Origin of the sequence: Undibacterium sp. YM2, assembly GCF_009937975.1 — a bacterium.
Taxonomy (GTDB): domain Bacteria; phylum Pseudomonadota; class Gammaproteobacteria; order Burkholderiales; family Burkholderiaceae_D; genus Undibacterium.
Map to the genome: position 1 here is coordinate 2,188,435 of NZ_AP018441.1, position 57,671 is coordinate 2,246,105.

At 51.0% G+C, this 57,671-nt stretch carries 52 protein-coding genes, 5 tRNA genes and 2 pseudogenes (1 of these 59 running past the window's edge); 50 read left to right on the forward strand and 9 right to left on the reverse strand.

Annotation, left to right across the window (positions count from 1 at the left end; translation table 11 throughout):
• The first annotated feature begins 141 nt into the window (after positions 1-141).
• The 24 genes and pseudogenes from leuC to UNDYM_RS09955 all read left to right on the forward strand — a co-directional run bounded on the left by leuC (position 142) and on the right by UNDYM_RS09955 (position 20,510).
• Positions 142-1,545 carry a 3-isopropylmalate dehydratase large subunit gene (leuC, locus tag UNDYM_RS09840; RefSeq protein WP_162040887.1) on the forward strand — a complete coding sequence of 468 codons (1,404 nt, stop codon included), beginning with the start codon at positions 142-144 and terminating at the stop codon, positions 1,543-1,545.
• An 18-nt stretch (positions 1,546-1,563) separates the two neighbouring features.
• Positions 1,564-1,686, forward strand: coding sequence for an entericidin A/B family lipoprotein (locus tag UNDYM_RS09845; RefSeq protein ID WP_162040888.1), 123 nt, complete (start codon positions 1,564-1,566; stop codon positions 1,684-1,686).
• Positions 1,687-1,694: 8 nt separating this feature from the next.
• A complete protein-coding gene (gene leuD, locus UNDYM_RS09850) occupies positions 1,695-2,342 on the forward strand; it encodes a 3-isopropylmalate dehydratase small subunit (protein ID WP_162040889.1) in 648 nt (215 codons plus the stop codon).
• A gap of 65 nt (positions 2,343-2,407) precedes the next feature.
• Positions 2,408-3,478, forward strand: coding sequence for a 3-isopropylmalate dehydrogenase (leuB, locus tag UNDYM_RS09855; RefSeq protein ID WP_162040890.1), 1,071 nt, complete (start codon positions 2,408-2,410; stop codon positions 3,476-3,478).
• Between the two features lie 150 nt (positions 3,479-3,628).
• Positions 3,629-4,756 carry an aspartate-semialdehyde dehydrogenase gene (gene asd / locus UNDYM_RS09860; protein WP_162040891.1) on the forward strand — a complete coding sequence of 376 codons (1,128 nt, stop codon included), beginning with the start codon at positions 3,629-3,631 and terminating at the stop codon, positions 4,754-4,756.
• 412 nt (positions 4,757-5,168) lie between these two features.
• The gene (locus tag UNDYM_RS09865; protein WP_232063911.1) at positions 5,169-7,991 is read left to right on the forward strand and encodes a FimV/HubP family polar landmark protein; all 2,823 of its coding nucleotides are present in this window, start codon (positions 5,169-5,171) and stop codon (positions 7,989-7,991) included.
• 72 nt (positions 7,992-8,063) lie between these two features.
• Positions 8,064-8,879, forward strand: a complete 816-nt coding sequence (truA, locus tag UNDYM_RS09870; protein ID WP_162044545.1) for a tRNA pseudouridine(38-40) synthase TruA — start codon at positions 8,064-8,066, stop codon at positions 8,877-8,879.
• A 170-nt stretch (positions 8,880-9,049) separates the two neighbouring features.
• Positions 9,050-10,843 (forward strand): translation elongation factor 4, encoded by a 1,794-nt coding sequence (gene lepA, locus UNDYM_RS09875; RefSeq protein WP_162040892.1) that lies wholly within the window; start codon positions 9,050-9,052, stop codon positions 10,841-10,843.
• A complete protein-coding gene (gene lepB, locus UNDYM_RS09880) occupies positions 10,840-11,748 on the forward strand; it encodes a signal peptidase I (RefSeq protein WP_162040893.1) in 909 nt (302 codons plus the stop codon). Before lepA ends, lepB begins: the two co-directional genes overlap by 4 nt.
• 26 nt (positions 11,749-11,774) lie before the next feature.
• Positions 11,775-12,179: a DUF4845 domain-containing protein gene (locus UNDYM_RS09885; RefSeq protein WP_162040894.1), complete on the forward strand. Its 405-nt coding sequence runs from the start codon at positions 11,775-11,777 to the stop codon at positions 12,177-12,179.
• Between the two features lie 9 nt (positions 12,180-12,188).
• Positions 12,189-13,120: pseudogene (gene rnc, locus UNDYM_RS09890) on the forward strand (ribonuclease III).
• Between the two features lie 7 nt (positions 13,121-13,127).
• A complete protein-coding gene (era, locus tag UNDYM_RS09895) occupies positions 13,128-14,030 on the forward strand; it encodes a GTPase Era (RefSeq protein WP_162040895.1) in 903 nt (300 codons plus the stop codon).
• An 8-nt stretch (positions 14,031-14,038) separates the two neighbouring features.
• Complete coding sequence (gene recO / locus UNDYM_RS09900) at positions 14,039-14,917, forward strand: DNA repair protein RecO (RefSeq protein WP_162040896.1); 879 nt, start codon at positions 14,039-14,041, stop codon at positions 14,915-14,917.
• Positions 14,914-15,684, forward strand: a complete 771-nt coding sequence (gene pdxJ, locus UNDYM_RS09905) for a pyridoxine 5'-phosphate synthase (protein WP_162040897.1) — start codon at positions 14,914-14,916, stop codon at positions 15,682-15,684. Before recO ends, pdxJ begins: the two co-directional genes overlap by 4 nt.
• Position 15,685: 1 nt before the next feature.
• Positions 15,686-16,087 carry a holo-ACP synthase gene (acpS, locus tag UNDYM_RS09910; RefSeq protein ID WP_162040898.1) on the forward strand — a complete coding sequence of 134 codons (402 nt, stop codon included), beginning with the start codon at positions 15,686-15,688 and terminating at the stop codon, positions 16,085-16,087.
• A 45-nt stretch (positions 16,088-16,132) separates the two neighbouring features.
• Positions 16,133-18,012: pseudogene (uvrC, locus tag UNDYM_RS09915) on the forward strand (excinuclease ABC subunit UvrC).
• 76 nt (positions 18,013-18,088) lie between these two features.
• On the forward strand, positions 18,089-18,673 hold the full coding sequence (pgsA, locus tag UNDYM_RS09920; RefSeq protein WP_162040899.1) for a CDP-diacylglycerol--glycerol-3-phosphate 3-phosphatidyltransferase: 585 nt from the start codon (positions 18,089-18,091) through the stop codon (positions 18,671-18,673).
• 81 nt (positions 18,674-18,754) lie between these two features.
• A tRNA-Gly gene (locus UNDYM_RS09925) sits at positions 18,755-18,830 on the forward strand.
• Positions 18,831-18,882: 52 nt separating this feature from the next.
• Positions 18,883-18,958: transfer RNA gene (locus tag UNDYM_RS09930), tRNA-Gly, on the forward strand.
• A gap of 36 nt (positions 18,959-18,994) precedes the next feature.
• A tRNA-Gly gene (locus tag UNDYM_RS09935) sits at positions 18,995-19,070 on the forward strand.
• Positions 19,071-19,179: 109 nt separating this feature from the next.
• Positions 19,180-19,252, forward strand: a tRNA-Cys gene (locus UNDYM_RS09940).
• 76 nt (positions 19,253-19,328) lie between these two features.
• Positions 19,329-19,421 (forward strand) — tRNA-Leu (locus UNDYM_RS09945).
• 286 nt (positions 19,422-19,707) lie between these two features.
• The gene (locus UNDYM_RS09950; protein ID WP_162040900.1) at positions 19,708-19,941 is read left to right on the forward strand and encodes a hypothetical protein; all 234 of its coding nucleotides are present in this window, start codon (positions 19,708-19,710) and stop codon (positions 19,939-19,941) included.
• 203 nt (positions 19,942-20,144) lie between these two features.
• A complete protein-coding gene (locus tag UNDYM_RS09955; RefSeq protein ID WP_162040901.1) occupies positions 20,145-20,510 on the forward strand; it encodes an agenet domain-containing protein in 366 nt (121 codons plus the stop codon).
• Positions 20,511-20,534: 24 nt separating this feature from the next.
• Here the strand turns inward: UNDYM_RS09955 and UNDYM_RS09960 are convergent, their stop codons facing one another.
• Complete coding sequence (locus UNDYM_RS09960; protein ID WP_162040902.1) at positions 20,535-21,635, reverse strand: acyltransferase; 1,101 nt, start codon at positions 21,633-21,635, stop codon at positions 20,535-20,537.
• A gap of 533 nt (positions 21,636-22,168) precedes the next feature.
• Here UNDYM_RS09960 and UNDYM_RS09965 point away from each other — a divergent pair.
• The 4 genes from UNDYM_RS09965 to UNDYM_RS09980 are packed head-to-tail and all read left to right on the forward strand — an operon-like array spanning position 22,169 to position 25,448.
• Positions 22,169-24,055, forward strand: a complete 1,887-nt coding sequence (locus UNDYM_RS09965) for an adenylate/guanylate cyclase domain-containing protein (RefSeq protein ID WP_162040903.1) — start codon at positions 22,169-22,171, stop codon at positions 24,053-24,055.
• Positions 24,052-24,573 carry an SH3 domain-containing protein gene (locus UNDYM_RS09970; protein ID WP_162040904.1) on the forward strand — a complete coding sequence of 174 codons (522 nt, stop codon included), beginning with the start codon at positions 24,052-24,054 and terminating at the stop codon, positions 24,571-24,573. The genes UNDYM_RS09965 and UNDYM_RS09970 overlap by 4 nt, the downstream gene beginning before the upstream one ends.
• On the forward strand, positions 24,574-25,224 hold the full coding sequence (locus tag UNDYM_RS09975; protein ID WP_162040905.1) for a M48 family metalloprotease: 651 nt from the start codon (positions 24,574-24,576) through the stop codon (positions 25,222-25,224).
• The gene (locus tag UNDYM_RS09980; protein ID WP_162040906.1) at positions 25,218-25,448 is read left to right on the forward strand and encodes a hypothetical protein; all 231 of its coding nucleotides are present in this window, start codon (positions 25,218-25,220) and stop codon (positions 25,446-25,448) included. Before UNDYM_RS09975 ends, UNDYM_RS09980 begins: the two co-directional genes overlap by 7 nt.
• A gap of 360 nt (positions 25,449-25,808) precedes the next feature.
• Here UNDYM_RS09980 and UNDYM_RS09985 read toward each other — a convergent pair whose 3' ends face one another.
• Entirely contained in the window at positions 25,809-26,615 is an 807-nt protein-coding gene (locus UNDYM_RS09985; protein ID WP_162040907.1) for an ABC transporter substrate-binding protein, read from the reverse strand.
• Positions 26,616-26,961: 346 nt separating this feature from the next.
• Between UNDYM_RS09985 and UNDYM_RS09990 the strand changes: the two genes are divergently transcribed.
• Entirely contained in the window at positions 26,962-27,570 is a 609-nt protein-coding gene (locus UNDYM_RS09990) for a TetR/AcrR family transcriptional regulator (protein ID WP_232063917.1), read from the forward strand.
• A 31-nt stretch (positions 27,571-27,601) separates the two neighbouring features.
• Here the strand turns inward: UNDYM_RS09990 and UNDYM_RS09995 are convergent, their stop codons facing one another.
• Positions 27,602-28,162 carry a TetR/AcrR family transcriptional regulator gene (locus UNDYM_RS09995; protein WP_162040908.1) on the reverse strand — a complete coding sequence of 187 codons (561 nt, stop codon included), beginning with the start codon at positions 28,160-28,162 and terminating at the stop codon, positions 27,602-27,604.
• 309 nt (positions 28,163-28,471) lie between these two features.
• Here UNDYM_RS09995 and UNDYM_RS10000 point away from each other — a divergent pair, with 309 nt between their 5' ends.
• The 9 genes from UNDYM_RS10000 to motD all read left to right on the forward strand — a co-directional run bounded on the left by UNDYM_RS10000 (position 28,472) and on the right by motD (position 39,135).
• The gene (locus UNDYM_RS10000) at positions 28,472-29,674 is read left to right on the forward strand and encodes an NAD(P)/FAD-dependent oxidoreductase (protein WP_162040909.1); all 1,203 of its coding nucleotides are present in this window, start codon (positions 28,472-28,474) and stop codon (positions 29,672-29,674) included.
• Between the two features lie 238 nt (positions 29,675-29,912).
• Positions 29,913-31,163: an MFS transporter gene (locus UNDYM_RS10005; protein WP_162040910.1), complete on the forward strand. Its 1,251-nt coding sequence runs from the start codon at positions 29,913-29,915 to the stop codon at positions 31,161-31,163.
• Between the two features lie 193 nt (positions 31,164-31,356).
• Positions 31,357-32,544, forward strand: a complete 1,188-nt coding sequence (gene flhB, locus UNDYM_RS10010) for a flagellar biosynthesis protein FlhB (RefSeq protein ID WP_162040911.1) — start codon at positions 31,357-31,359, stop codon at positions 32,542-32,544.
• Positions 32,541-34,628: a flagellar biosynthesis protein FlhA gene (gene flhA, locus UNDYM_RS10015; protein WP_162040912.1), complete on the forward strand. Its 2,088-nt coding sequence runs from the start codon at positions 32,541-32,543 to the stop codon at positions 34,626-34,628. Before flhB ends, flhA begins: the two co-directional genes overlap by 4 nt.
• Positions 34,625-35,968, forward strand: a complete 1,344-nt coding sequence (gene flhF / locus UNDYM_RS10020; protein ID WP_162040913.1) for a flagellar biosynthesis protein FlhF — start codon at positions 34,625-34,627, stop codon at positions 35,966-35,968. The genes flhA and flhF overlap by 4 nt, the downstream gene beginning before the upstream one ends.
• On the forward strand, positions 35,961-36,791 hold the full coding sequence (locus tag UNDYM_RS10025) for a MinD/ParA family protein (RefSeq protein WP_162040914.1): 831 nt from the start codon (positions 35,961-35,963) through the stop codon (positions 36,789-36,791). Before flhF ends, UNDYM_RS10025 begins: the two co-directional genes overlap by 8 nt.
• An 8-nt stretch (positions 36,792-36,799) precedes the next feature.
• Positions 36,800-37,531, forward strand: a complete 732-nt coding sequence (locus UNDYM_RS10030; RefSeq protein WP_162040915.1) for an RNA polymerase sigma factor FliA — start codon at positions 36,800-36,802, stop codon at positions 37,529-37,531.
• On the forward strand, positions 37,513-38,253 hold the full coding sequence (locus UNDYM_RS10035) for a flagellar motor protein (protein WP_162040916.1): 741 nt from the start codon (positions 37,513-37,515) through the stop codon (positions 38,251-38,253). The genes UNDYM_RS10030 and UNDYM_RS10035 overlap by 19 nt, the downstream gene beginning before the upstream one ends.
• Positions 38,254-38,283: 30 nt before the next feature.
• Positions 38,284-39,135: a flagellar motor protein MotD gene (gene motD / locus UNDYM_RS10040; RefSeq protein WP_162040917.1), complete on the forward strand. Its 852-nt coding sequence runs from the start codon at positions 38,284-38,286 to the stop codon at positions 39,133-39,135.
• A gap of 167 nt (positions 39,136-39,302) precedes the next feature.
• Here motD and UNDYM_RS10045 read toward each other — a convergent pair whose 3' ends face one another.
• From UNDYM_RS10045 to flgA, 3 genes are all read right to left on the reverse strand, one after another.
• Positions 39,303-39,794 (reverse strand): flagella synthesis protein FlgN, encoded by a 492-nt coding sequence (locus UNDYM_RS10045; protein ID WP_162040918.1) that lies wholly within the window; start codon positions 39,792-39,794, stop codon positions 39,303-39,305.
• Between the two features lie 3 nt (positions 39,795-39,797).
• Positions 39,798-40,103, reverse strand: a complete 306-nt coding sequence (gene flgM / locus UNDYM_RS10050) for a flagellar biosynthesis anti-sigma factor FlgM (protein WP_174244936.1) — start codon at positions 40,101-40,103, stop codon at positions 39,798-39,800.
• 127 nt (positions 40,104-40,230) lie between these two features.
• Positions 40,231-40,956 carry a flagellar basal body P-ring formation chaperone FlgA gene (gene flgA, locus UNDYM_RS10055; RefSeq protein ID WP_162040920.1) on the reverse strand — a complete coding sequence of 242 codons (726 nt, stop codon included), beginning with the start codon at positions 40,954-40,956 and terminating at the stop codon, positions 40,231-40,233.
• Between the two features lie 185 nt (positions 40,957-41,141).
• On the opposite strand from flgA, the gene flgB reads away from it, so the two are divergent.
• The 11 genes from flgB to flgL all read left to right on the forward strand — a co-directional run bounded on the left by flgB (position 41,142) and on the right by flgL (position 52,143).
• A complete protein-coding gene (gene flgB, locus UNDYM_RS10060) occupies positions 41,142-41,546 on the forward strand; it encodes a flagellar basal body rod protein FlgB (RefSeq protein WP_162040921.1) in 405 nt (134 codons plus the stop codon).
• Between the two features lie 15 nt (positions 41,547-41,561).
• Complete coding sequence (gene flgC / locus UNDYM_RS10065; protein ID WP_162040922.1) at positions 41,562-41,966, forward strand: flagellar basal body rod protein FlgC; 405 nt, start codon at positions 41,562-41,564, stop codon at positions 41,964-41,966.
• A 21-nt stretch (positions 41,967-41,987) separates the two neighbouring features.
• Positions 41,988-42,665: a flagellar hook assembly protein FlgD gene (locus UNDYM_RS10070; protein WP_162040923.1), complete on the forward strand. Its 678-nt coding sequence runs from the start codon at positions 41,988-41,990 to the stop codon at positions 42,663-42,665.
• 72 nt (positions 42,666-42,737) lie between these two features.
• The gene (flgE, locus tag UNDYM_RS10075; RefSeq protein ID WP_162040924.1) at positions 42,738-44,072 is read left to right on the forward strand and encodes a flagellar hook protein FlgE; all 1,335 of its coding nucleotides are present in this window, start codon (positions 42,738-42,740) and stop codon (positions 44,070-44,072) included.
• A gap of 60 nt (positions 44,073-44,132) precedes the next feature.
• On the forward strand, positions 44,133-44,873 hold the full coding sequence (gene flgF, locus UNDYM_RS10080; protein ID WP_162040925.1) for a flagellar basal-body rod protein FlgF: 741 nt from the start codon (positions 44,133-44,135) through the stop codon (positions 44,871-44,873).
• Between the two features lie 86 nt (positions 44,874-44,959).
• The gene (flgG, locus tag UNDYM_RS10085; RefSeq protein WP_162040926.1) at positions 44,960-45,742 is read left to right on the forward strand and encodes a flagellar basal-body rod protein FlgG; all 783 of its coding nucleotides are present in this window, start codon (positions 44,960-44,962) and stop codon (positions 45,740-45,742) included.
• A gap of 48 nt (positions 45,743-45,790) precedes the next feature.
• Entirely contained in the window at positions 45,791-46,456 is a 666-nt protein-coding gene (locus UNDYM_RS10090; protein WP_162040927.1) for a flagellar basal body L-ring protein FlgH, read from the forward strand.
• A gap of 71 nt (positions 46,457-46,527) precedes the next feature.
• Complete coding sequence (locus tag UNDYM_RS10095) at positions 46,528-47,616, forward strand: flagellar basal body P-ring protein FlgI (RefSeq protein ID WP_304941431.1); 1,089 nt, start codon at positions 46,528-46,530, stop codon at positions 47,614-47,616.
• A 9-nt stretch (positions 47,617-47,625) separates the two neighbouring features.
• The gene (flgJ, locus tag UNDYM_RS10100; protein WP_162040928.1) at positions 47,626-48,534 is read left to right on the forward strand and encodes a flagellar assembly peptidoglycan hydrolase FlgJ; all 909 of its coding nucleotides are present in this window, start codon (positions 47,626-47,628) and stop codon (positions 48,532-48,534) included.
• A gap of 115 nt (positions 48,535-48,649) precedes the next feature.
• Positions 48,650-50,908 (forward strand): flagellar hook-associated protein FlgK, encoded by a 2,259-nt coding sequence (gene flgK / locus UNDYM_RS30305; protein ID WP_197740993.1) that lies wholly within the window; start codon positions 48,650-48,652, stop codon positions 50,906-50,908.
• Positions 50,909-50,916: 8 nt separating this feature from the next.
• On the forward strand, positions 50,917-52,143 hold the full coding sequence (gene flgL / locus UNDYM_RS10110) for a flagellar hook-associated protein FlgL (RefSeq protein ID WP_162040929.1): 1,227 nt from the start codon (positions 50,917-50,919) through the stop codon (positions 52,141-52,143).
• 231 nt (positions 52,144-52,374) lie between these two features.
• Here the strand turns inward: flgL and UNDYM_RS10115 are convergent, their stop codons facing one another.
• From UNDYM_RS10115 to UNDYM_RS10125, 3 genes are all read right to left on the reverse strand, one after another.
• Positions 52,375-52,644, reverse strand: a complete 270-nt coding sequence (locus UNDYM_RS10115) for a hypothetical protein (RefSeq protein WP_162040930.1) — start codon at positions 52,642-52,644, stop codon at positions 52,375-52,377.
• A gap of 119 nt (positions 52,645-52,763) precedes the next feature.
• Positions 52,764-55,016 carry an OPT family oligopeptide transporter gene (locus UNDYM_RS10120; protein WP_162040931.1) on the reverse strand — a complete coding sequence of 751 codons (2,253 nt, stop codon included), beginning with the start codon at positions 55,014-55,016 and terminating at the stop codon, positions 52,764-52,766.
• A 169-nt stretch (positions 55,017-55,185) separates the two neighbouring features.
• Entirely contained in the window at positions 55,186-56,475 is a 1,290-nt protein-coding gene (locus UNDYM_RS10125; protein WP_162040932.1) for an MFS transporter, read from the reverse strand.
• Positions 56,476-56,938: 463 nt separating this feature from the next.
• On the opposite strand from UNDYM_RS10125, the gene UNDYM_RS10130 reads away from it, so the two are divergent.
• Positions 56,939-57,671, forward strand: the 5' portion of a protein-coding gene (locus tag UNDYM_RS10130; RefSeq protein WP_162040933.1) for a DUF1653 domain-containing protein. 128 nt of this gene lie beyond the right edge of the window; the window shows 733 of its 861 coding nt (coding positions 1-733); the start codon lies at positions 56,939-56,941; its stop codon lies off the right edge, out of view.

The following is a 57,671-nucleotide window of genomic DNA, read 5'->3' on the forward strand; positions in this document are numbered from 1 at the left end:
GCATTTATATTGAAATTTTCATGCACCATTTTGGCGTGAGGGTTGGTTTTGCGTTGCACAATTGTGGCATAATCAAATGCGAAAAAAAGATGCAGTACAGGATGTAGCAAGAACCAATGACTTATTTCCAGGCTTCAGATTATGCTTAAAACGCTTTACGATAAATTATGGGAATCCCATGTAGTCCATTCAGAAGACGATGGCACGGCAATTCTCTATATAGACCGCCATTTGTTGCATGAGGTGACCAGTCCGCAGGCTTTCGAAGGTCTGAAGCTGGCTGGACGTCAGCCATGGCGACTATCCGCTAATCTGGTCGTGGCAGATCACAATGTGCCAACCACAAACCGCATCAATGGTATCGATGATCCGATTTCCCGCCTGCAGGTGGAAACACTGGATGCCAATGCCAAAGAATATGGTTTAACCTATTTTGGCATGGCAGACAAACGCCAGGGCATCGTTCACGTGATAGGCCCTGAGCAAGGCGCAACTTTGCCGGGCATGACCGTCGTTTGTGGTGATTCGCATACATCGACTCATGGCGCTTTTGCCTGCCTGGCGCATGGCATAGGTACATCTGAAGTTGAGCACGTGCTGGCGACACAGACCCTGATCGCCAAAAAATCCAAATCCATGCTGGTGCAAGTTGATGGTGCCATGCCTGTCGGCGTGACAGCAAAAGATATCGTGCTGGCGGTGATAGGCAAGATTGGTACCGCAGGCGGCACCGGTTACGCGATTGAGTTTGCCGGTTCAACCATCCGCAATCTGTCTATGGAAGGGCGCATGACCGTCTGCAATATGGCGATTGAAGCTGGTGCGCGTGCTGGCATGGTGGCAGTGGACCAGACTACCATCGACTATGTCAAAGGCCGCCCCTTGTCACCCGTCGGCCCGCACTGGGACAGGGCTGTTGAATACTGGAGCACACTGCATACCGACGTTGGTGCCAAATTCGATATGGTCGTGACACTCAATGCCGCAGAAATCAAGCCACAGGTTACCTGGGGTACCTCGCCCGAAATGGTGGTGGCGATAGATAGCCGCGTACCTGACCCTGAGCAGGAAAAAGATGCTGTTAAACGTGATGCCATAGAAAAAGCATTGATCTATATGGCGCTGGAGCCGAATACGGCCATTTCTGATATTCGTATTGATAAAGTCTTCATCGGCTCCTGCACTAATTCGCGCATAGAAGATTTGCGTGCTGCGGCGGCTGTGGTGCGTGGCAAATACCGTGCATCAAACGTCAAGCTGGCGATGGTCGTGCCAGGTTCTGGCCTGGTCAAGGAACAGGCAGAACGTGAAGGTCTGGATCAGATATTTAAAGCCGCAGGTTTTGAATGGCGTGAGCCAGGTTGCTCGATGTGCCTGGCCATGAATGCCGACAGGCTGGAACCGGGTGAGCGTTGTGCTTCCACTTCCAACCGTAACTTTGAAGGGCGTCAGGGCCAGGGTGGCCGCACCCACCTGGTGTCACCTGCCATGGCTGCAGCAGCTGGTGTGGCAGGACATTTTGTCGATGTACGTGGATTATCTTAATTTACCAGGAGAGATGACATGAAAAAGATATTTGTATTGGCGATGTGCGCACTGGTACTGACAGCATGCAATACCGTACAGGGCATAGGTAAAGACGTTAAAAAGGCTGGTGAAGCAGTCGAGAATGTAGGTAAAAAATAAGCACGGGTATGGAAAAATTTACTTTATTGGATGGCTTGGTCGCGCCCATGGACCGGGCTAATGTGGATACCGATGCCATCATCCCCAAGCAGTTCCTGAAATCCATCAAACGTAGTGGTTTTGGCCCCAATCTGTTTGATGAGTGGCGTTATCTCGATCATGGCGAACCTGGCATGGACAATAGCAAGCGTCCTGTGAATCCGGATTTCGTATTGAATCAGCCGCGCTATCAGGGTGCTTCGATTTTGCTCGCACGTAAAAATTTTGGTTGCGGTTCTTCGCGCGAACATGCGCCCTGGGCGCTGGAGCAGTTTGGCTTCCGCGCGATTATTGCCCCAAGCTTTGCAGATATCTTCTTTAATAATTGCTATAAAAACGGCGTGCTGCCTATCGTCCTGGGCGAGGCTCAGGTCGATGCATTGTTCAATGAAGTCAAGGCTTTTCCTGGCTACCGCCTGATCGTTGATCTGGAGCAGCAAGTCGTGCGCACCACGAATGGCAGTGCCAGCTATGGTTTTGATATTGACGCCTTCCGCAAATACTGCATGCTCAATGGTCTCGACGATATTGGCCTGACGCTGCGCCAGTCTGACAAGATACGCGCCTTTGAAGAGCGCCACTTGGCGGCACAGCCCTGGCTTGCCAATACCATCTAAGTCACTTGAATACCTTATTTGAATCAGCTGCCTGTACCAGCCATCTAAATTAATTTGTTGAGAATATGAAAATTGCTATTTTGCCGGGTGACGGCATCGGTCCGGAAATTGTTGAGCAGGCAGTCAAGGTGTTGAATGCGCTGGGCGAGTCTTTTGAAATGGAAACCGCACCAGTAGGTGGTGCAGGCTATGAAGCGTCTGGTCATCCTTTGCCAGAAGCAACCTTGAAACTGGCGCTGGAAGCGGATGCGGTGTTGTTTGGCGCAGTCGGTGACTGGAAGTATGACACCCTGGATCGTCCACTGCGTCCTGAACAGGCCATCCTTGGTTTGCGTAAAAACCTGAAGTTGTTTGCCAACCTGCGCCCGGCCATCATGTATCCGGAACTGGCAGGTGCATCGACCCTGAAGCCAGAAGTGGTTTCAGGTCTGGATATCCTGATCATCCGTGAGCTGACAGGTGATATTTATTTTGGTCAGCCACGCGGTATTCGCGTTTGTCCTGACGGCCCTTTCAAAGGCGAGCGCGAAGGTTTTGATACCATGCGTTATGCAGAATCTGAAATTCGTCGCATAGCCCACGTCGCTTTCCAGGCTGCGCAAAAACGCGACAAGCGCCTGACCAGCGTTGATAAGGCCAATGTGCTGGAAACTTTCCAGTTCTGGAAAGAAATCGTTACGGATGTACATAAAGAATACCCGGATGTAGCGCTGGACCACATGTATGTCGATAATGCCGCCATGCAACTGGTGCGTGCACCCAAGAAATTTGATGTCATTGTCACTGGCAATATGTTTGGCGACATCTTGTCTGACCAGGCATCCATGCTGACCGGCTCCATAGGCATGCTGCCATCGGCTTCGCTGGATGCAAATAACAAGGGCCTGTATGAACCTTCACATGGCTCTGCGCCAGATATCGCTGGCAAAGGCGTAGCGAATCCGCTGGCAACCATCCTGTCTGCTGCCATGATGTTGCGTTACTCGCTGAACAAGGCCGAGCAGGCAGACCGCATAGAGAATGCGGTCAAGAAAGTTCTGGCGCAGGGTTTGCGTACTCCTGATATCTATGAAGCTGGTACCACCAAGGTTGGTACTGGCGAGATGGGGCAAGCCGTATTGCAGGCATTGAGTTAATTTAGTCCTTACGCAAAACCGCCCCAGCTGCGTTGCAGCGACTAGTCGTACTAAAGTACTGTCTTCGTCGCTACGCCTTGCTGGGACAATTTTGCATAAGTCCTATTTGTTCGTGAAGGGCAGGGACGTCCTGCAAAATTTTAGGGAAAAATGATGAAACTGGTAGGTCTGGTAGGTTGGCGCGGTATGGTGGGTTCTGTCCTGATGCAACGCATGCAGGAAGAAGGTGATTTCGATCATATTGAACCCGTGTTCTTTTCAACGTCCAATACAGGTGGCGCGGCCCCTGCAATGGCGAAGAATGAAAAGACCTTGCAAGACGCAAATAATATTGATGCGCTCAAGAAGTGCGAAATTATTATTACCTGCCAGGGCGGTGATTACACCAATGAAATTTACCCTAAATTGCGCGCTAGTGGCTGGAATGGTCACTGGATAGATGCCGCATCCAGTCTGCGCATGAATGAAAACGCAGTCATCGTGCTGGACCCGGTCAACCTGCCTGTGATCAAGCAAGCTCTGGTCAATGGTCAAAAAGACTGGATAGGTGGTAATTGCACAGTTAGCTGCATGCTCATGGGTGTTGGCGCTCTGTACAAGGCAGGCCTGGTCGAATGGATGAGTACGCAAACTTACCAGGCCGCGTCTGGTGGCGGTGCCCAGCACATGCGTGAATTGTTGACGCAATACGGCACCTTGAACGCTGAAGTAAAGTCTTTGCTGGATGACCCGAAAAGCGCGATTCTGGAAATCGATCGTAAAATCATTGCCAAGCAACGTTCTTTGACTGCTGATGAAACGGCTAACTTTGGCGTACCACTGGGTGGTTCGCTGATCCCATGGATAGACAAGGATCTCGGCGACGGCATGTCCAAGGAAGAATGGAAAGGCATGGCCGAGACCAACAAGATACTGGGGCAGGGTGCAGGTTTTGGTACAGCAGCTGTGCCAGTCGATGGTTTCTGCGTACGTATCGGCGCCATGCGCTGCCACAGCCAGGCTTTGACATTCAAGTTGAAAAAAGACGTGCCACTGGCAGATATCGAAGCCATGATCGCTGCTGACAATGAATGGGTAAAAGTGGTGCCAAATACCCGCGAAGCCAGTATCCGTGACCTGACACCGGTTGCCGTCACTGGCACCATGACTATTCCGGTTGGCCGTATCCGTAAGCTGGCAATGGGCCCGGAATATGTCGGCGCCTTCACTGTGGGTGATCAATTATTGTGGGGTGCAGCGGAGCCACTGCGCCGTATGCTGCGTATCCTGATTGATTAAAAACTCAGCAAAACCTGATGTTTTAAAGTAATTGTTAAAACTTGTTGTAGAATATAGGGGGGCGTTTAACGCCCCCTTGTTGTTTTTGAAACTCTTTGAGTGCCGGATTGATGTGCTGCCGGACTTCTGGAATTAATTTTAATAAATAAACAATTGGGTTTTTGGCGATAATCTTTTCACTTGTCATTTGGCAACAACATTTATGCGATATCCTTGCACTTCAAGGTTCTTAATGTATTTACCACTGTGATAAATCGCGTTAAGCTTGCGGGGCAATGTTTGTAATGTTAATGTGAAACATTAGGACGCGTCGCTAAGCAATATGTAAAGCGTCACCCAGCGGACTTTGTTCGCCAAAAATTCCCAATATGTCTGACAAAATGCATAATCAAAAAAATCGTCTGTGATTACCGTGGGACGCAAGGCGTTAAGTGTTGCTGTAGCCTCGTCCTTGTTCATGTTGTCCAGTGCGCATGCTACCGGTCTCGGTAAGCTGACCGTGCTCTCCGCTCTTGGGCAGCCCTTGCGCGCAGAGGTAGAACTGACCTCTCCTGCCAAGGAAGAGATCGATTCCCTGGTGCCCAAACTGGCATCCCAGGAAGCTTTCAAACAGGCGAACATAGACTTTAATGTCGCATTATTGTCACTGCGTTTTGCAGTTGAACAGCGCGGCGCAAATTATGTCATCCGCATCAGCTCATCCCAGGCAATGAACGAGCCTTTCGTTGATATGCTGCTGGAGTTAAACTCTGCCAATGGTAAGCTGCTGAGAGAATACACCTTCTTGCTGGACCCCGCTGAATTGCGAAACAGTCAATCTGTGCAAGTCAGTAATCCCGTCGTTGTTGCTAACCAGCCACAAAATACATCTGCATCTAATGCAGCCAAAAACACCCGTGCAAATACGGTTGCAAATAATCCCGGCTTGAGAAATGACAGGTCACCAGCACCAAAAAACGGTGAAGCCGGCAAGGAAATCAAATCTGCCGGCGAATATCAGGTCAAGGCTGGTGATACTTTAAGCAAGATAGCCGGTAGTTACCGCGCTGAGGGCGTTTCCCTTGATCAGATGCTGGTCAGTATTTATCGTGCCAATCCACAGGCTTTTGCCGGTAATAACATGAATCGCCTGAAGTCCGGCCAGATTCTGAACGTGCCGGATGCTGAGTCTGCCAATGCAAGCGCTGGAAGCAGCACTGAAGCTCATTCTGTTGTGGTCGCGCACGCCGCTGATTTCAATGCATACCGCAACAAGCTGGCAGGTCAGGTAGCAGAGGCTCCAGCAGAAAAAACACCTGCCACCAAGCAAAGTGGTGCCGGCAAGATCACTGCCAAGGTAAAAGAAGTACCAAACGCAACGACTGATTCGCCAGATAAACTGAAATTGTCCAAGGCAGGATCAGCGTCGGCACGCGCCTCAGGCAAGGGCGGTGAAGAAGACAAGCTTGCCAAGGAAAGGGCAACGCAAGAAGCTAATGCACGCGTCAAGGAACTTGAGAAAAACGTCAGCGACCTCAAGGGCTTGCTCGAAGCACAGAAGATAGAAATCAAGAACAAGGAACTGGCAGCCAAGCAGGCAGAGCTGGCCAAGGCTAAACCTGAAGCCAAGGCAAGTGCTCCTGCATCAGCGCCAGCGCCAGCGGTTGCAAGTGTAGCGTCTGCTCCTGTGACTGCCCCCGCGCCTGCACCAGCTTCAGCGCCAGCGTCTGCTCCGGCATCTGCCTCTGTTCAGGCCAGTGTACCTGCGCCGGCAAGCGCTCCAGAGGCAGCAGCATCTTCCGCTTCTGTTGCTACGCCAAAACCGCCGGTCAAGCGCAAGATAACTGCGCAACCTCCGCCGCCACCTCCTGAGCCAAGCTTCTTCGACAGCATTTCTGACTATCTGCTGCCAGGTGGTATAGCATTGCTGGCCATTCTGGGTGGCGTTGGCATCTGGACCAGCCAGCGCAAGAAAAAATTGCAGCAGTTTGAAGACAGCATCCTGACCGGTTCCAGCATGAAGGCCAACTCCATGTTTGGCTCTACAGGTGGTCAGAGTGTTGATACGAATAACAGCGTATTCAATTCCAATTTTGCACCATCTGCGAGCCAGCTGGATGCCAATGAAGTTGATCCGGTCGCGGAAGCCGACGTATATATCGCTTACGGCCGTGACTCTCAGGCAGAAGAGATCCTGAAAGAAGCATTGCGTACTCAGCCAGACCGTCATGCGGTCAGGGTCAAATTGCTGGAAATTTATTTTGGTCGTAAGGATGCCAAAACCTTTGAGCGTCTGGCCAGTGAATTGTATGGCATGACCAGTGGCGAGGGCGATGATTGGGCGCAAGCTGCTTCCATGGGTATTGTGCTTGAGCCCGGCAATCCTTTGTATGCCGGTGGCAAAGCAAAGGCTGACATGGCCGCAGCATCTGGTCTGGGTTCTGGTACCCAACCATTGGAAGATCTTGATCCGGAGGCGCTGCTGGCTAATTCCCTGTCCCAGGACATGCTGGAAGCCATCAGTATCATCGATACAGCCCAGCGTGATGGTGGTGCTGCAAAAGCCAGTGCCGCTCCAGAAGAGGCCGCGATGGATGAGCATGCCCTGGATTTTGATCTCGATATCTCGGCCATTCCTGAGCCAGAAGTACCAAAAATCCCTGAGCCTGTTGCCCATGCTGCGCCTGCCGTAGAACCTGCTGCAGCACCAGAAGTTGATTTTGGTACAATAGACTTTGATTTTGGCAGCAAGGATGATGTGCCGGCACCTGCTCCCGTATTTGCAGAGGCAGCCCCTGTCGTTGCAGCAGAGCCAGAAGCTGAGAAGTTTGAACTGGACCTGGGTCATATAGATTTCGCATCAGACAAACCTGCAGCAGATCATTTGTCTCTGGATATCTTGCCGCCGGATGAAAAACTGGATGAAAATCTGCTGGCAGCATCCCTGGCTGAAGAGTCAGCAGAGGCTCCATTGCCTGAATTGACAGCGCAAAAAGCGGAAGCTGATGCCATGTCAGCCTTTGAATTTGATCTGTCCGGCATTGATCTTGATCTGGACCCGGGCGCGCCTGCAGCACCGGCAGTAGAGGAGGCACCAGCGCACAATGCTGAAATGGCAACCAAGCTGGATCTGGCAGTTGCCTATCATGAAATAGGTGATAAAGAAGGTGCCCGCGAATTGCTGGATGAAGTACTCAAAGGCGGCACTTCTGATCAGGTAGAAAGAGCCAAGTCCATGATAGCTCAAATGGCTTAATGGTCTTGTCGTAGTCATAACGGGCGCAGCGCATGCTGGCGCCCGTTTTGTTTTTTTGGAAATCGCATTGTGTTGAAACGATTAGTGTTAGGTGTGCAGTACGACGGCAATTCCTGGCAGGGCTGGCAAACTCAGCCTTCTGGTAATACCGTGCAAGACGTGTTGGAACGGGCCTTGCAACGATTTACCAAAAGTGACATCAAAACCACTTGCGCCGGGCGCACTGACGCTGGCGTACATGGTATAGAGCAGGTCGTCCATTTTGATACCGAACTGGTGCGCGAGCCTTATTCGTGGGTAAATGGTGTGAATGCTTTTTTGCCCCCCAGTGTGGCTGTGCAATGGGCCAAGGAATTGCCTCTGGACCCTGAGTCTGAAGACAATTTCCATGCGCGTTTCAGTGCCCGCGCCCGTACTTATCATTATATTTTGCATAATGCGGCCATCCGTTCGCCCATGTGGCATGGCCGGGCAGGCTGGACTTTTCGGCCACTTGATGTCGAGCGTATGTGTGCTGCTGCTTCGCACCTGCTGGGCGAGCATGATTTTTCTGCTTTCCGTGCCTCTGGCTGCCAGGCTAAAACCCCGGTCAAGCACATGTATGAGATACGGATACAGCGCCAGGGTGAAATGATTATCTTTACTTTGCGCGCCAGCGCCTTCCTGCATCACATGGTCAGGAATATTGTTGGTTCCCTGATCTTTGTCGGCACTGGCAAAAGAGAGCCGGAATGGATGGGCGAGGTGTTGCTCAGCAAGAACCGTGAAATTGCTGCGCCTACCTTCATGCCTGATGGTTTGTACCTGGCCAAGATAGACTATGAAGATAAATGGGGCTTGCCACAAAGGGATTTAGTGGAATCCCTGGCTTTCTTGTCTTTTTTGTAGTGATCAACTGACATCATGCCGACGATTTCTCGGCTTTCCGGGGTGAAATCCGGTAAAATGGCGTTTTGCAAAACCCAAACTGAAGGCGCTCGCCTGGGGAAACTTGCCCAGCTCAGAGCGCTTTTTTTATAGCTGGTATTCGCTTCACCTTTGTTTTTTTCGTAATTTCAATGAATAACATCCGCAATTTTTCAATTATTGCCCATATTGACCACGGCAAATCCACGCTGGCAGATCGTATTATCCAGCTTTGTGGCGGCCTTTCCGACCGCGAGATGGAAGCGCAAGTGCTTGATTCCATGGATATTGAGCGTGAACGTGGTATCACGATCAAGGCTCAGACAGCGGCATTGCATTACAAGGCACGCGACGGTCAGATATACAACCTGAACCTGATCGATACTCCCGGTCACGTCGATTTCAGTTATGAAGTCAGCCGTTCCCTGTCTGCATGTGAAGGCGCACTGTTGGTCGTGGATGCATCACAAGGTGTAGAGGCACAGACAGTAGCCAACTGCTATACCGCCATAGAACTGGGTGTAGAAGTTGTACCTGTCCTCAACAAGATTGATTTGCCTTCAGCCGACCCTGACAATGCCTGCAAGGAAATCGAAGAAGTCATCGGCATAGACGCTTCAGACGCGGTGCATTGCTCCGCTAAAACCGGCCTGGGTGTTGAAGATGTCTTGGAGTCCCTGATTGTTAAGGTGCCACCTCCGCAAGGCGATCCAACTGCGCCTTTGCAAGCACTGATTGTCGATTCCTGGTTTGATAATTACGTCGGCGTTGTCATGCTGGTGCGTATCAAGAACGGTACTTTGCGCCCGAAAGACAAGATTTTGTTCATGGCGACAGAAGCACAGCATCTGGTCGAAAGTGTCGGCGTATTCACACCCAAGTCCTTGAGCCGTACTGAGCTGACGGCAGGCCAGGTAGGCTTCGTGATCGCTGGCATCAAAGAATTGAAATCGGCCAAAGTCGGCGACACGATTACGGTTGCCAACAAACCTGCAGCAGCACCTTTGCCGGGCTTTAAAGAAGTGCAGCCGCAAGTGTTTGCCGGTCTGTTCCCGGTTGAGGCCAATCAATACGATGCCTTGCGTGATTCTCTGGAGAAACTCAAGCTCAACGATGCCGCCCTGATGTACGAACCTGAAGTGTCACAGGCGCTGGGCTTTGGCTTCCGCTGTGGTTTCCTTGGTTTGCTGCATATGGAAATCGTCCAGGAACGCCTGGAACGTGAATTCGACATGGACCTCATCACCACTGCCCCAACCGTGGTGTATGAAGTGGTCATGGCTGATGGCACCATCCTGATGGTGGATAATCCTTCCAAGATGCCTGAACCATCCAAAATAGAAGAGATACGCGAACCTATCGTCACCGTTAATCTCTACATGCCGCAAGAATATGTGGGCTCGGTGATTACCCTCTGTACCCAGAAACGCGGTGTGCAGATGGACATGAATTACCACGGTCGCCAGGTCAAGCTGACCTATGAAATGCCGATGGCAGAAATCGTGCTGGATTTCTTTGATCGCCTGAAATCCACCTCGCGTGGCTATGCTTCCATGGACTATGAATTCAAGGAAAACCGCGCATCTGACGTCGTCAAGGTCGATATGCTGATCAATAGCGAGAAAGTAGATGCGCTGGCGATTATTGTCCATAGGGCAAACAGCCATTTCCGTGGTCGCGCTGTCGCTGCCAAAATGCGCGAACTTATCCCGCGCCAGATGTTTGATGTGGCTATCCAGGCGGCAATTGGTTCCAATATCATCTCACGTGAAAACGTCAAGGCCTTGCGTAAAAACGTTTTGGCCAAATGTTATGGTGGTGATATCAGTCGTAAGCGCAAATTGCTGGAAAAACAAAAAGCAGGTAAGAAACGCATGAAGCAGGTCGGCTCGGTAGAGATCCCGCAAGAAGCGTTTTTGGCGATTTTACAAGTGGATGAAAAATGAGTTTCCAATCAATCCTGGGCAATTTCGCCCTGATCCTGTTTGTCCTGACCATAGTAACTGGTGTTATCTGGTTTCTGGATGTTTTTGTCTTTGCCAAGCAGCGCCGCCAGAATGCTGACAAAGCGCTGGCCGAATATGATGCGCGCCGTGCCAAGCTGTCCGCCGAGGGCATACGCCTGGAAGAAAATACCCGTCATGACATAGAAGCCAGTCTGCTCAGGCAACCAGTCTGGATAGAATATTCTGGCAGTTTCTTCCCGGTGATTGCCCTGGTATTTTTCTTGCGCTCTTTCTTGTTTGAGCCTTTTAAAATCCCTTCCAGCTCAATGTTGCCGACATTGTATGTTGGTGATTTGATACTGGTGAATAAATTTACTTACGGCATACGTTTGCCAGTGATTAATAAAAAAATCATCTCTATCAATGATCCACAAAGAGGAGATGTCATGGTATTTAAATACCCTGAAGACCCCAGCGTGGACTATATTAAACGTGTGGTCGGTGTGCCTGGTGATAAAATTGTGTATAAAAACAAACGTTTATCAGTGAATGGTAAAGAAGTTTCATATACGGATATGCCAGACTTCCGTGATAATCTTAATTATCTGAAACAATACAAAGAGCAGTTGACAGGCGTTACCCATAATATTCTTGTCAATGAGCAAAAACCGGTTTACGACAGAGGCCAGGTGCTCGATTTTAAGGATAAAGAGTCTTGCTCTTATGAAATTGACGGCTTTAGCTGTACTGTTCCACAGAATCGCTATTTCATGATGGGTGACAACCGTGACAATAGTGCTGACAGCCGCTACTGGGGTTTTGTGCCAGATGAAAATATTGTTGGAAAAGCATTTTTCATCTGGATGAATTTTGGTGATATCGAACGCATTGGTAGTTTTCATTAAATTTCAGTTTTAATCAGGAAAAATCTATGTCAAATATTCAATATTCCGCATTCAAAAAACAAAAAGGTATCACCCTGATCGGCTTGATCATGGCGATTGCCGTCATCATTGTCGTTGCCATGGTTGCAATGAAAGTGGTGCCTACCGCGATTGAATATAACTCCATCAATAAAGCGATGAATAACGTCAAGAATGGCACCAATCCAAGGGAAATACAGATCGCCTTTGATAAGCAAAGGGAAGTTGGTTATTTTGATGCAGTGACAGGCAAGGACCTCCTTATCATTAAAAATAACGAGGGCGGATATGACCTGCATTTTTCTTACTCCAAAAAAATTCCCCTGGTTGGTCCAGCCAGCATATTGATGGAGTACTCGAACACTACTGCAAAGAATGGTGTCGTCATTACAAAACCTGCCAAGGCAGAATAAGCTACTCGTATGAATCAACAACTATTGCAGAAAAGGCTGGGGCACCAGTTTAGCAACCCCGCTTTGTTGCAGCAGGCTTTGACACATCGTAGTCATAGTGTTTTGCATAATGAACGCCTGGAATTTCTTGGTGACTCAGTATTGAATTGCGTGGTCGCCTCCCTGTTGTTTGACAGTTTTGCCAATATTGATGAAGGTGATTTGTCGCGTGTACGTGCCAATCTGGTCAAGCAACAGTCGCTGTACGAAATCGCCCAGAGAATAGAATTGTCGCAATTCTTGCGCCTGGGTGAGGGGAATTGAAATCTGGTGGATTCCGTCGCCCATCCATTCTCGCTGATACGCTGGAAGCCTTGTTTGGCGCGATTTTCCTCGATGCAGGTTTTGATGCCGCACGTGAAGTGATACGCGCACTGTATGCGCCTGTGCTGGCCAGTGTTGATCCTACTACTTTGGGCAAGGATGCCAAGACCCTGCTGCAAGAATTCTTGCAAAGTAAAAAAATCGCTTTGCCACAATATAATGTAGTGGCAACCCATGGTGCTGCACATAATCAGGAATTTGAAATTGAATGCCTGGTTCCCAAACTGGAAATTCAAGTATTTGGCACGGGCGGTAGCCGCCGTGCAGGCGAGCAGGCAGCCGCCAAGCTGGCACTGGAAACAGCCCTGGCCATGCTGGTGCGTTCACCTGCAGCGAAAAAAGCCAAGCCACGCGCATCCCAGCTCAAACTGGCAGGCATAGCGACTGTGCAAGGTGATGCTGCTGCGGCCGTGGCTGAGACAAAACCGCAATCAGCCAGACAAAAAAGCCTGCTGGATGCAGAAACACCCAAGGCCGAGAAGACAAAAGCCAGCAATAGTGCCGCTAACAGCGAGGCTGAAGCAGATGAAGTGCTGGCCCATGATGTTCACCCCGAGACTCACCCTAAGACTGCCTGACGACCGCATGACTGAATTAATAGACAATCCTGATTTCCGCTGTGGTTATATCGCCATCGTCGGGCGGCCTAATGTCGGTAAATCGACCCTGATGAACGCCCTGATAGGCGCCAAGGTCAGTATTACCTCGCGCAAGGCACAAACCACGCGCCACCGTATTACCGGCATACAGACCAAAGACAATACCCAGTTTGTGTATATCGATACACCGGGTTTTCAGACCCGCCACTCAAATGCGTTGAACCGCACGCTGAACCGTACTGTTACCACGACGCTGACAGCTGCAGACGTGATTTTGTACATCATAGAAGCAGGTACATTTGGCCCCGCAGACCAGCAAGTGATCGATTTGCTGCCCAAAAATGTGCCATGTATCCTCGTCATCAATAAATCCGACCGCGTCAAAGACAAGGCCGTGATGATGCCGTTTGCCCAAAAGGTGGCAGCATTGCATAATTTCGCTGCGATCGTGCCAGTGTCTGCGACCTTGCGCTTCCAGCTGGAAAACCTTGAAGGCGAAATCCGCAAATACCTGCCGCTGAACCCGCCTATGTTTGGCGAGGATGACATCACCGACCGCAGCGAGAAGTTCCTTGCCGCAGAAATCGTCCGTGAAAAACTGTTCCGCTTCGTTGGTGATGAACTGCCTTACACCAGCACCGTGTTGATAGAGAAGTTTGAGCAAGAGGGTAATCTGCGCCGTGTCTTTGTTGCCATCCTGGTCGATAGGGATGGTCATAAATCCATGGTCATAGGCAACAAGGGCGCACGCCTGAAAGATATCTCCACCCAGTCGCGCCAGGATATGGAAAAACTGTTTGGTGGCCCCGTGTATCTGGAAATCTGGGTCAAGGTCAAATCCGGCTGGGCAGACAATGAAGCCGGTTTGCGTGCCTACGGTTACGAGTAAAACCATCCATGGATGAGCAGGCAGTCGCCGTGCAGGAAGACAGCGCCGTAACAGATGCGGCGGCTGTGCCGCCAGCGCCACCTGTTGTCAAAAAAACTGCAGCCCGACCACGGACACCTAAAGCAAGCACGGCAAGTTCAGCGACCTCACGTGTTGCCAGCAAATCCCTGGCCAAAGATTTGCGCATACTGGAGCAGCCAGGTTTTGTCCTCCATTCCTGGCCGTACAAAGAAACCAGCCTCATCATCGATGTATTGACGCGCGACCATGGCCGCATCGCCCTGGTTGCCAAGGGTGCAAAACGCCCTCATTCACAATTACGCAGTGTCTTGCAAACTTTCCAGCCCTTGCAACTGGGCTGGACAGGCAAGGGCGAGATTCGCACGCTGACGACAGCAGACTGGGTGGGCGGCATGCTGCCGCTGGAAAAATCAGCCTTGCTCTGTGGTTTTTATCTCAATGAATTACTGGTCAAGTTTCTCATGCGAGATGAAGCGCACCCCGACTTGTTTGACCTGTATGTTTCCACCTTAAATCAACTCGCGCATGATGAGCCTGCCACTATCGTCCTGCGCCGCTTTGAACTCGCACTATTGCGCGAATCCGGTTTGCTGGGTGACCTGACACGCTGCACTCAAGAGCGAGAACGCGTGCAGGCAGAGCAGTTCTATGTGCTTGACCCGGAACGCGGCCCCAGGCCAGCCATGTCCTCAGACAATGTACCCAGGGTCAGTGGCAAAACTTTGCTGGCCATGCAGCGCGGCGACTATACTGAGCAAAGCACACAACTGCAAAGCAAGTTGCTGATGCGTTTTTTGCTTGCCCATCATTTGCATGGTGCTGCGCTGAATACCCGGCAAATACTGATTGATTTGCAAAATCTATGAATATCCATCAACAAAGCCAGTTGATAGAACTGGGCATCAATATCGACCACGTTGCCACCCTGCGTAATGCGCGAGGTACGACTTATCCAGATCCCTTGCAAGCCGCCTTGCTGGCAGAAGAGGCAGGTGCAGATTGCATTACCCTGCATTTGCGTGAAGACCGCCGGCACATCCGCGATGCAGACGTAGAACAGTTGCGTCCACGCATCTTGACGCGCATGAACCTGGAAACAGCCATCAATAATGAAATGCTGGATCTAGCCTGCCGCATTCTGCCCCAGGACGTTTGCCTGGTGCCGGAACGCCGTGAAGAAGTCACAACTGAAGGTGGCCTTGATGTTGCCCGTGACTTTGTCAGAGTGCAAGCTGCGGTTCGGCAATTGCAAGAGGCAGGCATACGTGTGTCACTCTTCATTGATGCAGATGAGCAGCAGATACAGGCCAGTTCAGAAGCAGGCGCAAACGTCATAGAAATTCATACTGGCCGCTATGCTGATGCGGCTGATCCAGAGTTGCAGGTGAAAGAGCTGGCGCGCATATCTCAAGCCGCTATCGCTGGCATACGCCATGGTTTGAAAGTGAATGCCGGACATGGATTGCACATGACTAATACTGCCGCAATCGCTGCCATCCCTGAAATTTCAGAATTGAATATAGGCCATGCCATCGTCGCTCAAGCCCTGTTCGTAGGCTGGCAAAAATCCATCAGCGACATGAAGGCCCTGATGGTCAAAGCTCGCCTGGCAAGCTTGCATAAAGTGGCCTGAGATGATTTACGGCATAGGCACCGACATCGTACAAATCTCGCGCATGCAGGAAGCCATTGCGCGTAACGGTGAACGCTTTGCTGAAAAAATCCTGGGGCCAGAAGAGCTGGCGATTTATCGCGAACGCAAAGCTCTGGTTGAAGCACGCGGCCTGCGTTATCTGGCCACCCGCTTTGCAGCAAAAGAAGCGTTTTCAAAAGCAGTGGGCATGGGCATGCGCGACCCCATGAACTGGCATGCCATGCAAACCCTGAATAACGACCAGGGACAGCCCGTCGTGCAGACCAACGGTAATATGCAGCAATGGATGCAGGAGCGTCACCTGCAGGCGCGTATCTCTGTCAGCGATGAAACTGATTATGCCATCGCCTTCGTCATCATCGAACTGAACAATTCCTGCTAAAGTAGCGGCTTCTACCTTCTACCAGCGCCGCAGATTGATTGCATCATGACCGAACCAAATATCTCAGAAGCACGCCAGCAGGTGCTCGATCTGGTTGCCAAATTACCCAACCTGCCGGGTGTATATCGCTATTTCGATAGCAATGACCAGGTGCTGTACGTGGGTAAGGCGCGTGACTTGAAAAAACGCGTCTCCAGCTATTTTCTCAAAAACCTCTCCAGCCCGCGTATTGCGATGATGGTAGAGAAAATCGCCAGGCTCGAAACCACGGTCACCCGCAGCGAAGCTGAAGCGTTGATCCTTGAGAACAACCTCATCAAGGCCCTGAAGCCGCGCTATAACATCCTTTTCCGTGATGACAAGTCTTACCCTTACCTGAAAATCACTGCGGAAAAAACGCCGCGCATGATGTATTACCGTGGTGCGATAGATAAAAAACATCAGTACTTTGGACCATTTCCTTCCGGCTGGGCCGTCAAGGAGTCGATGCAGATATTGCAAAAAGTTTTTCTGCTGCGCAGTTGCGAAGACAGCGTATTTGCCAACCGCACCCGCCCATGTCTGCTGCACCAGATCAACCGTTGCAGTGCACCCTGCGTCAATATCATTGCGCCTGAAGATTATCAGCAAGACGTTAATAATGCGGCTGACTTTTTGCGTGGCCGCCAGCTCGAAGTCATGCAGACCCTGGAAAAAAAGATGCTCGATTTTTCCATGGAGCTCAAATTCGAGCAGGCAGCAGCCGTACGCAACCAGATGCAGGCCCTGTCCAAAGTCTTGCATCAGCAAAGTATGGAAACCGCAGGCGATGTCGATATCGATATTTTGGCTGTGGTAGTGGAGGGTGGGCGTGCCTGTGTTAACCTGGCCATGGTCAGGGAGGGCGACATCTGGGCGACCGCGCTTATTTCCCCACTCATGTAGATGATGCAGTCAGCGTCGCAGAAAATGAAATCGAGGTTGAGGTCATCTCTGCCTTTCTGGCACAGCACTATGTCGATCAGTTCATTCCTTCGACCTTGGTCATGAACGTGGAACTGGATGCACCCGACCTCATGCTGGCACTGGCCGAGCAATGTGGTCATCGCATTCATCTGTCCTTCCAGCCTCAGGAGCAACGCCGCGCCTGGCTGGATATGGCCGTCAAGGGTGCCAGGCTGGCACTGGCGCGTATGCTGTCTGAGCAAGGCTCGCAACAGGCCCGTACCCGCGCACTGGCAACAGTGCTTGAGCTGGATGTCGAAAATCTTGAGGAATTGCGTGTAGAGTGTTTTGATATCAGTCACACTCAGGGCGAAGCCACACAGGCATCCTGCGTCGTATTCCACCACCATGCCATGCAAAACAGTGAATACCGCCGCTTCAATATCAAGGATATTACTGGGGGCGACGATTACGCTGCCATGCGCCAGGTGCTGTTCCGCCGCTACGAAAAAGTCGCTAGTGGTGACACCAGTGGTGACGGGGCCAATGAGCGCCGCATGCCAGACATCGTCCTGATTGACGGTGGCAAAGGTCAGGTCGAGATAGCCAGGCAAGTCTTTGTCGAACTTGGCCTCGATATCAGCCTCATCGTCGGCGTCGCCAAAGGCGAGGGCCGCAAGGTCGGCCTTGAGACCCTGGTGTTCGTTGATGGCCGTGCAGAAAAGGAACTGGGTAAAGAATCTGCTGCCCTTATGCTGATCGCCCAGATCCGCGACGAGGCCCACCGCTTTGCCATTACCGGCATGCGTGCCAAGCGCGACAAGGCCAGGCAGACCTCGCAGTTGGAAGAGATAGAAGGCATAGGCCCCAAGCGCCGCCAGCGTCTGCTAGTGCGTTTTGGTGGTTTAAAGGGTGTCAGCGATGCCAGTGTCGCCGATTTGGCCAGCGTAGAAGGTATTTCCCGCCAATTGGCAGAAGAAATTTACAAGCGGCTGCGATAGGGAAATATAATTGCGTCAGACGCTGGCATTGTAGTCAGCCTGCCTGATGCATAAACCGAATAAAACCAAAAAAGACATGCCTTTCAATTTTCCTATCCTGCTGACCTGGCTACGTGTCGCGTTGATACCGCTGGTGGTTGGTGTTTTTTACCTGCCCGAAGTCTGGTTGACGCGGTTTGAACAAGGTGTCGTTGCTACCGTCATTTTTATTGTTGCGGCGGTGACCGACTGGTTTGACGGTTTCCTGGCAAGGCGCTGGAACCAGACTTCCTCATTTGGTGCTTTCCTCGACCCGGTGGCAGACAAACTGATGGTCGCAGGTGCATTGCTGGCACTGGTTCAGTTGGACCGCGTCAATACTGTTTTTGCTTTCATTATCATAGGCCGTGAAATCACGATCTCTGCGCTGCGTGAATGGATGGCGCTGATTGGCGCCTCCAAGTCAGTCGCAGTCAGCTCTCTGGGCAAAATCAAGACAGCGGCACAAATGACTGCGATACCTATGCTGTTATTTAACGATGTCTTGTTCGGCGTAATCGATACCAGCTTCTTTGGCTCATGGTTATTGATTATTGCCGCCATCCTCACAGTCTGGTCCATGTTCTATTACCTGCGCAAGGCATGGCCTTTAATCAAGGAAACTACCGATAAAATGGAATAGATGTGGAATAAGCGTGGAATGATCTTGGAATGGGTAGTTGACAGAATGGCTGGATGATATATAATTCTGGTCTTTCGCAACGCGGGAGTAGCTCAGTTGGTAGAGCGCAACCTTGCCAAGGTTGAGGTCGAGAGTTCGAGACTCTTCTCCCGCTCCAAAAATTTTTTGGGCGGCAGCGAAAAGCAGTAAGGCAGGTTAGTAGTAAAAATGCGGGAGTAGCTCAGTTGGTAGAGCGCAACCTTGCCAAGGTTGAGGTCGAGAGTTCGAGACTCTTCTCCCGCTCCAAAATGGCGTAGTACCTGAAGTATCAGCAGCATATCTGCGGGAGTAGCTCAGTTGGTAGAGCGCAACCTTGCCAAGGTTGAGGTCGAGAGTTCGAGACTCTTCTCCCGCTCCAGATTCTGAAGGGAAGCAAGGCTTCCCTTTTTTGTTCAAGTTGCACCGCATTCCAGCGATGATCAAGCGTGATAAAATCACACAAGACAAGACGCAGGGATAGCACCCCTGGCGGGGTAGCAAAGTGGTTATGCAGCGGCCTGCAAAGCCGTAGACGCCGGTTCGATCCCGACCCCGCCTCCAAATACAAAAAGCGCTTTTAGAGCGCTTTTTTTCCAGAACCCGACTTAGCGTTTCGCCAAGCAGGTTGTAGTAGTGGGCCCGAGTGGTGAAACTGGTAGACACATCGGACTTAAAATCCGCCGCTTTCCGTAAAAGGGGCGTGCCGGTTCGATTCCGGCCTCGGGCACCACGTACTTACTTTTCAAATATCTACACAAATCCTAAGTCAATAAGGTCAATGACTTAGCGCGATCTTGGTTCACCTGGATTCGCTCGGTTTTTTGCAAATTCTCTTCAGTTTGTGTTGCATCCTTTGAAATGATTTTATTTATAAATGGATAATTTTTGGAGTGGCATCTTCGTTCATTACAAATAATTCCCCCAAAATTGACTTTTGCAATTGCATTTTTTTTAATGGAATTAACATTACACTATGTGACCGGTGAATCCGAGCCGCAGTGAAAAAGGAGACTGAGATGGAATCTATGTATGAAGTTCTGGCATTAAATTTTAAATCCTCGACCGAGGACAAAAAAAATGCGGTGACAATCCACATGAAAAGCGGTGTATCCCATTTTGGCTATGTGCGGGAATTAGGTGATGCTTCGAAAATTGTAAAAATTCGCTTAGTTACTCCGAGTGGGAAATCATTTCAAGATGCCTATCTCGACATCGGCAGCATTGAATCGATCTTAGCTACCTCGGTCTGACTGTTATCCCGGCGTGGGAGTGCAAGCAAGTTTCCTGATTTTTCCCAGCCGGCCATGTTTGCGGATGGCGAAACTGGCCTTGCTGCTCTGATTTGCGTGATTCCCGGTTTGCATATCCTTTTCCCTGATCCTAAAATGGTTTGCGCGATATAGACTAAACAAGTCTGTCGTTGTGCTGATCTGCCCACTTTCAGGAGAGCGTGATGAATGTCAAGAAATCTGCATTACTGTTTTCGCTGGCAATACTGACACTGTGTTTTTCATCTTCGGCTTTTGCAGAACTTTGTACGGTGGGGCGAGCGACGCAGGTGCTGTGGAAAGGTGATTGGTACAAGGCAACGATTACCGAGGCTTCGCCTGACAAGTGCAAGATTACTTATATTGGTTATACCGCCGATGATGATGAGTGGGTGGGGCCAGAAAGACTCAAAATCAAGGTGTTGTGGAAGGGTGACTGGTATCCGGGCCGTGTGATAAAGAAAGAAGGGGCCAACTATCTCATAGGCTATGACGGCTACTCCAGCGATGACAATGAGATTGTTCCCCTGTCACGCATACAGGTACGCTAGTTTTAACCTCACCACAAACATGATTCAATTTGTCTGGGCCCGTTGACTTGGGCCCGGATACCACTTTGCCCGTATTTGCATGAATGGTCTCTCCACCAGGCAATACAGCAACCATCCGCCAAAGATGCCCGCAGCAGTGACCAGAATAATAGTCAGTGGAGCTTCCGCGTCTATATGCCGTTTCCCCAATTCCACAGCTATCAGCATGAACACAGGTTTGTGTACCAGATATACCGCATACGACCACAACGCCAGTTGCGCGGCGCCGGGCAGGCGCAGGCGGTGTAGATAGCTGTTGGGGCTGAGAGCAGCGAGGGTGAGGATGGCGAAGCTGATTGCTATTGCTGAAAAACCCAGTGAGTTGACGATCATCAGTTTGTTGTAGTCGCTGTTGATGCAGTACAGCACGCCACCAGCGGCGAGCAGGCCTGTGATGAACAGGGCCTGGCCGTGACGCATGAGCCTGTCGTATAAACCTGTGTGAAAATTCTTGAGCATGGCGATGGCGACGCCGGGGAGCAGTTCATCAAAGCGGCCAAAGCTGGAGTAGTAAACTTGCGCATCAAATGCGGGATGCCCATCCATAAATGCCATGCCGCGAAACAGCATGCCGCCGCCTATTGCTGCAATGAGCAGCCCCCAGGCCAGCCATAGTGGGCTCTTGAGTCTGATCAGGATGAGGCTGATTATGGGGAGTATCAGGTAAAACTGTTCTTCTATGCACAGCGACCAGGAATGAGTGAAGGTTTGTCCATATTCCAGCCCTATGTTTTGGGTGAAGCTCAGGAACTGCCATATTGATGAGGTGCTGCGCCCAGCCAGTGCGGCGGGGAAAATAAAATACGCAGCCAGCACGACATAGTAGTTGGGCAGGGTGCGTAGCAGACGCCGGGCAAAAAAATTCTTCAGCGACAGCGGCTCCCCTTTTGCGATACCAGACATGATCTGGTTGCCTATGAGGTAGCCGCTCAATACAAAAAATAAATCCACACCTGCCCAGCCTATGTCGCCAGCAAAACCAAAGGTTTGGTGTTTGCTGACAAAGCCGCAGTAGTGTGACATGAGTACCAATAATATGGCGAGGGCGCGCAGGGTGTCGAGGCCATTGATTCTTTTGTGGAGCATTATTGTGTCGTTGATGCAGGAATAGTGTAAGGCCGGGTTTTGATGATGCGCTATGACTTGTCTGACTCGCGGGTATCAATTGACAGGAATGGTTTTAATCATGGAGCGGTATGCAATCTTGAACTTGGCCAGGTGTGAAGCTTGATGTCAGGCCGGGTAGTGTCGCTGAATGTGTCGCCACCTGCAAGGGGTTTTGGTGTCAACATTCCGGGTTTTTGTACCTACATTTTGTAGCAGGTCGATCTCAGATCATGAGCCAGCTAGCCCAGTTCGAGACAGGCAGATATTTTTCTGCATTGTTCAATATGGGTTTCGGTTTTGCTACTGCTCTTGATCGGAGTGAAATGTGCCTGTCAACGGCAGCGCGACGAAGTCATTGCTCGATTTTATGTCTGTAAATCCACAGATTTCAAGGAACTTAAATGCTGTTGTCAGCAAATATGGTTTTTGTGCAATAAACAAGTGTAAACTTCTGACGATGAGAAATTGTCTGTTGAATTCACATCTGACTTTACCCGTATAAGCCTTTAGGCATGCTGAAAATCCTGTTCCCTTTCATCCAAAGCGCAACCATACGCTGGTATGCCGCGCTGACGCTATTGCTATTGGTGGCAATGGCAGGGGAATTGTTTGGCCTGCATTTGCTGGCGACGACAGAGTCGCGCCTGGGGGATGTGTATCTGCGGCACCATGCCCCGACATATCAGCCTGATCCTGATATTGTGGTGGTGGATATTGATGATCCCAGCATGCTGGCCATGCAAAAAATTGCTGGCCTGTGGGTATGGAAGCGTGAGATACATGGTTTTTTGCTGGAGGCACTCGCTGGTTTTGCTCCTAAAGCGATAGCGTTCGATATCAGCTTTCAGGAGCGTGATTTGGGGTCACCAAAAAGTGATGCGTTTTTATCGGATCAGATTCGGGAATTTCCGCATGCTTATCAGCAAAGCTTGCTGTTGGACGATGCGAATAGCGCCGACGCCATCGCCTTGGCTGATTTAAAAGATGCTTTTGCCATCAAAAATCAGGGTAAGGCAAACGCCAGGGTCAGTATGCAACTGCCATTGGCGACAGAGCGTAGTGCCTGGCGTCTGGGTCTGGTGAATAGTTTGGTCGATGCTGATGGTGTGGTGCGGCGTTATCGCCTGTATGCCGATGTGGCTGGCTGGCATCTGCCGTCACTGCCTGCACGGGTTGTACAGGACCTGGGCTTTACTTTGCCGCAAGGCGCTGATTTTCAGATGTTCTGGCCCGCGCAGGGACACAAGCGTTATGCCTATGCTGATTTGTTTAAAACACTGACAGAAGAAAGACCGAATTTGCCGCCAGGAGGAGAGGCCGCTCTCGACCAGCTCTTTCGCAACAAGATTATTATCATAGGTTCTTCGGCTCCCGGGCTATTTGACCATCATTTAACACCACTAGCGCCTGGTTATCCGGGGGCCGATATTCTGGCTGTTGCGATGGATAATTTAAAAAATGGGCGCAGCATACGCCAGGTTGCACCTCAATGGCCTTTTGCTGCCGGGTTCGGGCTGATTGCCCTGCTGGTGCTGGCATTCCGGCAGCGTCTGCATCCTGGCATCACAGGTGGTGCTTTGCTGATATTGTCACTGGCAGCCGTTTATCTGGCAGACCAGATTGTAGCCCATCATTGGATGTTGCCGGTAGTGACTCCCCTGATCTTTGCCTGGGCCTGGTTTGTGTCAGCCGCACTTGCCGGTTACCTGCGAGAGCGCCGCACCCGTGACCGTACAGTGTCACTGTTTGGCCGCTTCCTTAATCCCCAGGTGGTACGCAAGATCGTGGATCATGGCGAGACGGTAGAAAGTCTCTCGGGCCAGATGCGCCTTATTACCGTGCTGTTTTCTGATATACGTGGTTTTACTACGCTGGCAGAAAGCAAGGCCCCACAAGATGTTGTGAATATTCTCAACCGGTATTTTGAACGCCAGGTAGAAGTCGTCTGGAAGCATGGTGGTACGCTGGATAAATACATAGGTGATTGCATCATGGCTTTTTGGGGCGCGCCTATGGATGACCCCGAGCATGCCTCCCATGCTGTAGCTGCGGCACTGGAAATGCAGGATAACTTGCTTGCCTTCAGACAAGAGCTGCTTGCGGAAGATTCAGACCTGGTTGACTTTGACGTGGGCATCGGTGTACACACAGGAACTGCTGTGGTAGGCTTTATTGGTGCCAAACGCAAGCTCGATTACACCGCTATTGGCGACAACGTCAATCTCGCCAGCCGGGTAGAGGGCCTGACCAAGGGCATTGCCAGAGCCCTGGTAACCAAGGAAACCATGCTGGCCTGCGGCGACAATGCCGATATCACTTTTAGTTTGCGTGGCTCATTTGCCGTCAAGGGCAGGGCTGCAGAAGTTGAATTGTACGAACCTCTGAGGAAAATCCCATGAAGATACCGATTTTAATTGCGGCAGTCATGCTGACTGGCAATGCGTTAGCCGAGTCTGCAACCACCTCCAAATCTACCGAGTTAATGGACAAGGCCAGCGCCGATGCTGCTGTTATTGCTACCCTGGCAAACCAGACCAGAGTGGATGTCATGCAACGCAGTGGTGCCTGGACTCAAGTAAAAACTTCTGCCGGGCAAGCTGGCTGGGTGAGGATGACAGCCTTGCGTCTGGATGCAAGCGCCAACAGCAATGCTGCGCCTGCTTCGGGCGGTAATGTACTGGGCTCCCTGATGACCAGTGGACGCACGTCGAATACTGGTACGGTAGGTAATGGTGTCAAAGGTCTGGATAAAGAGGATATACGCAGAGCCTCACCGAATTATGCCGAACTGCAGAAAATGCAGAAATTTGCAGCCGATAAAAACAGCGCCCAGGCGTTTGCTCAGCGTTCACCACTAGTGGCAAGCAATGTCGAATATTCAAGCCAGGATAAAGCTGGAAAACGGGGGGGCAATTAAATGCGTACATTACAAAAACTTGCGATTGCCGGACTGACTTTGGCTCTATGCGGTTCTGCAATTGCACAAGGCGGTATTTTCGGCCAGATTCTCGACGCCACAAGAGGCAAAACGGGTGTTGCAGGTGACTTACTGGATAAGGCCAAGCCTATCATTGAAAATTCAGGGATAGATGAGCCAAGAGAAATAGAAATAGGTAATGAATTTGCCGCTGTCTTGTTGGGTGCCAAACCATTACTGAATGATCCTGCCTTGCAGCGTTACGTGAATACTTTAGGGCGCTGGCTGGCATCGCAAACCGAGAGACCTGATTTGCCATGGACTTTTGGTGTGCTGGATGATGTGGGCTTCAATGCTTTTGCTACACCAGGTGGCAAGATTTTTGTCACCAAAGGCTTGCTCGCGCGCATGCGTAATGAAGCTGAATTGGTTGGCGTGCTATCGCACGAAATTGCTCACGTCGTATTGAAACATCATGTGAATGCCATGCAATCAAAAGCATGGGTAGATGTTTTCGGTGATGTCGCTGGCAATAAACTCAAAGGTAATTTTGCAGAAGTTAGAGGTATGGTGGTCAATTTAGGTAAAGACATGTTAACCAAAGGTCTTGATAAGGGGATGAATATGCCGCCGATCGTGTGGGTGTGGTAATTGCTGCTCGCGCAGGTTTTGACCCCTATGGATTGCCAGCTGTATTGCAAACTTTACAGTCACAAAATGCGCAGGATGGTAATTTTAGTTTGTTGTTTGAAACGCACCCGTCCCCAACTGACCGTCTTGATAATCTGGACAAAGTCATGCGTAACCGCTTTGAATCCACCAATGGTTCTCAGGGGCGTTCGTTTAACGACAGGTTCAAAGAATTCAGCCGTTGATGAGTTCAGATTTTGAATAAAAAACGCCGCACCATTCAACAACTGGTGCGGCGTTTTTCATTCATGATGAAGCTGCGTTTGCTGCCTTATTCTTAGAACTCATTTCATAAATAGGGATGAGTGCGAACAAGGCGATTTGGGATGCAGTGCAAGGCGTGGCCTGCAGCTAAGGCTCATGCCTTAGCAAAGGACGCAACACAGCAATGCGCCCAAATCGTCAGTTCCCGAAGGGTTTGCCTCATAACACGTATCGGACAACATTGGATTTATTGAAAATAGTTCCACAATTGACAACCACAAACGTGTTACCGGTCCGTGTTATGAGGCAAACGCATCTCATTCATATTTATGAAATGAGTTCTAGTAAAACTTCGCCAGCAATTTAGGCAGTTTCCCATTCGCCGTTCCCTTGCGTATGACCCCATTCAACTTTTCCATTTCCGCTTCATATCTGCCATTGGCTGCGGCGAAGTGGGTGGTGTCGTAAAACACGGGTTTGGCTGAGACATAGAAGGTCTTGCCTGTCAGCGCTGGGTCATTGAAGCTGGGGATGAGCTGGTCGCGCAGGTAGGCTTCTACCTGGCTGGACCGCTGCAATTGGCGCACAGGCCAGAGCATGATGTCGCTGCGGCGGTTCATGAGTTTTTTAAAGCGGGCTGCCGATGAGGCGGAGTCTTCCTGCACCTGGAAGACGACATTTTTTGCTTTTTCAAAATCCATGCCGTGGCTGAAGCCGCGGCCTATGCTGACGGTTTTGCCACGCAGGTCTTCCATGGACTGGAAGTTGGGGCGAGGGTCGCCATAGGTAATCGCCCAGATTTTTTCACTGACAACCGGGGTGGAAAAGTGATATAGCTTCAGGCGTTCTGGTGATTTGGAAATACCAAAGATAATGCCTTCGCCATTTTGCGCCATCAGTTGCGCACGGTTCCAGGGTAATAACAGCTTGTCAAAACGTATGCCCGATTCGCGTTCAAAATAGATGAGTATGGCTTCCAGGTCGCGGTCCAGTGGCAATTGCCTTCCATGGATGTCCAGGCTTTCTTGCAGGAAGAGTTTGATGAGGGGTTTGTCCAGCCCAGGTTTTACCGTGCTGGCAAACGCAGGCGTGAGTACGAATAAAGAGAGTGATACAAGACAGGCAAACTGTTTGAAGCGGTGCAGCATAGGTATTCTCGACGACAGCTTGGCTGTCAAATGGTATTTCTAAAATGTGGTGCAATGAAGCAGCATTACAAATTCATTGCAATTTCATCGCAACTGAATATGCAGCTTGTTTTTGAGCAGCTTGATTTTTTGTGAAGACATCATGGCGTCAGCTTGCGCAATGACGATGAGTATCAGGGTGTGGTCTCAAAATTGCAGTTTTAATCCGCGCTGATTGTAGTCCGCAATTGCCCGAATTTTGTGCGTTCTTGAATTCAGAAAACTTTGTTTGCATTCTTATTCTTGTGCCAAGTTAAAACCGGATAGAATTTGGTTTGATAACCAAAATAACGAGCACGCCTTCATTATGTCCAGAAAATCCAATACCGAGCAGCGCCGCAAGGAGATTGTTTTTGCCCTGCTGTCTGTCATGGCAGAGCACGGTTATGAAAAGGCCACTATCCTTGCCATTGCCAGACAGGCTGGCCTGGCTCCGGGTTTGATACATTATCATTTCAAGAGCAAGGGCGAGATTCTGCTTTACCTGGTCAAGTTGCTGGCTGATCTGTCGCGTACCCGCTATGAGCAAATGGCTGCAGCGGCCAGTACGCCGCAAGACAAACTGCTGGCCTATATCAATGCACGTCTGGCCAAAGGCGAGGGTGCCTTGCCGGAGGCGGTTTCTGCCTGGGTGGTGATTGGCGCCGAGGCCGTGCGGCAGCCTGAGGTGCGGGCAGTATTCCAGGAGGCGATTGCTGCCGAGCTGGCATTGATACAGGTTTTATTGACCGCCTGCCTGCATCAGCAAAAGAGGCGCATAGATCGCGTGGCTGAGCTGGCCGCTGGTTTGCTGGCGTTCATGGAGGGGGCGTTTCAACTCGCCAGTGCTGCCGGGGATATCATGCCGCAGGGCTATGCGGCAGTGACGGCAAGGGCATTCATAGAAAACAGCCTGGCGGCACAGGCATCAGTCTGAACAGCGTTAAGGCTGCAGCTATACAAACAGGCTATTCTTTCCATCCATTCTTCATCATGTTGAACAAGGCATGCAGGGATGCTTTGGGGTTTTCAGCGTCTTTGGAGCGGTGGAAGGCATCGAGAATAAAATGGGCGAGGGCTTCAGCCTCGGCCTTTTCGAGCTTGTTTTTGGTTTCTTGCTGGAGAGCCGCAGCGAGTGACTTTTCATAGCGCATCCAGACCTGCTTTGCGTAAGCGTACAAATCTGGCGTGGAATGGATCAAATTCCTGAAGGCGTTGACTTCTTTCTTTTTGGCTTCATCAAAAGCCATGTAGCTTGAGAAATACTCAAGCAAGGAGTCAAGTATGGAAACACCTGCTTTTCTGTCTGTGACGGCAGCAATCAGGCGTGCTTCGCGCTCATCTTCTTCGTCGAATACCAGCGTCTCTTTGGTAGGGAAGTATTTGAACAGGGTAGGTACGGACACTTCAGCGAGGCGGGCAATTTCTGCTGTTGTTACCTGGTCGTAACCTTTTTCTATAAACAAGCCAGTAGCCAGGTCAGAAATCATTTTCCTGGTTTTCGCTTTTTTTAATTCCCTCAGTCCCATTTCAGTTCCATCTCAGCTGAATTCCTTTTTAATTTTGGCTAAATACGACATTGTTCACTGCCTGCATTTTAACAGAATTAATTAGCTCAATAAAATAATTAAGTCACTTTACTTTTTAATTTGATTAACTTATGATGCAGATCAAGGCAAAATTCCGGGAAATGGTTTTGTGGGTAAAAAATCCTGTGCTCCCTGCAATATTTGCATTTTCAAAACGTCTATCCATTAAGCCGTCAATTCTTGCCGCAAGCATGTGTGCGGCTGCGGAATAGTGCGCAATGTGTGGATAAAAAAACCAGGATGACCGCAATGACTCAAATCCATCAACAAACTCCTGTACAAGACAAGCAAATCGCCATCATAGGGGCCGGACCAGGCGGGCTGACGCTGGCCCGGCTGTTACAGATGCAGGGCGCAAAAGTGAAGGTATTTGAAAGGGATATCAACCAGTTTGCCAGAGTGCAGGGAGCAACCCTTAACCTGAATGAGGGCTCGGGACTGTCAGCCTTGCGCGCTGCAGGTTTGATGGAAGCATTTGAGCAAGCGTATCGTCCGGGTGCTGAAAAAATGCTGTTTGTGGATGCGCAGGCAGCAGTCATCATTGATGAGCTAGGGGGCGAGAGTAATGACAGGCCAGAAATAGACCGTGGCCCTTTGAGAAATCTGTTGCTGGCTTCGCTGGCTGAAGACACGGTAGTGTGGGACGCCCGCTTCTCGTCTTTGCAGAGGACAGATGAATCAGTAAAAATTTTGTTTGAAAACGGCGATGAATTCACTGCCGATTTGCTCATCGCTGCCGATGGCGCAAACTCAAAAATACGTCCCTATATCACGCCGCTTGCACCAGAGTATTCTGGCGTGACTGTGCTCGAAGGGAATGTCGCAGACGTGGCAAACACGATTCCTGAATTGTATGAATTGCTCGACGGTGGAAAAGTCTGTGTGCTCGATGATGAAAAGACTTTATTCATTGTGTTGAAAGGCGATGGCAGCGTCGCTTTTTACACCGGGCATAAAGCTGATCAACAATGGAGTACGCAATGCGGTATCGATTTTTCTGACCGGACGCAGGTATTGGCGTGGTTTCAGCAGGAATTCAAAGGCTGGAGCAATATATGGGCAGAGTTGTTCCGGCATGCCAGCCTGCCTTTCGTGCCACGTCCGCAATTCTGTGCGCCGCTTGATCAAAGCTGGCCATCTTTGCCTAACCTTACCATGCTCGGTGACGCCGCCCACGTCATGCCGCCGTATGCGGGCGAGGGTGTGAACATGGCGATGCAGGATGCTTTAGTGCTGGCTACCCAATTGCTGAACCCGGATATGCCAGACATGCAAGCCGCCATTGCTGCCTATGAGATAGAAATGCGCACACGGAATGCGGAGACCGCAGCAGAGACCATGCAATTTACCAGAGTCTTTCATTCCTATGAAGCCGTACCGTTTTTCCGGGAATTCTTTACCGGGAACCAGGACGTGCTTTTACAAAACGACAGCTTCAGGAAAGCTGCCTAGACTACATAAAAATATGAACTCAGGTCATGACTAGTGGACTGTAACAGTGGAATCGAGAGTGAAGGACATGTGCCCGGCGCATCAGGGCAAGGCAAGCGTGGAACAAATGAACACAGCGATAGCGGGGCTATCGCGAGTATTTGCAACGCAGCCATGATCGTCGCGCACATGGCAGGCACTCCGATTTCCACTGTTACAGTCCACTAAGAGCCTGAGTTTCATCCAAAAGAAAGAAAATATGAATCAAGCTATCACTACCGAACCGCCAGCGCAGTTCACTGGCTACCAAAAATTTGTGCTCGCCATATTGGCGTTCCTGCAGTTCACCATCATTCTGGATTTCATGATCATGTCGCCCCTTGGGGCGATTTTGATGCCGGCATTGAATATCACGCCTTCACAATTTGGTGTGGTGGTGTCGGCCTATGCCTTTAGCGCGGGTATTGCCGGGTTTGCGGCAGCGGGTTTTGCTGACCGTTTTGACCGCAAAAAACTGCTGCTGTTTTTTTACGTTGGTTTTATCCTTGGTACCTTCCTTTGCGGGATCGCTCCTAATTTCTATTTCCTCTTATTTGCCCGCATCATAACGGGCTTGTTTGGCGGTGTCATTGGCTCCATCGTGATGGCGATTACGACAGACTTGTTCCCATTTTCCATGCGTGGCAGGGTTATGGGCGTGTTGCAATCGGCGTTTGCAGGTAGCCAGATTCTCGGTTTGCCTATCGGTCTCTATCTGTCTGCCCACTGGGGCTGGCATGCGCCTTTCCTGATGATTGTGGGCATGGCTGCATTGGTCGGCGTGATCATCATTGCGAACCTGAAACCGATAGACGGGCATTTGAAATTGCAGTCTGACCGCAACCCTTTCCATCATTTGCGGGACACGGTAGCAACACCAAGGTATTTGCTGGCATTTGCTGCAACTGGTTTCCTGAGCATAGGTGGCTATATGCTGATGCCATTCAGCAGCGCTTTTTCAGTGAATAACCTGGGTATTTCCATGAAGGAATTGCCTATCGTTTATCTGGTCACCGGATTAGGTGCGATTATCACTGGCCCTGTGGTGGGCAAGCTCAGTGACAAATTTGGTAAATACCGCGTATTTTTATTCGGTGCGGTAATGACCATCATCATGGCACTGATCTATACCCGTCTTGGTGTCACACCTTTGTACATGGTCATCCTGGTCAATGTCTTGCTGTTTGTTGGTATTTTTTCCCGCATGATCCCTGCCCAGGCAATGATGTCGGCAGTGCCAGCGGCTGACAGCCGCGGTGCATTCATGGCGATCAATTCATCATTGCAGCAAATTGCCGGTGGTGTCGGTTCTGTGGTTGCAGGCATGATCGTCAGCCAGCCTGATGGTGGTGCGATATTGCATTTTGATTTGCTGGGCGACATTCTGGTTTGCACCGTGCTGCTGACTGCCGTCATGATGTATTTCATACACCGTATGGTGGCCAGGCCCGTTGTCGCTGTTCCCGCCTGATTAATTGTATTTCAATTACTGATTTCAGCCATTCCTGGTCCTTTGATCACAAAGGGCCAGTCTTTCCCCAGAGCTAAGGGGTATTTCCTCCTTTATTCCCCGCATCTTGTGCTTCTGTCATAGCCAATAATTACACCTGTACACATGCGTAATCAAAGCAGCACTTGCTTTGAGGAAATAACAGGAGTCGGCAATGGCCGAAGATAGCGACCTCGAAAGAACCGAACCGGCCTCGCCCAAGCGCCTTGAACAGGCGCGGGAAGAGGGCGACGTTCCGCGTTCGCGCGAACTATCTACCTGTACTATCCTGCTGGCAGCAGGAGGTGCCCTGTGGGGCATGGGTGACGGGCTGGTACGTCACTTGAACCAGGCTCTGGTCGCCGGCCTGTCGCTGGAGCGGGCGATTATCTATGACCATGAACTGCTGTTTTCCAAGATTGCTGCCAGTTTGTGGGATGTGCTGGTGGCTTTTGCGCCAGTCGCCGGGCTCTTGCTGGCGGTTGCGCTAGGCTCGCCTTTGCTGATAGGCGGCTGGTTGTTCAGTGCCAAAGCCCTGACCCCGAATTTTTCGCGCATGAACCCGATCTCTGGCTTGGGTAATATGATTTCTACCCGTGCGGGTGTGGAACTGATCAAGGCCATCATCAAAACCATTTTGGTGGGTACAGTTGCCTGGATAGTCATCATGGGGCAAAAAAATGCCATCTTTGCCTTGCCACTGGAATCTCTGAAATCTGGCCCAGCTCACGTTGGTCACATGATGGGCGTGTGTTTTCTGGCCATCGTCGGTTCGCTGGCGGTGATTGCTGCGATCGATGCACCTTACCAGATGTGGCAATACGCAGAAAAACTGAAGATGACGCATCAGGAAGTGGTGCAGGAATCCAAAGAAGCCAACGGTAATCCACAAATCAAGGCGAAGATTCGCGCCCAACAGCGTGAGATGGCACGCCGCCGCATGATGTCTGAGATTCCAACGGCTGACGTTGTCGTTACCAACCCGACTCACTTTGCTGTCGCTCTCAAATATACCGAAGGTGGTAATGGCGCGCCTAAAGTCATTGCCAAGGGTGCAGATGCAGTCGCTGCCAAAATCCGTGAGTTGGCCAAGGAACACAATGTGCCCCTGCTGGAAGCACCGCCACTGGCGCGTGCCTTGTACAAACACACTGATCTCGGCGACGAAATACCAGAAGCCCTGTATGCCGCAGTGGCAGAAGTACTGGCCTATGTTTATCAATTGCGCAGTTATACCAAGGCCGGTGGCAACAAACCTGTAGAACCAAGTGATTTATATGTACCAGCTGAGCTTGACCCTAATAATCAAACACAAAGTCAAACACAAAATCAAACAGCTAATCAAGCAGGAGCTCAAGCATGAATAGCTTTACCTTGCCTGCCTGGATGAATGGCATGAATACCAGGGCGCTGGCTGCGCCTTTCCTCATCATCCTGATGCTGGCGATGATGATCCTGCCTCTGCCAGCGTTTATTCTGGACGTGTTCTTCAGCTTCAATATTGCGATCGCCATCATCGTTTTGCTGACCAGTTTATACACGGTCAAGCCGCTGGATTTCATGGTGTTCCCGACCGTGCTGCTGGTCAGCACCATGCTGCGCCTGTCCCTGAACGTCGCTTCTACCCGCGTCGTGCTGACAGAAGGCCACACTGGCCCGGATGCCGCCGGTAAAGTGATTGAAGCCTTTGGTCACTTTTTGATCGGAGGTAATTACACGGTCGGTATCGTGGTCTTCATTATCCTGACCATCATCAACTTTACTGTCGTTACCAAGGGTGCTGGCCGTATTGCAGAGGTGGGTGCACGTTTTGCCCTGGATGCGATGCCGGGCAAGCAAATGGCGATTGATGCTGACTTGAATGCCGGCCTGATCGCTGAGCAGGAAGCCCGCCGTCGCCGTACCGAAGTGGCGCAAGAAGCAGAATTTTATGGTGCCATGGACGGTGCCAGTAAATATGTGCGTGGTGACGCGGTAGCGGGCATCATGGTCACCGTCATCAATATCGTTGGTGGCCTGGTGGTGGGCATGGTACAGCATGACCTGGATTTTGCGACCGCCCTGAAAAACTATACCTTGCTGGCGATTGGTGATGGCCTGGTGGCGCAAATTCCTTCACTGATTATCTCAACTGCGGCAGGTGTCGTGGTCTCGCGCGTGGCCAGCGACCAGGATATCAGTGGTCAGTTAATAGGGCAGTTGTTTGCCAAACCCCAGGTCATGATCATCACTGGCGGTATTATCGGCGGTATGGGCATCATACCCGGCATGCCGCACATCGCCTTCGTTTTGCTGGCAGGCATACTGGTTGGCGGTGGCTACATGCTTAACAAGCGCGCCCAGTTGCCCCCGGTTATTGAAGAAAAAACCGAGGCTCCCGCCACTGCAGGTCAGGAAATGGAAGAAGCAACCTGGCAAGATATCTTGCCAGTCGATACCCTGGGCCTGGAAGTCGGTTATCGCCTAATACCCCTGGTAGATAAAAATCAGAGCGGCGAACTCCTGCGCCGTATCAAAGGCATACGCAAGAAATTTGCCCAGGAAGTGGGATTTTTGTCACCCCCCGTCCATATACGCGATAATCTGGAACTCAAGCCTTCGGCATACAGGATCACCCTCAAGGGTGTGGAAGTCGGTGCCGGTGAGGCATTGAGCGGACAATATCTGGCGATCAATCCTGGCATGGTGACCGGTAATTTGCCAGGTGCCGTCACCAATGATCCTGCCTTTGGCTTGCCAGCGATCTGGATAGACGCCGCACTGCGTGAACAGGCGCAAGCGATGGGGTATACCGTGGTCGATTCTGGCACCGTTATTGCCACCCATCTGAATCACCTGATCACCAGCCATGCGGCAGAGTTGCTGGGGCGCCAGGAAGTGCAGTTGCTCATGGATCACCTGGCAAAAGACATGCCCAAAATGGTGGAAGAGCTGGTGCCAAAAGCCCTGCCTCTGTCCATCCTGCAAAAAGTATTACAAAACCTGCTGGTCGAGGGTGTGCATATCCGCGATATGCGTACCATTATTGAGACCCTGTCTGAGCAAGCCATGCATACCCAGGATGCGAATGAGTTGACGGCGCAAGTCAGGATCGCTTTGGGCCGTGCCATCGTCCAGCAAATCTTCCCGACCGGGAATGAGATGACGGTCATGACCCTGGATAGCCGCCTCGAACGCCTATTGATGCAAGCCCTGCAAACCAGCGGCGCTGATGGCTCTGGCATAGAACCTGGCCTGGCCGACACGCTGGCAAGCCAGACCGAGGCTGCGGCCCAGCATCAGGAGCAAATGGGCCTGACGCCAGTGCTGCTTGTGCCTGCGCCATTGCGCGCCTTGCTGTCACGCTTCCTGCGCCGCAATTTGCCACAACTCAAAGTCTTGTCACACGCAGAAGTACCTGAAACAAAAACCATTAGAGTCACCAGTCTGGTCGGAGGTCAATCATGAACGTCAGAAAATTTACCGCGAACACTTCTCGCGAAGCTTTGCGCATGTTGCGCGATGCTTTGGGGGCAGATGCCGTGATCCTGTCCAACCGTAATGTGGGCGGCAAGGTGGAGATTCTGGCCATGGCTGATGAAGCCATCAGTGCCATTGCACCTGCTTCCAGCGATGAGGCACCGGTGCCTGAAGTGCCGCGCTTTGCTCCTCGTCTTAGCCCTCAATTCCAGTCTGATGAACCACTTATCAGACCGCGTGCGTTTGAGCGAGCCGTGGAGGCTCCTGCAAGTGTGCCGACTTTCAAGGCGGCGACCGGTGCATCTGGTTTTGCCAGTGAAATCGAAGCCCCGGTGAGTGCCAATGAGCTTAACGATGTCATGTCAGAAATACGTTCCATGCGCAGCATGCTGGAATCTCAGTTGGCAGAAATCTCCTGGACACAAACGCAAAAACGCCAGCCACAAAAAGCAGAAATCCTGCGTGAATTACTGGCGACAGGTTTCAGTGCCAGTCTGTCTCGCTATCTGGTGGAAAAGCTGCCTGAAGCAGGCAAGCTTGAAAATGGCCTGGACTGGATCAAAAACGTCCTGACCCGTAACCTGTCAACCATAGACAATGAAAATGAGATGCTGGAAAAGGGCGGGGTGTATGCCCTGGTAGGCCCCACAGGCGTCGGCAAGACGACCACAACGGCCAAGCTGGCGGCTCGTTGTGTCATGCGTCATGGCCCATCCAAACTGGCCCTGATCACGACGGACGGTTATCGTATTGGCGGTTTTGAGCAATTGCGTATCTACGGCAAGATATTGGGTGTCATGGTGCATGCGGTCAAGGATGAGGCAGATTTACGCATCGCCTTGTCGGAGCTCAAGAACAAGCACACGGTCCTGATTGATACTGTCGGTGTCAGCCAGCGTGACAAAATGGTGACTGAGCAGGTGGCAATGTTGTCTGGAACAGACACTCCGGTAAAGCGTTTGCTGTGCCTGAATGCGACTTCAACGGGTGAAACCTTGAGTGAGGTCGTACGTGCCTATCAGGGCAATGGTCTGGCAGGCTGTATCCTGACCAAGCTTGATGAGGCGGCCACCATAGGTGGTGCACTGGATATCGCGATACGCCAGAAACTCATGGTGTATTACGTCGCCAGTGGACAGCGTGTACCTGAGGACCTGCATATCGCCAACAAGCTCTACCTGATAGATCGCGCCTTCAAGCTCAAGCGTGAAACGGCGGCTTTCCGTTATCTGGATGAAGAATTACCCTTGCTGATGGCTGGCGCCGGTATTGCTGGTGCCGCGGCAGGAAAATCAGGACGTGCTGGTCAGGAGGTGTCCCTTGGCTAGTTTCGATCAGGCAGAAGGCCTGCGCCGTATGCTGGCTGGGCCAAAACCACGGGTATTTACCTTTTTGTCAGCCTTGAGAGAAGATGAAAAGAGTGGCATGTTGGTCAATCTCGGGGTGTCGCTGGCGCGCCAGGGTAACCAGGTCTTGATGGTGGATGCGCGCTCTTCCGAAAATAGTGTGGGAGCCTGGTTGAATGCCAACCTTGATCAGACCTTATTGGATGTAGCGAGACAACAGCGTACAATGAAGGAAGCAGTCAAATTGGTGGCTGCAGGCCTGTCGGTAACGATGCTGGCCCGTCACGCGTGGCTGCCGCCCGAAAATACCCGGCATTTGTCCAAAGTATTTGATGTGGCGGCCAACCGTGCGGACCTGGTCATCGTCGATAGTGAGATCAATCTGGATGACAGTTTTCCGCTGGCGACGCTGGATGACAGCGAACTGGTGATACAGGTTTCTGCTGACCCCGACATGATCAAGGCCGCTTACGGATTGATCAAGCGTGTGAGCAACCGGCTGGGGCGACGTGGTTATGGTATTTTAGTGTCCGGAGCATCGGAAAAAGAGGCGAGATTGATTTATACGAATATGGCGCAGGCGGCCAGCCGTTACCTGGCAGTGCCGCTGCACTACGTCGGCCACGTGCCAGAAGATGAACATGTAAGAAAGGCTGCACATTTGGGACGCTCTGTGATTGACGCTTTTCCTAAAGCCCTTGCTTCGCTGGCATTCTCCCGGCTGGCTGAACAATTGGCGAAGACCGCGCGTTCCACCTTATGTGCAGAGGGAGTCCCTGAGCTGGGTGTCGGTCTCGGAATATAATCAAAACAATGTACACCGCGAGCGGAAAATCAGATAAAAACTTCCTGTTAAGGGAGCATGCGCCTCTGGTCAAGCGTCTGGCTTACCAGTTGAAGGCGCGCCTGCCTCCCAGTGTGGAGGTGGATGATCTTGTGCAGGCCGGTATGATAGGCCTGCTGGATGCGGTTAACCGCTACGAAGATACCCATGGTGCCCAGTTTGAAACCTATGCAGTACAGCGCATACGTGGTGCCATGCTGGACGAGTTGCGTAGTAGCGACTGGCTGCCGCGTGGCGTGCGCCAGAACATGCGCAAGATAGAAAATGCCATGAATGTGCTGCAGCAAAAGCTGGGCAGGCCACCGCTGGAAACCGAGGTGGCAAAATCACTCAAGCTGAGCCTTGAAGAGTATCAGAACCTGCTCACTGACAGTGGCGGGCATCAACTGGTCTATTACGAAGACTTTCATGATGCTGATACCAAGGAGCATTTTCTTGACCATTATTGCTCAGACTTTTCTGGCGATCCTCTGCAGGATCTGCTCAATGATGACTTCCGTGACGCCGTCATCGGTGCCATAGACAGCCTGCCGGAGCGGGAGAAATTGCTGATGGGCCTGTACTATGAGCAGGAATTGAATCTCAAGGAAATCGGGGCCGTGATGGGGGTATCGGAGTCGCGGGTTTCTCAATTACACAGTCAGGCAGTTGCCAGGCTCAGGGCATACTTAAGGGAGAAAGCGTGGACTGGGCTAGCATAATTGGTTTGATACTGGTGGTACTCGGCATCGTCAGTGGCCAGCTGATCGAGGGCGGGCGCCTGTCTTCGCTGGTGCAGCCGGCTGCTTTTGTGATTGTGGTCATTGGTACTCTCGGTGCGGTACTCTTGCAAAGCAGGATGAACACCTTCATGCGTGGTGTGCGCATGTTGCGCTGGGTAGTGTCTGAACCGCCTGACAGCAGCAAGAAAAATATTGCCGATGCACTGATCTGGAGTGTGGTGGCCAGGCGTGAAGGCTTCCTGAGCCTGGAACGTTACATGAATGCTTCTACCGATCCCTTCATAGGCAAAGGCTTGCGCCTGGTGATCGATGGCATAGACCCTATACGCTTGAAAGACATACTGGATGTCGATATTTCATTGTATGAAATGGAGCAGCGTCAGGCCGCTAAAATCTGGGAGTCTGCGGGTGGGTATTCCCCGACCATAGGTATTCTTGGGGCTGTGCTGGGGCTTATCCATGTCATGGAAAATCTCAGTGACCCATCCAAGCTTGGTGGTGGTATTGCCGTTGCCTTTGTAGCCACGATCTATGGCGTGGGCCTGGCTAACCTGTTATTTTTGCCCGTCAGCAATAAACTCAAGGAAATCATAGGCCGTGAAGTGACGCGCCGTGAAATGTTGTCCGATATTTTTTATAGCATCGCCCTGGGTGACAGTCCGCGCGTGGTGGAAGAAAGACTGACCAACCACCGCAATTAAGCGACGCAGTGACACTGAAAAAATACACTTATGGCAAGGAAAAAATACCACGAAGAACCAGACAACCATGAGAGATGGCTGGTTTCTTACGCGGATTTTATTACCTTGCTGTTTGCGTTTTTTGTTGTCATGTATGCCATCTCCTCGCTGAACGAGGGCAAATACCGGGTCTTGTCCAACTCACTGACTGGTGCCTTTGGCAAAGTCATGACGGTGAATCCCAAGCCTGTCGATGCGCAGCTTGAGCAAAAGATCAAGCTCGATCCCTTGCCCCTGGTCAAAAACCGTATCAATGAAGGTTTGCGCAAAGAAAAAGCGCAAATGACGACCATGGCCAAAGATATCATGACCGTGCTGGAGCCTCTGGTGCGCGAAGGCAAGGTCAGGGTTACCCAGACCAGCCGCGGTATTACCATAGAAATCAATGCCAGCCTCTTGTTCGCTCCTGGTGATGCGCGCCTGAATGTCGATTCCATACAGGCACTGAGAGCGATTGCCGGTGTCCTCAAGCTTGATACCCATGCCATACAGGTAGAGGGACATACTGACAACCTACCTATCAGTAACCCCATCTTCCCGTCAAATTGGGAATTGTCGGCCGTACGCGCCAGCACGGTTGCCCGTTTGCTCACGGAAAATGGTGTCGATGAAAACCGCGTGACTGCAGTAGGGCAGGGCGCAAAACTACCTGTCAGTGACAATGACACACCGGAAGGGAGGGCCAGAAACAGGCGTGTATCCGTCACCATACTGGCTGTATTGCCTGAACCTGTGATAGAGGTACCCTTGAGCCCAGCATCTGGGGCGGCGGCAACATCATTGCCTGCACCAGCAACGCGGCCAGTTGCGGCATCTTTGTCTGGCGTGGCGCCGGGGCCTTGAAAACCTGAAAATCCTGGAGATTAAGGAGTTTTGCCAGTTACGGGCGGGATAGTCGGCGCAGTATGGTCAGCGCAGCACGGACATGCTAACGAAGTCGTGATCAGAGTTGGTCGTCTGTGAAAATCAGCAGCGCGTAATCAAAGCGCAAGCAGACCGTGCAAGCACGATCAGGTAGCGATATAGCCCTTGCCAAGCGTAGTTTTGACGGTCGATTGACCATTGGGGCCGTACATGGAGCCAGCCTGATTATTGTTTTTCTGTAATAAATGCAAGGTTGCCTGGTTCAGCGATAATCTGCGGTTGATCAGCAAACCATTGGTGCGGTTGTCTTCTTTGGCTTGCACAGTCAGTTGCAATAAAGCATCCCAGTCCTGCGCGCTGGTTTGGGCGACGCCGGCTTGTTGCAAATAAGCCTGCATGCCGTCTATGTCAGCATTAAATCCAAGTTCATTCAAAAAGCTGTTACGCTTTTTTTCCAGTTCTGTCATTTTGACCACAAGCTGTCCCTTGCTCTGGGTAAAGTCATTGAGCTGGACTATATCGCTTTCTACCAATGCCGCCTGCTCTTGCTTGAGCAAATCAGCAAGCGAAGACATGATGCTCACTTCTTCCTGCAGGCATTGTTGAATAGCGCTATGTCCGGAACCTGTTGCGTTCATTTTTTAACGTTTTCTGGCGTTGAGCAAATCTTTAACTGTTTCCAGAAGCCCGTCAGCGACTTTTTCCGAATTGACCTGGAAGCGTCCTTCGGAAATGGCCAGCTTGATAGCTTCCACCTTCTTGGTCTCAAACACAGCATTGCTTGCCTGCGTACTTTGCAAGGCTTGCAACTGTGAAGACAGGGTCGAAATTTGTACTTTCGACGAATTCGCCACGGGTACCGCAGTTTCCGCGGGTTTTTCCGTGCGAGCCTGTTGCGGGCTGACTGGCAGTCCCGCGGTCTTATTCAGTGCGTCATCAATTTTCACAGCGATACCCTCTAGTGTGGGACTTACAAACATCTACATCCAGTTTATCGGCTGTGTAATTTTAAACTTTAACCTTACTGCGAAAAAATATTGCATGTACTTAATTTCAGCTACAAATATCTTGCCATCAGTAAACTATTTCTATAATGCCACCATTCTTCGCAACGCCACTGATGGTTTGCCCTGAACTGGTCTTGGCCTTGGCAATTTGTCCATCTGCCGCATTATTTAGGGCGATGGCATCTGTTGCTACCTGGAAACCTGGGCCGTGGCTGATTACCCGCACTGATTGCCCTTGTTGCACGACCGCAGGACTTTTGAGTGCGTCGAGGCGCATGACACCACCGGAAGCCATGGAAACCTGCATGGTTTTGCCTATCGCCTGTTCAGGCGCGGTGATGACGCCAGCGGGCAATTTCGCAATATCACCCCTTTGTTTGCTTAAATCGCTGAGTGAGATGACTTGCCCATGGGTAAGCGCATTGGCTGCCACGTAGTAATCTGCCGTCACCTGCACATTTGCCTGCAAATACACCAGCCAGGGAGCGGGGGCAGTGCAACGTATTGCCAGGGTGACCTTGCCCCAGGGTTTGCTGCCAGGTAATAAATAAGGGTTGGGGTTGTCGCAGGCCTGCAGATTGAGGCGTTTATCGACTTCGCCTACCGTTACCTGTACGTCATTGCTGAGACCTGATGCCTGTAGTGTCAAAAAGTCCAGGGCGATCTGGCGCAACTGTGCAGCATCCTGGACCTGGCTTACCGGGGCGGCCTGGCTCAGGCATGCCAGGCTCATCAAGGACAGGGCCAAAACTTGCTTGTAGTTGTGCTTGCTGAATATCTTTGCGGCTTTCATCATGTTTCCTGCCGGGGTTGTGCTGAACTCTATTTTAGGATTTGCAGGTTTTTTTGAATGCCTGAATAAACGGGTTTTTCCCTTTCTGCTCGCCTGATCAAACTTGCGCCCCGGCGAATAAGATGCAAGGTATAGAAAACCCTTGTATGCCTCAAGCGCACGGCGCGATGGCGAAGGAGAGAAAGATGGTTGGCAGGTTAGATGACTTTTTGAAATTCCATGAGGCTGCGCTGTCTGTGCGTGGGCAGCGTCAGCAATTGCTGGCATCCAATATTGCCAATGCTGACACGCCTAATTACAAGGCGAAGGACATTGATTTTTCAAGTGCACTCAGTCATGCCCTGGGGCAAAACCTGAACCAGTCGCCAACTGCGCTGGCCAAGACTGCCGCCCAGCATATCGATACACCGGGTAGCGTGGCAGGCATGGCACCACAATACCGGCCCACTGTACAGGGCAGTGTTGATGGCAATACGGTTGATATGGATGTGGAACGCAATCAGTTTACCGACAATGCACTGCGTTATGAGGCCAGTCTGACCATCATCAATATGCAGATCAAGAATATGTTGGCAGCGATACAGGGATAATCAAGGATAACCATCATGTCACTCTTTAATGTCTTCAATGTTGCCGGATCGGCCATGAGCGCGCAGTCGCAGCGCCTGAATGTGGTGACCAGTAACCTGGCCAATGCCGACAGTGTCACCAGTTCAGACGGTACTCCTTACAAGGCCAAGCAGGTGGTGTTCAGTGCGGTGCCGGTGGCGGGTACGGCTTCTACCGCCGTCAAGGTAAATGAGGTTGTAGAAGATACTAATCCGCCTAAACTGATGTATGACCCAAAACACCCGATGGCAGATGAAAAAGGTTATGTCGCCATGCCTAATGTGAATGTGGTGGAAGAAATGGTGAATATGATTTCAGCATCACGTTCATATCAAAACAATGTAGAAGTCATGAATGCAGCAAAAACCATGCTGCTGAAAACCTTGACTTTAGGGCAATAAGATTTTTGTAAGGAATAAATCATGGCTACCACCAGCGGCGTACAAAGCAGCACCGTCGATCCAGCTTTGCTGACAACGATGAACGGGGCAAAGGCATCAACCAATTCGACTGAAGATGCAAAAAACACTTTCATGACTCTGCTGGTAACCCAGCTCAAGAATCAGGACCCGTTGAACCCCATGGACAATGCCCAGGTGACCAGCCAGCTTGCGCAATTATCAACGGTCTCCGGTATTGATAAACTCAATGCGTCAGTGACTGCGCTGAGTGCCAGTTTCCAGAATGGCCAAAACCTGCAAGCTGCCAATATGATAGGTCATGGCGTCATCGCGCCAGGCAATACCATGGTCGTGACCGATGGCAAGGGGATTTATGGCCTTGAGTTGCCGCAAGCAGCCAGCAATGTTGATGTCGTGATACGCGACAGCTCCAATGTCGTGGTAAGGAAAATGACCCTCGGTGCCTTGCCGCAAGGCGTGAATACCCTGACCTGGGATGGCAAGACCGATGCAGGGGCGACAGCGGCTAACGGTGCCTATAAATTCGAGTTTGTTGCCAATGCGGCAGATAAAAAACTGGATGTAACCAGCCTCGCATTTGGCGTGGTTTCCAGCATCACCTCGGGCTCCCAGGGCTTGAAGCTCAGCCTGCCCAATATCGGTGATGTCAGCATGAGTGATGTAAAGCAAATCTATTGATCCTTGGAGTAATCCTGTATCAAATCCTGTAGTAATGAGTGAACGAATTAGCCTAAGTAAGGGAGAAATATCATGGGTTTTCAACAAGGACTGAGTGGACTTAATGCTGCTTCCAAATCCCTGGATGTCATTGGTAATAATATTGCCAATGCCAGTACCGTGGGTTTCAAGCAGGGGCAGACGCAATTTGCCGACGTTTATGCCAACTCACTGAATGGTTCTTCCGCAGGGACTGTGGGTATCGGTACCAAGGTATCTGGCGTGGTGCAGCAATTCACGCAGGGTAATATTTCGACGACGAATAACCCGCTGGATATTGCGATCAACGGAGGTGGTTTTTTCCGCATGTCCACCAATGGTGCGATTACCTATACACGTAACGGTCAGTTCCAGCTTGATAAGCTCGGTAACATCGTCAATGCGCAAGGTGCGCAATTGACAGGTTATGTGGCGAATGCTGCAGGTGTATTATCGACAGGTGCCGCTGCGCCTATCAATATCAATACAGCTGACATTCCGCCAGCGCAGACGACGACCATCAATGCGGTCATGAATCTCGATTCGCGCAAATTGGTTCCCGGTACACAATTACCAGCAACCATACCACCAGTGATTACCCCTATCGCATTCAGTGCGACTGATCCGACTACTTATAATAGCTCGACCTCGGTCGCTGTATTTGACAGTCTGGGTAACTCGCATGTGGTTCAGTCATTTTTTGTAAAGCGCGATAATCTTGCGACACCTCCGACTTTGCCGGTAACAATAGAATGGGATGTCTTTGCTACAGTCGATGGTGTTTTGATTAATGGTGCTGGCGCAACAACAAACTCCATCACCCGTCTTGGTTTTGACAATCTGGGAAAACTGAGTTCAGTTACCCCACCGTTCTCTGCCACAGATCCACGTGCAACTACCTTGACCGTACCTGTCAGTACAGGTGCCGTTACGCCTATCAATACTACTTTGGATATCAAATACGATTTCACCGGTACTACGCAATTCGGTTCTGATTTCAGCGTTAGTAAAAACACCCAGGACGGTTATGCGTCCGGTAAACTGGCGAAGTTCAATACGGCCAAGGACGGTACTATCGTTGGTAGTTATACCAATGGTAAAACTTCAGTTCTGGCGCAAGTGGTGCTGGCGAATTTTACCAATCCTAACGGTTTGCAATCGACGGGTGACAACCAGTGGATAGAAACTGCGGCTTCTGGTAATTCCCTGGTTGGTCCGCCAAATTCGGGCAGTCTGGGTACGCTGACTTCATCAGCGACAGAAGATTCAAATACTGACCTGACGGGTGAGCTGGTGAATATGATTACTGCACAGCGCGTGTATCAGGCCAATGCACAAACCATCAAAACGCAGGATCAGGTTTTGCAGACGCTAGTTAACTTGCGTTAATAGTGATTTTTATTTGAATTGACATGCGTCTTTTAAATCTCAGGCAAACAGGAGCGGCTCATGGATAGACTGGTATATACCGCGATGACCGGTGCCAAGCATATCCTTGAGCAGCAGGCTACCGTCTCGCATAATCTGGCCAATGTCTCGACTACGGGTTTCCGGGCGCAGTTGGATTCATTCCGTGCCGTGCCTGTCAAAAGCGATGGTCTCGCTACCCGCGCTTTTGTCGTGGATGCTACGGTCGGCACTGACTTTTCTACTGGCGCCATGCAAAACACAGGGCGTGAACTGGATGTGGCAGTCGAAGGCAAGGGCTGGCTGGTGGTGGAGAAGGCGGATGGCACAGAGGCCTTTACCAGGCATGGCAGTTTGAAGGTCAATGAAAACGGTATTTTGCAAACCCAGAGTGGTTTGAATGTCGTCGGTGATGGCGGTCCCATTACCATACCGCCGGAAGTATCGATTGCGATTGCCAAGGACGGTACGGTATCGACCATACCCACCGGCACCAAGCCAAATGCAGTGCAAGTCATAGGTCGTCTGAAACTGGTCAATCCGCCTGAAGAAAACCTGGTGCGCGGCGATGATGGTTTGTTCAAAACCAAGGATGGTACTGCGGTTGATGCCGATCCCCTGGTAGGTGTGGCAGGCGGCATGCTGGAAAACAGTAATGTGAATGTCGTTGAATCCATGGTCAATATGATTAATCTGGCGCGCAGCTTTGAAATGCAAATGAAGCTTTTGCAGAATGCCGAGAATAACGCCACTAAAGCCAGTCAGATCCTGACTTTGAGTTGAGTGCTGATGTAGCACAATAGCCTTGTAGAAGTCTTTGCCGCGAAGATAAAGCGACGCAAAGTAAACCAGGGCAAAAGGGGAAAGCAATGATACGTTCACTATGGATAGCCAAGACTGGCCTGGATGCGCAGCAAACGCAGATGGATGTCGTATCCAATAACCTGGCCAACGTCAGCACCAATGGCTTTAAACGTTCACGTGCCGTGTTCGAGGATTTGCTGTACCAAAATATTCGCCAGCCCGGCGCGCAAAGCTCGCAACAAACGCAATTGCCATCCGGCCTGCAACTCGGTACTGGTGTACGTCCAGTCGCCACAGAAAAGATTTTCACGCAAGGCAATTTGCAACAGACCGGTAATAGCAAGGACGTGGCAATTCAGGGGCAGGGATTCTTCCAGGTTCTGCTGCCTGATGGTTCTACTGCCTATACCCGTGACGGTTCCTTCCAGACAGATAATCAGGGGCAGTTGGTGACCTCCAGCGGTTTTGTGATTCAGCCAGCGATTACTATTCCTGCCAACGCACAATCGATTACGGTGGGGCGCGATGGTACGGTTTCTGTCACCCAGCCAGGTTCGGTAGCGCCTGTGCAGGTCGGTTCACTGCAATTGGCTACATTCATCAACCCGGCTGGTTTGATGGCGATGGGTGAAAATCTGTACGTAGAAACTGCGGCCTCTGGCAATCCGGGTACGAATACACCAGGCACCAATGGTGCTGGCTTGCTAATGCAAAGCTTTGTAGAAACGTCGAATGTGAACGTGGCAGAAGAGCTGGTCAATATGATACAGACACAGCGCGCCTATGAAATCAACAGCAAGGCGATCACTACTTCAGACCAGATGTTGCAGCGACTGTCGCAACTGTAATGAATTAACCGGCATCCATGCGGATGTATCCTGGTGGGTGAACATATCATGACCTATACAAAATTATCCCTGCTATTGCCATTGCTGGCACTCACGGCTTGCGCCATGACGCCACCACCTATCGTGCACCAGCCCACATCCATTCCGGCGCAGTCAGCCAGGCCACAAAAGCAGGCGAATGGTGCAATTTTCCAGCAAGCCACTTATCGCCCTTTGTATGAAGATGCGCGGGCTCGTCTGGTAGGCGACACCCTGACCATATCCATCGTCGAGAAAACTTCTGCGGGCAAGGCTGCTGCTGCGTCCAACAGCAAGTCTGGCGCAGCTTCTTTCGCAGCACCTACGGTATTTGGCGTGCCGGCAACGACCACGGCACAGGCTAGTCTGGCGACTTCTTCATCGACCAAATATGATGAAAAGGGTGCACAGACGGCCAGTAATAATTTTACCGGCACGATTGCCGTCACTGTCATCGATGTGCTGCCGAATGGGAATTTGCTGGTCAGCGGTGAGAAACAACTGGCCTTTGATAAAGGTGCAGAGTTCGTGCGTTTTTCTGGTGTGATCAACCCCACCACGATAGCCGCAGGCAATGTCGTCGCTTCTACGCAGGTTGCAGATGCGCGATTTGAATATCGCTCTACATCGAAGATTGATATGACAGAAATGAGTTCGATGTTTTCGCGGTTTTTCCTTAGCTTCCTTCCTTTATAGCGAATTTTTTAGCAAACTCTCAGGGTAGTTTTATGAACGCATTTTCCACCTCCAGAATGATCAGGGCAGCCATGCTTGCCATGGCAGTCATGACTGCCATGATCGCGCCGGAAAGTCGGGCAGAGCGTATCAAGGACCTGGCAGGAATACAGGGCGTGCGGCAAAATCAGTTGCTTGGCTATGGTCTGGTGGTTGGTCTCGATGGCAGTGGTGACCAGACTACGCAAACCCCGTTCACAGTGCAGAGTATCATCAGCATGATGCAGCAACTGGGCGTCGCCATCCCAGTGGGAACCAGCCTGCAATTAAAGAATGTGGCCGCAGTCATGGTGACTACCTCTTTGCCAGCTTTTGCCCAGCCCGGGCAGACCCTGGATATCACGGTGTCGTCCATGGGTAACGCAAAAAGTCTGCGCGGTGGCACACTGCTGATGACTCCTTTAAAAGGTGCGGATAACCAGATTTATGCGATGGCGCAGGGTAATGTGCTGGTCGGTGGTGTGGGCGCCTCGGCAAACGGCAGCAAGGCGCAAGTCAATCACTTAAGTGTCGGTAAAATTTCTGGTGGTGCGACGGTGGAGAGGGCGGTACCCAATTCAGTGTCCCAGGGGCCTACCATACAACTGGAGTTGAACAGCTCGGATTTTTCCACTGCCAGCCGGGTGGTGGATGCGATCAACCGCCGCTTTGGCCCGGACACGGCAGCAGCCATGGATGGTCGTGTGATACAGGTGAAAGCACCAGTCTCTGCCGATCAGCGCGTGAGCTTTCTCGGTAATCTGGAAAATATCGATGTGACGCCAGCGCAAATGGCCGCGAAGGTGATCTTGAATGCCAGAACTGGCTCTATCGTCATGAACCAGGCAGTGACGCTGGAAACCTGTGCTGTCGCCCATGGGAATCTGTCTGTCGTCATCAATACTGACAATACGGTCAGCCAACCAAATGCACTGGCGGCCGGAAAAACAGCACCTACGGCTAATTCAACCGTCACGATCTCGAAAGATGCGGGTCAATTGATGATACTAAAGGCTGGAGTATCTCTGGCTGAGGTGGTCAAGGCACTCAATGCCATCGGTGCGACACCGCAAGATCTGCTGGCCATATTGCAGGCCATCAAGGCATCCGGTGCCTTGCGTGCAGACCTGGAAATTATCTAAGGAATCGTGATGATAGGGCGCACCGATTTCAGCGATAAAACAGCCTTTGACACCAAGGGGCTGGATGAACTCAAACAGTCGGCCAGGAATAATTCGCCCGAGGCAATCAAGGGCGCAGCCCAGCAGTTTGAGGCGCTGTTCTTGAACGTCATGCTGAAATCCATGCGTCAGGCGGGTGGGCAGGACGGTTTGTTTGACAGTGAGCAAAGCCGTATGTATACCTCCATGCTGGATCAGCAATTGTCTCAGACCATGGCCAAGAAAGGCGTGGGCCTGGGAGATGTGCTGGTCAGGCAGTTATCAAATAATGCCATGAACCTGGCGCTGGAAGCAGACCCTGCCACCGGTTCAGGTAATTTGAGCAACCCTGCCAGCGTACGCGGCATCAACACTTACCTGGACAATCTCAAATTCGAGCAAATGCCCGCGAATGCGCCAAAAACCGCGTTTACTGGACCAAATCACGTGCGCGAGTTCCAGGAAAAACTGTCTGCCCATGCTGAGCAGGCCAGCCAGGAAACCGGCATCCCTGCCAAATTCATGCTGGGCCAGGCCGCTTTGGAAAGTGGTTGGGGACGCCGTGAAATCAAGACCGTGGATGGCTCGACCAGCCATAATATCTTTGGCATGAAGGCGACCAAGGGCTGGAAAGGCAAGACAGTTGATGCAGTTACAACAGAGTATGTGAATGGCGTAGCCCAGCGCAGGGTAGAGAAGTTCAAGGCTTATGATACTTATGCCGATGCGTTCAAGGACTATGCTAAATTGATCACCAAGAATCCGCGTTATGAAAACGTGATGGCTAATGCCAAAGATGCAACGAGCTTTGCCCAGGGCCTGCAAAAAGCCGGTTATGCGACTGACCCTGAGTATGCCAACAAGCTGACAAAGATTATCAAAAATTCCCTTTCTACGTAATTTCACCATAGGTTTCCCCAGTGAAAGTGCAGTCAGATTAAAGTTTTACCGAAACGCACCGAAAACATGATTGATAGCACTGGGTGGCTAACTTAGCAAAAGAGCAGGTTCAATTATGGGTTCAAATATATTTGGTATTGGGCAATCAGCACTGTCCGCTGCACAGCTGGGCATTGCGACGACCGGTCATAATATTGCCAATGCGTCAACTCCTGGCTATAGCCGTCAAACTATCCTGCAAGCAGCAAATGAACCGCAAAATCTGGGCGGCTCATTTATAGGGCAAGGTGTGTCGGTTACGCAGATACAGCGCCAGTACAATTCTTTCCTGGCTGGTCAGGTCAATGCTTCCCAATCAACAAAAAACCAGGCTGATGTGTATTACAGCCAGATCAGCCAGATCAATAACCTGGTGGCAGACCCCACTGCAGGTGTGACACCTGCTTTGCAAGATTTTTTCAAGGCTTTCCAGAATCTGGCTGCCAGCCCTAATGGTACGGCTGGCGCAGCTGCGCGCCAGGCCGCATTGTCGTCAGCACAAGCGCTGGCTGGCCGCATCAATGGTTTGGAAACGCGTCTCGACCAGATCGCTGACGACGTCAATGGCCAAATTGGTACGACTGTCGGTGCCATCAATAGCTATGCTTCACAAATAGCCAGTTTGAATGACACCATAGAAAGAGCCAAGGGTATTTCAAATAGTGCCAGTGGGCCTAATGATTTATTGGACCAAAGGGATCAACTGATCACTGAACTGAGCAAACTGACCAAGGTCAGCGTAGTGCCGCAGGGCGAAAAATATAATGTGTTTATTGGCAATGGTCAGCCACTGGTACTTGGCAGCAATGTGACCCAGTTGCAAGTAGGCCAGTCACTGACCGACCCCAGCCGTATTGAAGTTTCTTACCTTGTCAACGGTTCTTCAGTCTTGTTGCCTGAAAATAGTTTTGGCGGCGGCAAACTTGGCGGCTTGTTCGACTTCCGTTCCAGTACACTGGATGTCGCCAAAAACAGCATAGGCAGGATAGCGATAGGCCTGGCGACGCAATTCAACGACCAGCAAAAACTGGGACTGGATTTAAACGGGCAGGTTGGTGGTGACTTCTTTACCGTTGCGGCTCCTGTATCAACACCAAGCTCGCTCAATACGTCTACAGCTGCGATCAATGCGTCTATCACTGATACAACTGCCTTGACGACCAGCGACTATCGCCTGCAATTTGTGGGCGGCAATTATAAAATTACCCGTTTGTCTGATGGTGCAACGCAGTCTTCTGCAACTTTGCCTTTGAAGTTTGACGGTATTAATTTTCAACTGGCCCCACCACCGGCAGCGGCAGTTCCGGCGGCAGGCGATGAATTCCTGATCAGGCCGACAGTGGCAGGGGGCTCCAGTTTTGCGGTGGCGATTCAAGACCCTGCCAAACTGGCCGCAGCTGGACCTTTGACGACATCTTTCCCGACCACCAATACTGGTACGGGCAAAATCAGCGTTGGTGTTGCCGATTCCCAGGTGGCATCTGCCAGCAATTCTGCAACGGCGACGATTAGCCCTGCAACTGCCGATGATTCTTATGTTGGTTCGACCCTGAATGCACCAGTCAACCTGACATTTGCTTCTCCAGCGAATACTATTTCCGGTTTCCCTGCGGGTGCAACGGTATCGGTTAAAGTTGGCGCGGTCACGACGAGCTATCCGCCACCAGCGACTGTGCCTTATACCAGTGGTGCAACGATTAGTTTTAGCGGTATCAGCTTTTCCATCAAGGATGGTGCTACTCCGCCAGCCAATGGTGATGTGTTTACGGTATCCAAGGCTTTGCCGATAGCACCAAGCACGCTGACATATAATGCCGCTGGTAACACGCTCACTGGTTTCCCGGCGACTGCCAATGTCACGGTGACCAATGCGGGCGTATCGACAACATATCCGGCAGGGACGGCAGTACCTTATACATCTGGTTCCACGATCAGTTATAACGGCTTCAGCTTCTCTGTGTCAGGTAATCCTGCCAATGGCGATGTGTTTAATATTGCCCCGAATACCAATGGCTCAGGTGATAACCGTAATGCGGTTTTGTTGAGTAATCTGCAAACAAAAAATACCGTAGGTGGTAGTACTACCACCTTCCAGGGTGGTTATGCCCAGTTTGTCAGCCTGGTGGGTAACAAGGCGCATGAATTGCAAATTACCAGTGCTTCAGAAACAAAATTGCTGGCGCAAAATATCACTGCCCAGCAAACTGAATCAGGTGTGAACCTTGATGAAGAAGCTGCCAACTTATTGCGCTATCAACAGGCATATCAGGCGGCAGGCAAGTTGATGCAAATTGCAAGTACATTGTTTGACTCCTTATTGGCGTTGGGCAGATAGAGGTTATTATGCGTATCAGTACCAGTACTATTTATCAAACGGGCGGCTCCAATATTAGCGATCTGCAGTACGGTTTGAACAAGACTCAACAGCAAATCGCTGCTGGCCGTCGTGTATTGACACCGGAAGATGATCCGATTGCTTCTGCACGTGCGCTGGTGATTTCGCAGTCAGATTCACTTAATACCCAGTTTGCCACTAACAGGCAAGCTGCAAAGAATAATCTCAGCGTTGCTGAAAGTACGCTCAGCAATGTTACTGATACCTTGCACAATATCAAGGCGCTGATTGTGCAGGCAGGTAATGGCTCCTACAACGATACCGATCGTGGATTTATCGCCCAGCAATTGCAAGGTAATCTGGACCAGTTATTTGGGCAGGCAAATGCGACTGATGGCGTTGGCAATTACTTGTTTTCTGGATTCAATACGACTACCGCGCCTTATACCAAGACTGCGGGTAGCGCTGTTTATAATGGTGACCAGGGGCAGCGCTTTATCCAGGCAGACACCTCAAGGCAAATACCCCTCAGTAGCCCTGGCATTGATATTTTCCAGAATATCCGTACATCGGCTGGTCAGTTCAATGTACAGTCTAATCCGTCCAATGTAGGTACTGCAGTTGCTACGGCGGCGATCAATACCCCTACCTCAGCGAATCTGACGGGTAATAATTACGAAGTGGCGTTTGATAATCTGGGTACTTCATTTACCGTTACCAATAAAACGACGGGTGCGGTTGTTGTTCCTCTGACCCCTTATGTCAGCGGCGCGACGGTTACCTTTGATGGTATAGATTTGAATGTCACCAACGCGGGTGGCCCACCAGTTGCTGCGCCTGGCCCAAACGACAAGTTTTCAATACAGCCAGGCAATCAAAATATCTTTGAAACTGTCACCGATATCATCAATGCCTTGAATACGCCTGCAGGTACGGCGGCAGCAAAAAAAGATTTGACGGCAGCGCTGACACAAGGCAATAACAATATCGACAAGTCTTTGAATAATGTACTGACCGCACGCGCACAACTGGGCACCAGTCTGCAAGAGCTCGATAACCTCGATAGTGAGGGGGATGCCAAGGGCGTTGCCTACAAACAGGATTTGTCTGCCTTGCTGGACCTGGATTATGCAAAGGCGATTACTGAACTCAATCAGCAACAAACTACCTTGCAGGCAGCTCAACAGTCCTTCGTCAAGACATCTGGTTTGTCTCTGTTTGACTATATCCGCTAAGAACGTGCTTGCGATCTTAAGCGCGAGCGCGGGTTGTGCTTTATGGGGGCTCATGTGCTGCTCAAAATGCTCATGTACTTAAGTACATTTCGCTTTTTTTTGTGCTGCTCTTCACCCCGCTGACGCTCGCTCGCTACAGATCGTAAACACGTTCTAACAAACTCTGATCTTTATGTATAAAGACAAAAAAGCAGCCTGGGCTGCTTTTTTGTTTTCATGCCATCCTGATGCTTAAATCTTTTCCATATCTTCTGCATCCAGTGCAATCACATGGGTTTGCAGGATACCGCGTTCGTCATGCCATTCACGCACGACACAAGGTGCGCCTTCTTCATCAATCGCAATGACCTTGAAAAACTGACCTATCATCGATTCTATGAGGATGCGTTCATCTTCAGGAAAACTCTTGATAAATCTTTTGTCTAGATTGACTACGCGGACGATATCACCCAGAACGACGGGTTGGTTTTTGCAATCGACGGCGGCTTGAGGTGCAGACATGGTTATTTCCGGTAAATTATTTCAGATATTGTACTTGGTCTCGATCATTCTGCCGCAGGCAAAATAAAAAGGCTTGATTGTTTCAAGCAATCAAGCCTTTCAGATTTCAACTCTTGGCGTCAGGAAGTTTTCTTTTCCCGTGCAACCCAATACAGCGCAATGATGATCAACGCGTAGGGGATCATGGACAAGGCGTTGGCATTGACACCTTCAAAGAAGGGATTGTTTGCTGTCGCCCAGTCACCGATTTTCTTGTCAAAATCAGTCAGGATACCTGCCGTGAATGCAATGACGATACCAGCCAGCGCACCACCGGCGATATAGCCAGATGACAGCAAGACACCAGAACTGCGGTCCCCCGCTGCCTGTTTCTCTTCTTCGCTGAGGTGCTTGTTGTGCTCCAGCTTGTTATTACGACGATCTACCGCCCAGCGTATCATGCCACCCACAAACAGCGGGGCAGACGATGACAGCGGCAAATACACACCCACCGCAAAGGCCAGCGACGGGATGCCTGCCATTTCCAGTACCAGCGCAATCATCACGCCAAACAGGACCAGGGTCCAGGGCAGTTGCCTGTCCAGGATACCCTTGATGATGTAAGACATCAGCACGGCTTTCGGCGCATCGTATTTCTTGACTTCAGTGCCATCAGGTCGTTTGTTGTAAGCACCATTGATACCCGGATCGACCAGATAGACAGCCTTGCCTGCATTGTCGACAAAGTACTTACCAGCAGGGCCGCCGACATTGTCATTCTTGTGCCAGACTTTGTATGTTCCTTTATCTGTATCAGCTTGTGGGCCTTGCAGTTGTGCAGTGTCAGTCAGTTTCGATGCATCTGTCTGCAGAGCAGGAGCAACCTGTGCTGCTGGTACATACACAGTGCCAGAGTCATTCAACTTCAACAGGATAGGGCCAAGAATCAGGGCAGAAGACAGTGCACCTGCCAAGATCGCATATTGCTGCAAACGCGGTGTCGAACCAACGATGTAACCGGTCTTCAAATCCTGTGAGGTGGTACCAGCATTACTGGAAGCGATACAGACGATCGCACCGACAGACAGGGCAGTCACATAGTATTGACCACCAGTCCAGCCCATGATCAGGAAGATCAGGCAGGTAAACAGCAGGGTCGCTACCGTCATGCCAGAGATAGGGTTGGAAGAAGAACCTATCTCACCTGTCAGACGGGACGATACGGTGGCAAACAGGAAGCCGAACACCAGGATCAGCAAGGCACCCAGGAAATTCATGTGCAGTGGTGTCGCAAATGTAATGACAGCAATAATGGCCAGCGCACCGATGACTACCCACTTCATCGAGATATCCTGGTCAGTACGCAGTGGCGCAGTAGCTGCTGCAGCACCTTTACCCAGGCCAGACAAACCAGCCGACAGGCTGCGCCAGATCGTAGGCATAGCGCGTGCCAAACTGACCAGGCCGCCGGCAGCTACAGCGCCAGCACCGATGTACAGGATATAAGCGCCACGCACGTCGTGGGCACTCATTTCACTGATGAGCTTGGTTCCAGGGGCCAGAGGCACACTCAATGCATCACCAAAGAACTTGATCATCGGGATCAGCAGCAAATAAGACATGACACCACCAGCGGCCATAACGGCAGCAATGCGCGGGCCGATGATATAGCCTACGCCCAGCAGTTCAGGGGAGACTTCTGCACCCAGGGAACCACCTTTGAGTGGCGCACCGAATACGACTTCAGGCGTGTCTTTCCAACCTTTGAGCGCAACGTTGGCAATCTTGTACAAGAGGCCAATACCAAAGCCACCAAAGATAATCGCCGCACGTTTGCTGGCATCATCTGCTGCATTTGGATTGTTCTTTTCGCCGGCAGCTTCGCGCGAAGAATCGGTCGCTGCGGCCTTCAATACCTCGGCACAGGCCGTGCCTTCGGGGTATTTCAGTTCATCATGCTTTTCCACGATCATGGTTCTGCGCATGGGGATCATGAGCAAAATACCCAGCAAGCCACCGAGGCAGCCGACCAGCATGACGCGGGAAATTTCCAGGTCAAAACCCAGAATCAGGATGGCTGGCATGGTCACACCAAGGCCAAAAGCCAGGGATTCACCAGCCGAACCGGCGGTCTGGGTAATACTGTTTTCCAGGATGGTCGCATCTTTCGCGCCCAGCTTATTGCTTAAACGGAACAGGGTGATGGCAATCACGGCTACCGGTATCGAGGCACTGACGGTCAAACCGACCTTGAGTACCAGATACAGGGATGATGCACCGAAAACCATGCCAAGTAATACGCCCATGATCAGGGCTCTTGCGGTCATTTCGGGGAGTTGGGCTGAGGCCGGGATGTAGGGCTTGAACCCCGGCTTGGTAGCAGGTGTTGACATTTCTGTTGGCATTGGTCTACCTATTTGTTGTCAAAAAAGCTGAATAAGAGGGTGGTCTGTATCAGCGCGGCGAATAAACAATCCCCCTCTGTCTCCTGAGGGGAACGATGAAAAAACATAAATATCCGCGCATTATCACGCTTTTTTCAGCCTGTTTGCAATGCCATCATTAAACTTGTTGCATCTCCTCCTGCTTGCTCAGGCGTGGCAAGACAGTGATGCCGCGAATAATCGGATTTTTTGCCGCAAATGTTGCCAGCAGCAAGGCTGCCACACCTGCAAAACCCAGGGCATAGCGCAGGCCCATGTGCTCGCCCAGCCAGCCGCCAATCAAGGCTCCAGGCCCTGCCGGTATCAGTATCAGCCAGCGCATGGTGCTGGTCATGCGGCCCAGCATGGCTTCTGGCGTGACTGCCTGACGCAAGGCCAGGAAGTTGATAAAGATCAGCACGCCGCCTATGGAGAAACACATCAGCATGAAACCAAATGCAGCGATACCCCAGTTATTGGTCGGTGCCAAGGCCAGCAAACCCCAGCCCAGTCCACAGACTGCCACACCCAGTACCATGCAGGGACCCGGCCCGATAGTGCGGCTGATGCGGCTGCCATACACACTGGCGATAATGGTGCCCACACCCATACCCATATAGCTGAGACCAACTGCCTGTTCAGACAAACCCAGTTCGCGCGTGGCAAACAGGATTTGCACCACCAAGGCCGCGTTATAGCAAAGCTGCCAGCCACCTACTGTCAAGGCCAGCGCGATCAGCAGAGGTTTATTGGCGACAAAAGACAGGCCTGCCTTCAAGTCACGCCAGAAGTGTGCATCTGCACGTGGTTCCCTGACTTCATTGACATGAATGCCGCGCAAGATCACAGCGGATGTCAGTAAAAGAATGGCATCAGCCAGCAAGGCTATTGGTGCACCCAGCAACTTGATCAATGCACCAGCCGTGGCGGGGCCTGCAACTTCTGCCCCTGAGGTTGCCAGTGCATTCTTTGCATGTGCTTCTACCAGGCGGTCACGTGGCACGATCTGTGTCAGCACGATCTGGGAAGCCGTACCTGCCGTGGTGTTGACCATACCTATCATGAAGCCGACTATATATAACCATGTCATGTTCAGATAACCCAACCACCAGGCCACAGGCACGCTGGCGACCGAAATGGAGATCATGATTTCTCCGACTACATAAACTGGCAGCTTGCGTACCCTGTCCAGCCATACACCTGAAGGTAGCGACAGCAAGACAAAGGGCAGGATCTCCATGAAAGTCAGCATGCCCATCTGGGTGGCACTTGCGTGCAGTAGCAGGGCGGCAGTCAGCGGCAGGGCCAGCATGGTGACCTGGGCACCAAATGAACTGATCAGTATCGAAGTCCAGAGACGCCGATAGACAAGGTCGCGTAATAAATCCCTTTCCGGGAGCGAAAACAGTCCTAAAATTTTATTTTTCATAATGAGCAATACAATAATTTGCCCGTGTCTTTATTCTTGACGAGATGAATAGCAGTACACAGGTCTGGGCGTCTATGCGCAATCAGGATGTAGCAAAAAAAGCAAAGATGGATGATGTGTAATGCCTGGTTTGGCCTGGTAAGGCTGAACAAACTGTCAGCGATTACTACCGTATCATCGGAGCATCTGGCGGCTAGCGCAGATTAGTCGAACTCGTAGAGCTATTCGAACTTAATGGGGCTTGGGGTAGGCGCAAAGCTACGTCGCCAGTGCTGAAAAGCCTGGTTGCACCACGGTGTTGCTAGTGACGCTGTAGTTTGAAAGTGCATTTACCCGAGTCCTGAGGGTTGAAAGTGAATGTAAATCGAATCAGAAAATTACCCAGCGCCAAAAATTTTTATTGACGCAAGATATGAATAGATTGTATTGCTCTTCATAAGTTCCCGCTAGTGAAAAAAATATGATGTTTGAAAAACCAGTAGTCATGATTGACTTTGAAACCTCCGGCATGTCACCAGACCAGGGAGGGCGCGTTACCGAAGTGGCAGCCTTGCGCATCGTCGGTGGTGAAATCGTTGACCGTTATGTCAGCCTCATCAACAGCAATGTGCGTATCCCTTACTTTATTACTGAATTGACAGGCATTACCCAGGCCATGGTGGACAAAGCACCGCCAGTATCTGAAGTGTTGCCTGAGCTCGTAGAGTTTATCGGTACTGACACATTAGCTGCCCACAACGCCAGTTTTGATGAAAAGTTCTTGTTGGCCGAGAGTGACAGGCTGGGCCTGTGGCCTGCCCATGACGGCGTGATTTGTTCCGTCAAGCTGGCACGCAGGGTTTTCCCTGGCTTGAGCACCTATTCATTGGGGCCATTGGCAGCTTCCATGGGCATACGTTTCAAAGGTGCTGCTCACAGGGCAGAGGCAGATGCAGAAGTCGCATCAAATCTGATGCTGCGCATAGCCAGCGAGCTGGGTCAGCGTTATGGCTATTCCGCAATTGACCCGCGCTTGCTACAGGATATTAACAAGCTGGCAGCAGCCAAAGTGCCAGCATTCTTAAAAAAGCACAGAGCGGCTGAGATTGCGGCTGATGTTGCGCCGGTTCCCTTGATAAAGACCAAGGGTGTGCAACGCTTTCGCCACTACAAAGGCGGGATTTATGAGCTGGTGTGCGAGGCAACGCAAGAATCTG

What these genes read in the sequence shown, in the direction of transcription:
- UNDYM_RS10000 (WP_162040909.1), top strand. Translation starts at nt 28,472, where the DNA reads ATGACTCAAATCCATCAACAAACTCCTGTACAAGACAAGCAAATCGCC.
- flgE (WP_162040924.1), top strand. Translation starts at nt 42,738, where the DNA reads ATGGGTTTTCAACAAGGACTGAGTGGACTTAATGCTGCTTCCAAATCC.
- flhB (WP_162040911.1), top strand. Translation starts at nt 31,357, where the DNA reads ATGGCCGAAGATAGCGACCTCGAAAGAACCGAACCGGCCTCGCCCAAG.
- leuD (WP_162040889.1), top strand. Translation starts at nt 1,695, where the DNA reads ATGGAAAAATTTACTTTATTGGATGGCTTGGTCGCGCCCATGGACCGG.
- flgC (WP_162040922.1), top strand. Translation starts at nt 41,562, where the DNA reads ATGTCACTCTTTAATGTCTTCAATGTTGCCGGATCGGCCATGAGCGCG.
- leuB (WP_162040890.1), top strand. Translation starts at nt 2,408, where the DNA reads ATGAAAATTGCTATTTTGCCGGGTGACGGCATCGGTCCGGAAATTGTT.
- flgK (WP_197740993.1), top strand. Translation starts at nt 48,650, where the DNA reads ATGGGTTCAAATATATTTGGTATTGGGCAATCAGCACTGTCCGCTGCA.
- lepB (WP_162040893.1), top strand. Translation starts at nt 10,840, where the DNA reads ATGAGTTTCCAATCAATCCTGGGCAATTTCGCCCTGATCCTGTTTGTC.
- UNDYM_RS09975 (WP_162040905.1), top strand. Translation starts at nt 24,574, where the DNA reads ATGCGTACATTACAAAAACTTGCGATTGCCGGACTGACTTTGGCTCTA.
- flgL (WP_162040929.1), top strand. Translation starts at nt 50,917, where the DNA reads ATGCGTATCAGTACCAGTACTATTTATCAAACGGGCGGCTCCAATATT.
- lepA (WP_162040892.1), top strand. Translation starts at nt 9,050, where the DNA reads ATGAATAACATCCGCAATTTTTCAATTATTGCCCATATTGACCACGGC.
- flgG (WP_162040926.1), top strand. Translation starts at nt 44,960, where the DNA reads ATGATACGTTCACTATGGATAGCCAAGACTGGCCTGGATGCGCAGCAA.
- motD (WP_162040917.1), top strand. Translation starts at nt 38,284, where the DNA reads ATGGCAAGGAAAAAATACCACGAAGAACCAGACAACCATGAGAGATGG.
- era (WP_162040895.1), top strand. Translation starts at nt 13,128, where the DNA reads ATGACTGAATTAATAGACAATCCTGATTTCCGCTGTGGTTATATCGCC.
- UNDYM_RS09885 (WP_162040894.1), top strand. Translation starts at nt 11,775, where the DNA reads ATGTCAAATATTCAATATTCCGCATTCAAAAAACAAAAAGGTATCACC.
- flgB (WP_162040921.1), top strand. Translation starts at nt 41,142, where the DNA reads ATGGTTGGCAGGTTAGATGACTTTTTGAAATTCCATGAGGCTGCGCTG.
- flgJ (WP_162040928.1), top strand. Translation starts at nt 47,626, where the DNA reads ATGATAGGGCGCACCGATTTCAGCGATAAAACAGCCTTTGACACCAAG.
- pdxJ (WP_162040897.1), top strand. Translation starts at nt 14,914, where the DNA reads ATGAATATCCATCAACAAAGCCAGTTGATAGAACTGGGCATCAATATC.
- flgF (WP_162040925.1), top strand. Translation starts at nt 44,133, where the DNA reads ATGGATAGACTGGTATATACCGCGATGACCGGTGCCAAGCATATCCTT.
- flhA (WP_162040912.1), top strand. Translation starts at nt 32,541, where the DNA reads ATGAATAGCTTTACCTTGCCTGCCTGGATGAATGGCATGAATACCAGG.
- flgA (WP_162040920.1), bottom strand. Translation starts at nt 40,956, where the DNA reads ATGAAAGCCGCAAAGATATTCAGCAAGCACAACTACAAGCAAGTTTTG.
- UNDYM_RS09965 (WP_162040903.1), top strand. Translation starts at nt 22,169, where the DNA reads ATGCTGAAAATCCTGTTCCCTTTCATCCAAAGCGCAACCATACGCTGG.
- UNDYM_RS10030 (WP_162040915.1), top strand. Translation starts at nt 36,800, where the DNA reads ATGTACACCGCGAGCGGAAAATCAGATAAAAACTTCCTGTTAAGGGAG.
- UNDYM_RS09985 (WP_162040907.1), bottom strand. Translation starts at nt 26,615, where the DNA reads ATGCTGCACCGCTTCAAACAGTTTGCCTGTCTTGTATCACTCTCTTTA.
- pgsA (WP_162040899.1), top strand. Translation starts at nt 18,089, where the DNA reads ATGCCTTTCAATTTTCCTATCCTGCTGACCTGGCTACGTGTCGCGTTG.
- UNDYM_RS09970 (WP_162040904.1), top strand. Translation starts at nt 24,052, where the DNA reads ATGAAGATACCGATTTTAATTGCGGCAGTCATGCTGACTGGCAATGCG.
- recO (WP_162040896.1), top strand. Translation starts at nt 14,039, where the DNA reads ATGGATGAGCAGGCAGTCGCCGTGCAGGAAGACAGCGCCGTAACAGAT.
- acpS (WP_162040898.1), top strand. Translation starts at nt 15,686, where the DNA reads ATGATTTACGGCATAGGCACCGACATCGTACAAATCTCGCGCATGCAG.
- UNDYM_RS10090 (WP_162040927.1), top strand. Translation starts at nt 45,791, where the DNA reads ATGACCTATACAAAATTATCCCTGCTATTGCCATTGCTGGCACTCACG.
- UNDYM_RS09960 (WP_162040902.1), bottom strand. Translation starts at nt 21,635, where the DNA reads ATGCTCCACAAAAGAATCAATGGCCTCGACACCCTGCGCGCCCTCGCC.
- leuC (WP_162040887.1), top strand. Translation starts at nt 142, where the DNA reads ATGCTTAAAACGCTTTACGATAAATTATGGGAATCCCATGTAGTCCAT.
- UNDYM_RS09845 (WP_162040888.1), top strand. Translation starts at nt 1,564, where the DNA reads ATGAAAAAGATATTTGTATTGGCGATGTGCGCACTGGTACTGACAGCA.
- UNDYM_RS10095 (WP_304941431.1), top strand. Translation starts at nt 46,528, where the DNA reads ATGCTTGCCATGGCAGTCATGACTGCCATGATCGCGCCGGAAAGTCGG.
- flhF (WP_162040913.1), top strand. Translation starts at nt 34,625, where the DNA reads ATGAACGTCAGAAAATTTACCGCGAACACTTCTCGCGAAGCTTTGCGC.
- UNDYM_RS09955 (WP_162040901.1), top strand. Translation starts at nt 20,145, where the DNA reads ATGAATGTCAAGAAATCTGCATTACTGTTTTCGCTGGCAATACTGACA.
- asd (WP_162040891.1), top strand. Translation starts at nt 3,629, where the DNA reads ATGATGAAACTGGTAGGTCTGGTAGGTTGGCGCGGTATGGTGGGTTCT.
- UNDYM_RS10125 (WP_162040932.1), bottom strand. Translation starts at nt 56,475, where the DNA reads ATGAAAAATAAAATTTTAGGACTGTTTTCGCTCCCGGAAAGGGATTTA.
- UNDYM_RS10120 (WP_162040931.1), bottom strand. Translation starts at nt 55,016, where the DNA reads ATGTCAACACCTGCTACCAAGCCGGGGTTCAAGCCCTACATCCCGGCC.
- UNDYM_RS10115 (WP_162040930.1), bottom strand. Translation starts at nt 52,644, where the DNA reads ATGTCTGCACCTCAAGCCGCCGTCGATTGCAAAAACCAACCCGTCGTT.
- UNDYM_RS10070 (WP_162040923.1), top strand. Translation starts at nt 41,988, where the DNA reads ATGGCTACCACCAGCGGCGTACAAAGCAGCACCGTCGATCCAGCTTTG.
- UNDYM_RS09995 (WP_162040908.1), bottom strand. Translation starts at nt 28,162, where the DNA reads ATGGGACTGAGGGAATTAAAAAAAGCGAAAACCAGGAAAATGATTTCT.
- UNDYM_RS10045 (WP_162040918.1), bottom strand. Translation starts at nt 39,794, where the DNA reads ATGAACGCAACAGGTTCCGGACATAGCGCTATTCAACAATGCCTGCAG.
- UNDYM_RS09990 (WP_232063917.1), top strand. Translation starts at nt 26,962, where the DNA reads ATGTCCAGAAAATCCAATACCGAGCAGCGCCGCAAGGAGATTGTTTTT.
- UNDYM_RS09950 (WP_162040900.1), top strand. Translation starts at nt 19,708, where the DNA reads ATGGAATCTATGTATGAAGTTCTGGCATTAAATTTTAAATCCTCGACC.
- UNDYM_RS10005 (WP_162040910.1), top strand. Translation starts at nt 29,913, where the DNA reads ATGAATCAAGCTATCACTACCGAACCGCCAGCGCAGTTCACTGGCTAC.